Raw genomic sequence first — 55,531 nt, forward strand, 5'->3', positions numbered from 1 at the left:
ACCCGCATGCCGGGTGGTGTGGCAGGGGAACGGCAAGGCCGTCCCCTATGCCGATTTTCTTTGTAGGAGCTTTGGGGGACACAGGCGGCAGAAAAGCGGCAGGCGCCGGAAATCCGTTGCCGCTTTTCTGGCATTGCCGCTTTGCCGTTGCCCGCAAAGCCCCGGTTTATGGGGTTTAAGAAGCTGGCACGGGGCTTGCTACAACCCTGTTACGAAAAATCAGGTCACCCAAAGGTTTCCGATATGAGCATCAGCTTCGATAAAGCGCTCGGTATCCACGAACAAGCCCTGGGCTTCCGCGCTCAGCGTGCCGAAGTCCTGGCCAACAACATTGCCAACGCCGATACCCCGAACTACAAGGCTCGGGATCTGGATTTCTCGTCGGTGCTGGCCGCCCAGAACGACAAGAACAAGAACGGCACCTTTGCTTTGAACATGACCAATAGCCGTCATATCGAAGCCCAGGGTATGAGCAGTGGTGAGGAGTCGTTGCTGTATCGCACGCCGATGCAACCGTCGATTGACCAAAACACCGTGGACGCCCAACTGGAACAGTCGAACTACGCGGAAAACGCGGTCAACTTCCAGGCCAGCTTCACGCTGCTCAACAGCAAATTCAAAGGGCTGGTATCAGCCCTGCGCGGGGAGTAATCCATGTCTCTGTCCAGTGTATTCAACATTGCCGGTAGCGGCATGAGTGCTCAAACCACTCGCTTGAACACCGTCGCCAGTAACATCGCCAACGCCGAGACCGTCTCTTCGAGCATCGATCAGACCTACCGTGCCCGTCACCCGGTGTTTGCCACCATGTTCCAGGGCGGTCAGTCCGGTGGCAGCAATTCGCTGTTCCAGAATCAGGATGCCGCGGGGCAGGGCGTGCAGGTACTCGGCGTAGTCGAAGATCAAAGCAACCTCGAAGCACGCTACGAGCCGAACCATCCAGCGGCTGACGCCAAGGGCTACGTGTATTACCCCAACGTCAACGTGGTGGAGGAAATGGCCGACATGATTTCCGCCAGTCGTTCGTTCCAGACCAACGCGGAAATGATGAACACCGCCAAAACCATGATGCAGAAGGTCCTGACCCTCGGTCAGTGATAAGGGGCGACTTCAATGAGTGTTACCGATACCACCAGCAGCCTGAGCATGACCGATCTGCTGGCCAACTCTTCGGTCAAGAGCACCGGTACGGCCGCGAATGGCCTTGCCGCAGCAACCAGCAGCGCGACCGGCAACCAGTCGTTGGGCAAGGACGCGTTCCTGCAATTGCTGGTGACTCAGCTGAAGAACCAGGACCCGCTTTCGCCACAGGACAACGGCGCATTCGTGGCTCAACTGGCGCAGTTCAGCAGTCTTGAGGGGATCACGTCCCTCAATACGACTGTGAGTTCCATGGCCAGTAATTTCAGTTCTTCCCAGGCCTTGCAGGCTTCTTCGCTGGTTGGCCGTTCGGTCATTGCGCAAACCAGCACCGCCCAGATCAGCGACCCGAGCAAGGGCCTGACCGGTACGGTGAACCTGACATCGTCCATTGCCGATGGCACGGTGACTATTAGCGATACCAGCGGAAAGGTTGTGAGAACCCTTAACCTGGGCAACCAGCCTGCCGGCAGCGCCAGCTTCACGTGGGACGGCAACGACAGTAGCGGCGCCGCAGTCGCTGCGGGCACATACACCTTCAAGGCCAGTGCGCCGATCAACGGCACGGCGACAGACCTGGCCACTTACCTGCCAGCAACGGTCAACAGCGTGACCCTGAGTCAAACCGGCGGCGAGTTGACGCTTAATCTTGCAGGTCTGGGCCCCATCGGCCTGTCCAAAGTTCAAACCATTGGTCTATAGAGCCGACTAATACGGCATAAAGGAGTGGAATATGTCTTTCAATATCGGCCTTAGCGGTCTCTATGCAGCCAACAAACAACTGGACGTAACCGGCAACAACATTGCCAACGTCGCGACCACCGGCTTTAAGTCTTCGCGCGCCGAGTTCGCCGATGTCTACTCGGCAACCAAGCTGGGCAGCGGTAGTAAAGTCGTCGGCAGCGGCGTCAGCCTGGCCAACGTATCCCAGCAGTTCACCCAGGGTGATATCAACAACACCGGCAACGTGCTGGACATGGGTATCAATGGCTCGGGTTTCTTCACCCTGAGCAATAACGGTTCGACGACCTACACCCGTGCCGGTACGTTCAAGGTCGACAAGGATGGTTTCATCACCAATACCAATCAAACTGCCCGTTTGCAGGGTTACGGTGTGGACGCCAATGGCAAGATCATCAACGGCGTATTGACCGACCTGAAGATCGACACCTCGAACCTGGCGCCAAAACCGACGTCGACCGTGTCCTCGACGATCAACCTGAACTCGACTGCTCCGGTGATTGACGACACGGTGGCCACCGGTACTCCATTCGACCCAAACACCCTCGCCACCTACACCAAATCGTTCAGTACGCCGATCTATGACAGCCAGGGCAACTCGCACGTCATGGATCAATACATGGTGAAGACCGGCGCTAACACGTGGAAGACCTACACCCTGGTAGACGGTCGCAACCCGGATGCCACCGGCAGCGACCCGAAAGTCACCGCCCCGATTGCTACGACCATCACGTTTGATACCGCTGGCAAACTGGTCTCGGTGGCAACACCGCCGGCGACGCCGGCGGCCCCTAACGCAACCAACACCGTGACGTTGGCCAACTGGGTGCCGGGTAAGGTCACCAACGGTGTGTGGGCGGCCAACGGCGCGGCACCAAGCGCTAGCGGCATGGTCATCTCGATGACCAACACCACGCAGTTCAACGCCGACTCCGCCCGCTCTATCCCGGCTCAGGATGGTTATGCTACCGGCCAGATCACCAACCTGACCATCGACGGCACCGGCACCCTGTTCGCCAACTTCAGCAACAACCAGAGCAAGGCCATCGGCCAGGTTGCACTGGCCAGCTTCACCAACGAACAAGGCCTGCAAGCCGTAGGTGGCACCAGCTGGAAAGAAACGTTCGCCTCGGGTATCCCTGGCTACGATGCTCCGGAAACCGGGTCCCTGGGTTCGATTCAGTCCAACTCCCTGGAAGAGTCCAACGTCAACCTGACCAACGAACTGGTCAACCTGATCAAGGCGCAGAGCAACTACCAGGCCAACGCCAAGACCATCTCCACCCAGAGCACCATCATGCAGACCATCATTCAGATGACCTGATGCTGGTTGGCGGGTAACGCTACACAAGGAGCCCCTCGCAAGAGGGGCTTTTTTTGTGGTCGGGATTTCTGCCAGCAACTGAAGTTCTGGTTGTCTGGGCCAGTACGGTCACTGCTTTCCTGGAAGCAAAAGAAAACCCCCGACCAGTCCAGAAGACTGATCGGGGGTTTCAGGCAAGCGCCTTGCGGCGTTTACCGGCTCAGCTTATTGGCAGGCTTCGCAATCCGGCTCGTCGATGGCGCAGGCCTTCGGTACTGGAGCGGGACCGGCTGGAGCTGCCAGGACCGAGTCGTCACCGTGGTTGCCGCCGCTGGAAACAGCGTTCAGCTTGCCGGTGTTGATGGTCGACTTCTCGGTGCTGGTCGCGGCCAGGGCACGGAGGTAGTAAGTGGTTTTCAGGCCACGGTACCACGCCATGCGGTAGGTCACGTCGAGCTTCTTGCCCGATGCGCCGGCGATGTACAGGTTCAGCGACTGAGCCTGGTCGATCCACTTCTGACGACGGCTGGCCGCGTCAACGATCCACTTGGTGTCGACTTCGAAGGCAGTCGCGTAGAGCTCTTTGAGTTCTTGCGGGATGCGTTCGATCTGCTGCACGGAACCGTCGTAGTACTTCAGGTCGTTGATCATGACCGAGTCCCACAGACCGCGCGCCTTGAGGTCGCGAACCAGGTACGGGTTGATCACGGTGAATTCGCCCGACAGGTTCGATTTCACGTAGAGGTTCTGGTAAGTCGGTTCGATCGACTGCGAGACGCCAGTGATGTTGGCGATGGTCGCGGTCGGTGCGATGGCCATGATGTTGGAGTTACGAATACCTTTTTGTACGCGAGCACGCACCGGTGCCCAGTCCAGGGTTTCGTTCAGGTCAACGTCGATGTACTTCTGGCCACGCTGATCGATCAGGATCTGTTGCGAATCCAGCGGCAGGATGCCTTTGGACCACAGCGAGCCCTGGAACGTCTCGTAAGCGCCACGCTCGTCAGCCAGGTCGCAGGAAGCCTGGATCGCGTAGTAGCTGACCGCTTCCATCGACTTGTCGGCGAACTCGACCGCAGCGTCGGAACCGTAAGGGATGTGCTGCAGGTACAAAGCGTCCTGGAAGCCCATGATGCCCAGACCGACCGGACGGTGCTTGAAGTTGGAGTTCTTCGCTTGTGGCACCGAGTAGTAGTTGATGTCGATCACGTTATCGAGCATGCGAACAGCGGTGTTCACGGTACGTTCCAGCTTGGCGGTGTCCAGCTTGCCGTTGACGATGTGGTTCGGCAGGTTGATCGAGCCCAGGTTGCAAACGGCGATCTCGTCCTTGTTGGTGTTCAAGGTGATCTCGGTGCACAGGTTCGAGCTGTGGACCACGCCAACGTGCTGCTGTGGGCTGCGCAGGTTGCATGGGTCTTTGAACGTCAGCCATGGGTGGCCGGTTTCAAACAGCATGGAAAGCATTTTGCGCCACAGGTCTTTGGCCTGGATGGTCTTGAACAGCTTGACCTTGCCCGGGTACTCGGTCAGGGCTTCGTAGTACTCGTAACGCTCTTCGAAGGCCTTGCCGGTCAGGTCGTGCAGGTCCGGAACTTCGGACGGCGAGAACAGGGTCCACTTGCCGTCATCGAAGACGCGCTTCATGAACAGGTCAGGGATCCAGTTGGCAGTGTTCATGTCGTGGGTACGACGACGGTCATCACCGGTGTTCTTGCGGAGTTCGATGAACTCCTCGATGTCCATGTGCCAGGTTTCCAGGTAAGCACAGACAGCGCCTTTGCGCTTGCCACCCTGGTTAACGGCGACAGCGGTGTCGTTCACTACTTTCAGGAACGGAACAACGCCCTGGGATTTGCCGTTGGTGCCCTTGATGTACGAACCCAATGCGCGAACCGGAGTCCAGTCGTTGCCCAGGCCGCCAGCGAATTTCGACAACATGGCGTTGTCGTGGATCGCGTGGTAGATGCCCGACAGGTCATCCGGCACGGTGGTCAGGTAGCAGCTGGACAGCTGAGGGCGCAGGGTGCCGGCGTTGAACAGAGTCGGGGTCGAGGACATGTAGTCGAAGGACGACAACAGGTTGTAGAACTCGATCGCACGGTCTTCCTTGTTCTTCTCTTCGATCGCCAGGCCCATGGCCACGCGCATGAAGAAGATCTGCGGCAGTTCGAAACGCACGCCATCCTTGTGGATGAAGTAACGGTCGTACAGGGTTTGCAGGCCCAAGTAGGTGAACTGCTGGTCGCGTTCGTGGTTGATCGCCTTGCCGAGTTTTTCCAGGTCGAAGGTCGCCAGGACCGGGTTCAGCAATTCGAATTCGATACCCTTGGCAACGTAGGCAGGCAAGGCCTTGGCGTACAGGTCGACCATTTCGTGGTGAGTTGCGCTTTCAGCAACTTCCAGGAAGCTCAGGCCTTCGGCACGCAGGGTGTCCATCAGCAGGCGCGCGGTCACGAACGAGTAGTTCGGCTCACGCTCGACCAGCGTACGAGCGGTCATTACCAGCGCGGTGTTGACGTCGGTCAGGGCCACGCCGTCGTAGAGGTTCTTCAGGGTTTCGCGCTGGATCAGGTCGCCGTCGACTTCTTCCAGACCTTCGCAGGCCTCGGTGACGATGGTGTTCAGGCGGCCCATGTCCAGAGGGGCAAACGTGCCGTCGGCACGGGTGATGCGGATCGACGGGTGAGCCTGCACCGCTTCCTCGGCAGGCGCGCGTACTGCGCGCTCTTTGGAGCGGGCGTCACGGTAGATCACGTAGTCACGAGCGACTTTCTGTTCGCCAGCACGCATCAGGGCCAGTTCAACCTGGTCCTGGATTTCTTCGATGTGGATGGTGCCGCCCGATGGCATGCGACGCTTGAAAGTCGCGGTGACTTGTTCGGTCAGGCGGGCAACGGTGTCGTGGATTCGCGACGAGGCAGCAGCAGTGCCGCCCTCAACTGCGAGAAACGCTTTGGTGATGGCGACGGTGATTTTGTCATCGGTGTAAGGAACGACAGTGCCGTTACGCTTGATCACGCGCAGTTGGCCTGGCGCGGTGGCGGACAGATCCGAATTCGAATCAGTGGCCATCGGCGCGGTGCCCTGCGGGTTCTCGCGAGTTGTGTCGGTTTGCATGGGTGTCTCCACGTTCTCTATGTTTGTTTGGGCACCATGAAGGCGCCCACCGTTCCGTCCTGAAGCACTACAACCGGCAAGCGCCGGGCATAACAACTTCGGGACAGTCAGGAAGGGGGCTGTCGAGCGCCGCTTCCTTGCCGAAGTCTTTGGTTTCAAGCCTGGGGCTGAAAACCGAATTCCGTTTGGGTGACAGTAATTGACTGCAACACCCGTACCGTTTTCGCCGTTGGCGGCTAAAAAACAGTCGCCATCCGCAGGTGCGGTTTGGGCTTCTGAAATTGTGTTTGGTTCAACCAGACAGAGGCAATAAAAGCGCTTGAATTTGGTGTCTGATTTGTGTTTGGTTTTTTGCGTAAACCCCTACATGTAGGGTTTTTTTTAGCGCGAGCTACAAGATAATGCGTTTTGGGGGGTGATTGCAACGTACTACCTGTGGATAAAGCTGTGCGTAAAATGTGTATGAAACTGTCAATCGGCGTGTAGGCCGCAACCCTGCTGGGGCGGACCGTTTGTCATGGAATTTTGCCCTGAAAAATAGCCTTGGGCGTATTTTTGAGGGCGCGAACCCTATCACAAAAAAACGCAGTTACCGAGCGCATTTGCCAGCTTGTGTTCTCAAGGGAAGGCATTGCTACAATCGGTCACTGCATACGCAGTCTTATCCACTCCAATCATTACAAAAAGACGAGTGGAGCCTTCCTTAAATAGTGTTCGGCAAAGAGGTCACCCATGGAGCAAGAAGCCTGGCAGGTATTGATTGTCGAGGATGACCAGCGCCTGGCCGAGTTGACCCGTGAGTACCTCGAAAGCCACGGTCTGCGGGTCACCCTCGAAGGCAATGGCGCGCTGGCGGCGGCGCGGATTATCGCCGAGCAACCGGACCTGGTGATCCTTGACCTGATGCTCCCCGGCGAAGACGGCCTGACGATTTGTCGCAAGGTTCGTGATCACTACGACGGACCGATCCTGATGCTCACGGCGCGCACTGACGACATGGACCAGATCCAGGGCCTGGACATGGGCGCCGATGACTATGTGTGCAAACCGGTGCGCCCGCGTTTGTTGCTGGCGCGTGTCCAGGCCTTGCTGCGACGTAGTGAAGCACCCGAGCCTGCGGCAGCAGAAAAACTCCGTCGCTTGCAGTTCGGCCCGCTGGTCGTCGACAACGCGCTGCGTGAGGCGTGGCTGCAGGGCACTGGCATCGAGTTGACCAGTGCCGAGTTCGATCTGCTCTGGCTGCTGGTGGCCAATGCCGGGCGGATTCTGTCCCGCGAGGAAATTTTCACAGCGCTGCGAGGCATCGGTTACGACGGTCAGGATCGTTCGATTGATGTGCGCATTTCGCGGATCCGGCCGAAGATCGGCGATGACCCGGACCATCCGCGACTGATCAAGACCATTCGCAGCAAGGGTTATCTGTTCGTTCCTGAAGCCTGTGTAGATCAGCCCTTGTGAATTCGATCTTCCTGCGCATTTATGGCGGCATGTGCGCCGCGCTGATTCTGGTGGCAGTGCTCGGCGTACTGGCCTTGCACCTGCTCAATCAGGTGCGCAGCGAGCAATACCGCGAGCGCCTGGCCCACGGCACGTTTTCCTTGATGGCCGACAACCTGCAACCGATGAAAGAGACCGAGCGTCATCGAGCGTTGCTGGTGTGGGAGCGTTTGCTGGGCATTCCCTTGAGCTTGCAGACATTCGCCCAGACCGATCTCGACCTGAGCCAGCGCACGCGGGTGCTGCACGGCCAGGCATTGGTGGAACAGACCGGCCCGCACGCAGCGAAGGTCTACCGCTTGGTCAGCGATAAAGAACAGTTGGTGCTGACGGGGGAAGTGCAACAGATCAGCGAGCAACTGGCGCGGGCGACCATTTACCTGTTGGCCGATGAGTTGGTGCGCTACCCGGTATCCGAGCAGCCCAAGCGCCTTGAGGCGCTGAAGAAGGACAAGGGCTTCGGCTTCGAGCTGCAACTGATTACGGTCGATCAGGCGGACATGGACGAGGACCAGAGCCGTCGGGTCTCTGAAGGCGACACGGTGATGGCGCTGGGCAAGGGCGGCGATTCGATCCGGGTGTTTGCCGGAATGGTCGGTACGCCCTGGGTGCTGGAAATCGGCCCGCTGTATCAGATGAACCCGTACCCGCCGGAGTGGCTGGTATTGATTGCTGCATTGGGCCTGAGCCTGATCGGGTTGATCGTTTATTTGCTGGTACGCCAGTTGGAGCGTCGCTTGAGAGGTCTGGAGTCGGCCGCCACGCGGATCGCCAAAGGCAGCCTGGAAACCCGCGTGCCGGCACGGGGTGCGGATTCGGTGGGGCGATTGGCGGCGGCGTTCAACGGCATGGCCGAGCACTTGCAGCAACTGCTGGCGATTCAGCGCGAACTGGTACGCGCGGTGTCCCATGAGCTACGCACGCCTGTGGCGCGGTTGCGTTTTGGGCTGGAGATGATCAGCACGGCGAGCACACCACAAGCGCGGGAGAAATACCTGGAGGGCATGGACCACGATATCCAGGACCTCGATGGCCTGGTGGACGAGATGCTCACGTATGCGCGGCTGGAGCAGGGTTCGCCAGCGTTGAACTTCCAGCGCGTCGACCTTGATGCCTTGGTCAATCAGGTGATCGGCGAACTGGCACCCTTACGCGCCAACGTGACGGTGCATCGCGGCCTGTGCCTGTCGGCTGCCGATTGCGATGGCGCCTGGGTCGAGGCTGAGCCGCGCTACCTGCATCGGGCGTTGCAGAATCTGGTGAGCAACGCGATGCGTCATGCCCAGTCCCAGGTGTCGATCAGTTACCAGGTGGGGCAGCAGCGTTGTCGCGTCGATGTCGAAGACGATGGGCCGGGCGTGCCGGAAAATGCCTGGGAAAAGATCTTCACGCCATTTTTGCGTCTGGATGACAGTCGTACCCGGGCGTCCGGTGGGCACGGCCTGGGGCTGTCCATCGTGCGCCGGATCGTTCACTGGCATGGCGGTCGGGCGTTGATCAGCAAGAGTAAAAGCCTGGGTGGCGCGTGTTTCAGTCTGAGCTGGCCCAGAAATCAGGAGAAGCCCTGAGATCTTTACCGTCTGTAAGGGCCTCATCGCGAGCAGGCTCGCTCCCACATTAAATCTGCGGTGAACACATCATTTGCGAACACTGGAGATCCAATGTGGGAGCGAGCCTGCTCGCGATGACGGCCGAACAGACACTGAAGACCCTCAGGCCTTGATGCTGACCAGGCTCAACAGTTGTCCATCGCGCACGCCAAATTGCGCATCCAGTTCTGTGCCGTAGTGCCATTCGCTGGAAAGGTCGGTCAACAAGCGCAGGCGCACATTCCCGCTGTCGGCCCATTCCAGCACTTCTGCATGTTCGAAATAGAAGCGCTTCTGCACGATGGGGTAGAGCGCCTTGAACAGGCTTTCCTTGACCGAGAAGGTCAGGGTCACCCACAGCGCCAGCTGATCTTGACGGCCCGCGGCCATGCGTTCGAGCTCGGGCGGGGTCAGAATCTCTGCGGCCAGACGCTCGGCACGTTCGGCGTTCAGCAGGTTTTCCAGGTCCATGCCCAGGCTGCGCCAATGCGTCTTGCGCGCAACAATAGCGGCGGCCCGACCGGTACTGTGGGTGATCGAACCACAGATATGCGCCGGCCACACGGGTGCGCGGTCCTCGCCAATCGCCGGAATGCAGTCCAGACCTTCCAGTTGCTGCAAGGCAGCCCGGGCGCACACCCTCCCGGCGAGAAACTCGGCCTGACGTTTGGCGACCGAGCGCTGGATACTGGGGGGCGGATCGATCGTGCTGCGCCGGAAGTCATCGAATACCAGCAATGACGGATCGAAACGAGTGCTGAGCAGCACCGTGTCGGGCAGCGCGTCAGGCAACGGCCAGTGGGCGTCGAGCGGCGTGCAGCAGGCGGGGAGAGCAGGGAGCGGATTCATCCCGGCATTTTGCCGGGTTGACCTGGCGCTGGGTAGCCCCGGTTAAACCTGTACACCGCTGATCGTTCCCACGGTCCCCGTGGGAATACCGCCCGGGATGCTCCGCGTCCCTTCGCCGATGTGACGCAGAGCGTCACAGGATGCATTCCCACGCAGAGCGTGGGAACGATCAGCGGAGGAGGGTCAGGCAAAGATTTTTTTGAAGAATGCCTTCATATCCGCCCACGAGCTTTCATCGGCGGCTTTGTTGTAGCCGATGTCCGGGCCGCCGTGATCGCCGTGGCTCAGGCGATCAGCATCCGGATTGCTGAAACCATGCTTGGCACCTTTCAGGCTGACGAACTTATAGTCGGCGCCAGCCTTGTCCATTTCGGTTTTGAACGCTGCCACTTGATCCGCGGTGACCATGCTGTCCAGAGCGCCGTGTTCTACCAGTAGCTTGGCCTTGACGCTGCCAGGCGTTGCCGGAGTGCTGGTTGCCAATGCGCCGTGAAAACTCACTACGCCCGCCAGCGGTGCCCCTTGGCGTGCCGCATCGAGAACGATCTTGCCGCCGAAGCAGTAGCCGATGGCTGCGAGTTTGTTCGGATCGGTCTGCGGTTGCTTCTTGAGCAAATCAAGCCCGGCATTGAAGCGAGCACTAGCCGTCGCACTATTTTTAAGCGCGGCTTCCATGAACGCCATGGCGTCATTCGGGTGCTCGGTGTTTTTGCCTTCGCCATACATATCGATCGCCAGTGCGCTATAGCCAAGCCCGGCGAGGTCACGCGCCCGGCGCTTGGCGTAGTCGTTGAGCCCCCAGAACTCATGGACCACCACCACGCCCGGACGAGCCCCCTGAATGCTGTCGTCATAGGCGTAGTAGCCGATCATTTCAGTCCCGTCGGCACTCTTGTAAGGAATCTCCTGAGTCTTGATTGCCGCTTGGCTGAGGCTGCTCAGGGCGAATAAAACGAGTGCGATCAATACGCGCATGGTTGATGCTCCTTTAAAAGACGTCCAGACAGCCTAGTCGATCCTGTTCAGTCCGAGTTCAGCGGGTTGTGGTTAACCTACAGTCACAACTGTGGTATCGGTTACTTCGTCAGGGTTGTCCGGGATGATGCAGCAGGTTTCGCCAAACACCTTGGTTGAACCAGGTTACCGTTACTGGCGTATTAGCAATCGAGGGGCGAGGTACCTGTGGAGATGTTGATTTTGCCTGGGAGAGCGATATGAAACTGCTGGTCGTCGAAGACGAAGCGCTGTTGCGTCATCACCTGCAAACCCGACTGACCGACAATGGCCATGTGGTCGAGGCTGTGGCCAATGCCGAAGAGGCCTTGTACCAGACCGGGCAATTCAACCATGACCTAGCGGTGATCGACCTCGGTCTGCCGGGCATGGGCGGGCTGGACCTGATTCGCCAACTGCGTGCGCAAGGCAAGACCTTTCCGATCCTGATCCTGACCGCGCGCGGCAACTGGCAGGACAAGGTCGAAGGCCTGGCCGCCGGTGCCGACGATTACGTGGTCAAGCCGTTCCAGTTCGAAGAGCTGGACGCGCGCCTGAACGCCTTGCTACGCCGTTCCAGCGGTTTTACCCAGTCAACCATCGTTGCCGGGCCACTGGTGCTCGACCTCAATCGCAAACAGGCGACCCTCGACGAGCAACCGCTGGCGTTGACCGCTTATGAGTATCGGATCCTCGAATACTTGATGCGTCATCACCAGCAGGTGGTCGCCAAGGACCGTTTGATGGAACAGCTCTATCCGGACGACGACGAACGTGATCCAAACGTGATCGAAGTACTGGTCGGCCGCCTGCGGCGCAAGCTGGAAGGGCCGACCGGCTTCAAGCCGATCGATACCGTGCGTGGTCTGGGCTACCTGTTCAACGAGCGCTGCCGGTGATTCGATCGCTCCGTCTGCGCCTGATGCTTGCCGCCACGACACTGGCGGTGCTGTTCATGCTGGCCTTGTTGCCGGCCATGCAGGGCGCGTTCAGCCTGGCGCTGCAGGATTCGATCAAGCAGCGCCTGGCCTCGGATGTCACCACACTGATATCTGCTGCGCGGCTTGAAAACAACCGATTAGTGATGCCCACGCAGTTACCGGATGAGCTCCTCAACCTCACCGACAGTCGCCTGTTGGGCTACATCTATGATCGCGACGGTCATCTGGTCTGGCGCTCGCGGGCGACTCATGACGAGGACATCAGTTACCGACCGCGTTACGACGGACACGGCGATCAATTCGCGCGGATTCGTGAGGCCAACGGCCAGGAATTCTTCGTCTATGACGTCGAGGTCAAGTTGCTCGGCGGTAAAAGTGCAGCGTTCAGCATCGTCGCGCTGCAGCCGGTGCGTGAATACGAGCAGACGCTCGACGGCCTGCGGGAAAATCTCTACCTGGGGTTTGGCGCCGCGTTGCTGGTGTTGCTGTCGCTGCTGTGGATCGGCCTGACTTGGGGCTTGCAGGCCTTGAAACGCTTGAGCCAGGAACTCGACCAGATCGAGAACGGTGCCCTTGAAAGCCTCAGCGAAGAACACCCCCGCGAATTGTTGCGCCTGACCGGCTCGCTGAACCGATTGCTGCGCAGCGAGCGTGAACAGCGCAGTCGCTACCGCGACTCTCTGGATGATCTGGCTCACAGCCTGAAAACCCCGTTGGCGGTGTTGCAAGGGGTCAGTGAAGACATGGCCCTACGGCCGGAAGATCGGGAGCAGGCGTGGGTGCTGCAATCGCAGATCGAGCGCATGAGCCAACAGATCAGCTATCAGTTGCAGCGCGCGAGCTTGCGCAAAAGCGGTCTGGTGCGTCACCAGGTGCGATTGCGGCCGGTGCTGCAAAGCCTTTGCGACACCCTGGACAAGGTCTATCGCGATAAGCAGGTACGGACCTCGTTCGACCTGCCGACCCCGTGCTACGTGCCGATCGAACAGGGCGCCTTGCTGGAAATGCTCGGTAACCTGCTGGAAAACGCCTATCGCCTGTGCCTGGGCGAAGTGCGCGTCAGCTTGCGGCAAACCGTGAGTGGTGTGGAACTGTGTATCGAAGATGACGGCCCGGGCGTGCCGCCGGATCAGCGTGCGCGGATTCTTCAGCGCGGTGAACGGCTGGACCGCCAGCACCCGGGGCAGGGCATCGGCCTTGCGGTGGTCAAGGACATCATCGAGAGCTACGGCGCACAGTTGACCCTGGGGGATTCAGCCCTGGGCGGCGCGGCATTCCGGATTCACTTTCCGGTGGCTTGAGGTAGTGGTCGGTGCTCCTTCGGGCCTCTTCGCGAGCAGGCTCGCTCCCACAGGGGATATGCTGCGAACTCATTATTTGTGAACACCTGAGATCAAATGTGGGAGCGAGCCTGCTCGCGAAGGGGCCAGTGGGCACATCAAAAAATCAGCCCTGAAACTCAATTCTCTTGGGCGCGATAGGCGCCTGGCGTCAACCCGGTCCACTTCTTGAACGCCCGGTGAAACGCCGACGGTTCGGAAAATCCCAGTTGTTCGGCGATCTGTTGCAAGGGCAGGTCGGCACGACTCAAGTGATAAATCGCGATGTCGCGGCGCAGTTGGTCCTTCAACTCCTGAAAACTCGAACCCTCTTCACGCAAGTGCCGACGCAAGGTCTGCGGGCTGATGTGCAGGTGTGCGGCAACCGCTTCCAGGTCTGGCCAGCACGCACTGTCGCGGCTGAGCAGGCGGCGTAACTGGCTGCTGAGGCTATCGCCGTCATCCGGGCGCGATAGCAGATCGGCGGGCGAACGTTCGAGGAAATGCTTGAGGGTACGTTCATCCTGCAACAACGGCATGTGCAGGTAACGGCTGTGGAACAACAGGCTGCTTTGCTCGGCCGAAAACACCATCGGGCAGGGAAACAACAGGTCGTACTCGGCAGCGTGCTCGGGTTTCGGGTAGCTGAAACAGGCCTGTTCCAGGCGAATGCGCTGACCGATCAGCCAACTGCCCAGTCGATGCCAGATCACCAGCTGACATTCGCTGAAAAAGTGATCCGGGTCCCACAGCTGAGCATCATCCAGGCTCAAACGCACCATTTCACCTTCGCGGGTCAGGGTCAGGCGCGGAGCGTCGGGGAATAGGCTATAAAATAATAAGCCGCGACTGAGTGCTTTCTCGAGCGTGCGGCAGTGAATCAAGGCATGGCACATCATGGCGAAGGTGCCGCGTTTGCTTGGGCCGAGGGCAAAGCCCAGGTATTCGTCATCCAGCGCTTGCCAGAGCCCTTGCAGCAGGCTGGTGAACTGTTCGGGCGCGATCCTGGCGCGAGGTTCGTCGAGCAATTCGACGCTGATCCCCAGCTGTTGCAACAGACCCGAATAGTCATAGCCGCGTCGGCGTGCGCCACCGAGGGCCGCACGAGCAAAATGACTGGCGATGGTGTGTTCGCGCATGGGGTCTGGTCCGTCCATTGAGTGGCGGATCTTAGCTACGGTCTCGTGGCCGGACAAGGCGGATATCCGCCAAATTTCAGGACGAGAGCCGGTTGGTGGGCGGAAATCCGCCACCCCGGTCGGGTGGTCAAGGGATGAAGGAACCCCGGCAACCCTGATGGCAAAAGGCTTTTGGACGATTTTGGCAAGGTGGCACGGGCTTTGCGATAAGGGCGAGAGGTCTGCCAGCGCGCAGCTCGACAAAACAAATCCCTCCGGTGCAGGAGGGTTCGCACTTTAGGTGTCGCCTGCCTCAGATGATTGATTGCAGCGCGGTGCTCTTGAGGAACTTTGCAATGACGACTCGTCAGCCACTGTACAAATCCCTGTATTTCCAGGTGATCGTTGCCATCGCTATCGGCATCCTGCTCGGTCACTACTACCCGCAGACCGCCGTGGCGCTCAAGCCACTGGGTGACGGGTTCATCAAACTGATCAAAATGGTCATTGCGCCAATCATCTTCTGCACCGTCGTCAGCGGTATCGCGGGCATGCAGAACATGAAATCGGTCGGCAAGACCGGCGGTTACGCGCTGCTATACTTCGAAATCGTTTCGACCATCGCATTGCTGGTGGGTCTGGCAGTGGTCAACATCGTGCAGCCAGGTAACGGCATGCACATCGATGCCAGCACACTGGACGCCTCCAAGGTTGCGGCCTATGTCGCGGCCGGTGCCGATCAAAGCGTCGTTGGCTTCATACTGAACATCATCCCGGCCACCATCGTCGGCGCGTTCGCCAACGGCGATATCCTGCAAGTGCTGATGTTCTCGGTAATCTTCGGTTTCGCCCTGCATCGCCTGGGTGCCTATGGCAAGCCGATCCTGGACTTCATCGATCGCTTCGCCCACGTGATGTTCAACATCATCAACATGATCATGAAGCTCGCGCCAATCGGTGCCCTGGGCGCCATGGCCTTCACCATCGGTGCCTACGGTGTGGGTTCGCTGGTGCAACTGGGTCAGTTGATGGCGTGCTTCTACATCACGTGCGTGGTGTTCATTCTGGTCGTGCTGGGCGGCATCGCGCGCGCTCACGGTTTCAGCGTGCTGAAAGTGATTCGCTACATCCGTGAAGAGCTGCTGATCGTGCTGGGTACTTCCTCTTCGGAATCGGTACTGCCACGCATGCTGATCAAAATGGAGCGCCTGGGCGCGAAGAAATCCGTTGTGGGTCTGGTGATCCCGACCGGTTACTCGTTCAACCTCGACGGTACTGCCATCTACCTGACCATGGCCGCGGTGTTCATCGCTCAGGCGACCGACACCCACATGGACATCACGCACCAGATCACCTTGTTGATCGTGCTGCTGCTGTCCTCCAAAGGTGCTGCCGGTGTGACCGGTAGCGGCTTCATCGTGCTGGCCGCCACCCTGTCTGCGGTCGGTCACCTGCCGGTTGCCGGCCTGGCGCTGATCCTCGGGATCGACCGTTTCATGTCCGAAGCCCGCGCCCTGACCAACCTGGTGGGTAACGCGGTTGCGACTCTGGTCGTGGCCAAGTGGGTCAAGGAGCTGGATGTCGACCAGATGCACACGGAACTGGCTTCCGGTGGTCGTGCAATCACCAACACCTATGGAGAAGACGATCTGCCAGTGGCTGAAAACCCAAACCCGACTCCGGTGAAGTAATTCATCGAGTTGATGAAAAGCCCGCTTCGGCGGGTTTTTTATTGCCGCAGGTTTGAGCGCAAAGGTCAGTCCGGCTGATGGTTACGGTGATTGCTGCCAGGTCATCGGCTGCCTAGGCTTTATGTATCGCTTAGGGAGAACGCACATGCACGGGCCATTGGCATCACTCAAGGTTCTGGATTTTTCGACGCTGTTGCCGGGGCCGTTTGCCTCGTTGTTGCTGGCGGACATGGGCGCCGAGGTGCTGCGCATTGAGTCGCCGAACCGGATGGACCTGGTGCGGGTTTTACCGCCCCACGATCAGGGTACTTCTGCCAGTCACGCCTACCTCAATCGCAACAAGCGCAGCCTGGCGCTGGACCTCAAGCAGCCAGCAGCGCTGGAGGTGGTCAAGCAATTGCTGCAAGACCACGACATCCTCCTCGAGCAGTTTCGCCCGGGTGTGATGGAGCGTCTGGGGCTGGGGTACGAGGCCCTGAAGGCGATCAATCCGCGGCTGATTTACGTCTCGATCACCGGTTACGGCCAGACGGGCCCCTACAAGGACCGCGCCGGTCACGACATCAACTATCTGTCACTGGCCGGCGTGTCCAGCTACACAGGGCACGAGGATAGCGGGCCGCTGCCGTTGGGCATTCAGGTCGCGGACATTGCCGGTGGTTCGCTGCACGGGGTGATCGGCCTGCTGGCGGCGGTGATAGCCCGTCAGCACAGTGGCCAGGGGCAACACCTGGACGTGAGCATGACCGACTGCGCATTCAGCCTGAACGCCATGGCCGGCGCGGGTTATCTGGCTTGCGGTGTGATGCCGGGGCGCGAAGATCAGGTGCTCAATGGTGGCAGCTTCTATGACTATTACCGCACTCGCGATGGTCGCTGGATGTCGGTCGGCAGCCTGGAACCGGATTTCATGCAGCAGCTGTGCACGGCGCTGGGTCAGCCGGAGCTGGCGGTACTGGGGCTGTCGCCGGTCCACGAGCAGCAAAAGGCGCTCAAGCTGGCGTTTCAGATCGAATTCGAAAAACATGACTTTGCCGAGCTCTGCACGCTGTTTGCCGGGCTCGATGCTTGCGTTGAGCCAGTGCTGAGCCTGGCCGAAGCGGTCGAGCATCCGCAGTTGAAAGCTCGGGTTCTGGTCACCCGGGTGCCATGCAACGACGGCACCACGCAGGCGCAAATGGCTTGTCCATTGAAGTTTTCAGAAGGCTTGCCCGAGCCACGACATATCGGCGCGGCGTTGGGCGAGCATACCGATCAGGTGTTGGGTGAGTTGGGGTATAGCGCTGAACAAATCGAGACATTGCGTACAGCGAAGGTAGTGGTGTGATCGTTCCCACGCGGAGCATGGGGACGATCATATGGTCATTCGACCCGCGACTCACCGGTAAACACCAGCGTCTGCCGGCAACGCCGACACAAATACCGTCGCCCTTGTCGCACCAGGCTATGGCGCTGGGCCGAGAACGGGAAATCGCTGTTGGCGCAGGGACAGCGGTAGATGTAGCGGGTCACGCTGCGACGTTTGATAGCGTAGGTGTGGCAGCGATTGGGCGGCAGTTCGTACACCCCGAGCATGATCAATTGCCATTCTTCGCCATGCGGCTGTATGCGGTCGCCGAACAGTTGATGGGCGATCAGGTGCGCGACTTCGTGAGCCACGGTCTGTTTGAGGAAGTCTTCGGCGTTTTCCCGGTACAGCTGCGGATTGAAGCGCAGCAGATTTTCATGCAGGTGCGCTACGCCGGCCTTCTGGCCACGTAACTTGAGGCTGACCACCGGGCGTTTGAAGGAGCGTTTGAAAAAGGATTCGGCTTGTTGGAAACAGTCTTCGACGCGGGAATTGAGTTGCTCGGGCATGCTTGGCGGATCTCCAGAGGCGTCGAGTATGCTGCAAACCGCGCTCATTGCGAATCGCCCAGGCGCCGAATGGTCGTCGTGCAATAGAGAAGGCCGCCTTGCGGCGGCCTGTGTTGGCAGATCCCTGTTTGTTTTGTAGGCAGCGTCCTTCGCCCGCTTCATCTGCTCGTTGTAAGTTGCCCGTGCTAGTTGGTATAGACCGGGCCGACGCCCAGTCCCCAGACAATCACGGTGAATGCCATGATCGCAACCAGCACCACCAGCCCTACGGCGAGCACTGAACTCGAGAACAGAAAACCTTCATCCGACGGAATGTTCATGAAAGTCGGCAGCCCCACATACAGCAGGTACACGGTGTAGCAGATGGCCGCGGTGCCGACGACCATGCCCAGCCACATATGTGGGTACAACGCTGCCAGACCGCCGATGAACAGTGGCGTGGCGGTGTAGGTGGCAAACGCGATACAGCGCGCCAGGCTCGGGCTGGCGTCATACGTGCGAGCCATCCAGTGAATGAACGCGCCCATCACTGCGACCCCGCCGAGCATCGCCAGGTACGACATGATGGTCATCCAGAGCGCGCTTTCCTGGGTCAGCATGACCGGCGCGCGGCTACCGATGACCCAACCGACCTTGGTAGTGCCGATAAACGCCGAGATAGCCGGTATTGCCGCCAGAATCAGCGTGTGGGTGAGGTACATGTGGCTGATACTTTCCTCTTGGTCGCCACGGATTTCTTTCCATTCTTGATCAGGGTGGGTGAACAGCCCCACGACGTGATGGATCATAGTCAGTCACTCCTTCGTGATTGCTATCGCCCCCCAGCGGAGCGCCTACGGGCCAATGGCCAAGTCAGTAGAGGTCTGAATGCGTGCGACCTTATGTCGCAGTATAGAAAGTACTGGCTGCCACAGGTGGGGGGCTTTAGAGCAAATCGCGCTGTAAACCCTGGGGCTAATCGCATCGCCGCATGACAACGCATCATTTGTGGCCAGTCTCATTCCTGTGGCGAGGGGGGGTATCCGCTCGGCTCTTCGCCCCCGAAGCGTTTTTGCGTAAAATGTCGGCCTTTCGTCACACCTCGCGGATTTCAAGCGCCATGGGCACTCTTTCGGTCAACCAGAACAAACTGCAGAAACGTCTACGCCGACAGGCCGGTGAAGCCGTCGCCGATTACAACATGATCGAAGACGGCGACAAGGTCATGGTCTGCCTGTCCGGTGGCAAGGACAGCTACACCCTGCTCGACGTGCTGATGCACCTGCAGAAGGTGGCGCCGATCAAGTTCGAGATAGTCGCGGTGAATATGGACCAGAAACAGCCGGGTTTCCCTGAGCATGTGCTGCCGGCCTATCTGAAAGAGCTGGGCGTGGAATACCACATCGTCGAAAAAGACACCTACTCGGTGGTCAAGGAGCTGGTGCCGGAAGGCAAGACCACCTGCTCGCTGTGCTCGCGCCTGCGTCGCGGCACGCTCTACACCTTCGCCGACGAAATCGGCGCGACCAAAATGGCCCTCGGTCATCACCGCGACGACATCGTCGAGACGTTTTTCCTGAACATGTTCTACAACGGTTCGCTCAAGGCCATGCCGCCGAAGTTGCGTGCCGACGACGGCCGTAACGTAGTGATCCGCCCGCTGGCCTACTGCAACGAGAAAGACATTCAGGCCTACTCGGACTTCAAGCAGTTCCCGATCATCCCGTGCAACCTCTGCGGCTCCCAGGAAAACCTGCAACGTCAGGTGGTCAAGGAAATGCTTCAGGACTGGGAACGCAAGACGCCGGGCCGCACCGAAAGCATTTTCCGTGGTTTGCAGAATGTCATTCCGTCGCAGTTGGCGGACCGTAACCTGTTCGACTTCACCAACCTGCGTATCGACGAAACCGCTGCGTCGCGTTTCGTCAACGTCGTCAACCTCTGAACAAAATGTGGGAGCGAGCTTGCTCGCGATAGCGTCCTGTCAGTCGACAACGATACCGGCTGACACACCGCCATCGCGAGCAAGCTCGCTCCCACAGATTCTTATGGCAGGCCGTTTTCAATTCAATCCTCAGGAGAGGGCATGCGCGATTACAAGTGGCTGCACGAATACTGTCTGAACCGTTTTGGTTCGGCAGCCGAACTGGAAGCCCATCTGCCCGTACCCAAGACCCCGGCACAACTGCGCAAGATCAGCGATGACCGCTACCTGTCGACCCTGGCGTTGCGGGTGTTTCGCGCCGGCCTCAAGCACAGCCTGGTGGACGCCAAATGGCCGGCATTCGAAGAAGTGTTCTTCGGGTTCGACCCGGAAAAGGTCGTGCTGATGGGCGCCGAGCACCTTGAGCGACTGATGCAGGAAGCGCGGATCATCCGCCACCTGGGCAAGCTCAAGAGTGTGCCGCGCAACGCGCAGTTCATCCTGGACGTGGCGAAAGAGAAGGGCAGCTTCGGCGAATTGATCGCCGCGTGGCCGGTGACCGACATCGTTGGCCTGTGGAAATACCTGGCCAAGCACGGTCATCAGTTGGGCGGGTTGTCGGCACCGCGGTTTCTGCGGATGGTCGGCAAGGACACCTTCGTGCCGAGCTATGACGTGGTCGCGGCGTTGAATGCGCAGCAGATTATCGACAAGGTGCCGACCAGCCTGCGCGATTTGGCGATGGTGCAGAACGCTTTCAACCAGTGGCACGCCGAGAGTGGCCGGCCGATGTGTCAGATTTCGATGATGCTGGCTTACACCGTCAATCATTAGCGTGGATTATTATTCCCACGCAGAGCGTGGGAACGATCTGATCAGGCCAGTTGACCTTCGCCGGCCAGCTTACGGTTCAACTGAAACCGCCAGCGCACATACAGCAGCGCCGAACAGAACACCGCCAGGCTCGCGGCCATTTCCAGCAGGCCAAACACCTGCCGATTCGGGTCGAACGCGGCAGTCGCGCCCTTGATGAAATACAGGTTCACCACAAAGCACATCCATGAATGCCCGCGCGGGCTGCCGCAGAGCATGCCCGGTGCCAGCACCAACAAGGGCACCAGCTCAATCAGCAGGATGACCCACGGCCGCGCACCATGCAGGTCGGCGATCATCAGGTAATAGGCGCAGAGCAATCCCGCCAGGCCGAAGTAGCACAGCAGGCTGATGACACGCATCGCCCGAACTCGCGGTTCGAGCCAATCGATGGAGGGCAGAACCTTCGGCTTTTTGGCCACGTTAGTGCTCCAGTTTCAGGGCGGTTTTCGCCAAACGCAGACCCAGAGCCCGGCACAAGGCGACTTCATGCTCGTTCAAGCCGCTTTTGCCGTCAGCGCCGGCATGATGGCTGGCGCCGTAAGGCGTGCCGCCACCGCGGGTTTCGAGCAATGCCGATTCGCTGTAGGGCAAGCCGGTGATCAGCATGCCGTGGTGCAGCAATGGCAACATCATCGACAGCAGGGTGGTTTCCTGGCCACCGTGCAGGCTGGCTGTCGAGGTGAAGACCCCGGCCGGTTTGCCCACCAGTGCGCCGGTCAGCCACAGGTTGCTGGTGCCGTCGAGGAAGTACTTCAGCGGCGCCGCCATGTTGCCGAAGCGGGTCGGGCTGCCAAGGGCCAGGCCTGCGCAGTTTTTCAGGTCGTCGAGGCTGGCGTACAGCGCACCTTCGTCGGGAATGTCCGGCGACACCGCCTCGCATTCGCTGGAGATCGCCGGCACCGTGCGCAGGCGCGCTTCCATCCCGGCCTGTTCCACACCACGGGCAATCTGTCGGGCCATTTCATTGGTCGAGCCACTGCGGCTGTAATACAGAACCAGAATGTACGGCGTACTCACGGCAGGATCTCCAGCACGTTCTCTGGCGGACGGCCGATGATGGCCTTGTCGCCGACTTCGAAAATCGGTCGCTCCATGAGTTTCGGATGCTCGGCGATGGCGGCGATCAATTGCGCTTCGCTCAGGCTGCTGTCGGCCAGGTTCAGGGTTTTGTATTCGTCTTCGCCGGTGCGCAGCAAGTGGCGGGCGCTGATGCCGAGTTTGCCCAGCAGGCTTTGCAGCTGCGCGGCGTTCAGCGGGGTTTCCAGGTAGCGGACCACGGTTGGCGTCAGGCCACGGGCTTCCAGCAGTTCCAGCGCACCGCGGGATTTCGAGCAGCGCGGGTTGTGATAAAGCGTCAGATCGGTCATGTGCGGTTCGCATCTTGCGTAAGGTGGCGGCTATTCTACCTGTGCAGCGAGCAGTCCTGAACCTTGGGAGGCGATGGGTCGCAGCAGAACCTGTTTTTTTGAGTAAGGATGACCTCATGACAAGGCGACTGACAGCAGCATTGGCCCTCTTCGCAACCTTGCTGCTTGGCGGCTGTGGCTATGACTACGGCACTGATCAACTGGGACAGAAAGTGGCGTCCGAGCGGTTGGATGGCCGATGGTTTGTGCTTAATTACTGGGCCGAGTGGTGTAGCCCGTGCCGTACCGAGATTGCGCAATTGAACGTTTTGGCTGAACAGCTCAAAGGTCAGAAGATCGGTGTGTTCGGGGTCAATTTCGACAATGTGCAGGGCGAAGAGCTCAAGAGCGCCAGTGAAACGCTCGGGATCACGTTCACTGTGCTGGCCCAGGATCCGGCCGACCGCTTCGAATTGCCACGCAGCGAGGCGCTGCCGGTGACCTACATCATCGATGACAAGGGCAAGGTGCGCGAACAGTTGATGGGTGAGCAGACGGCGGCGGGAGTGATGGCGAAGCTCAAGGCGTTGCAGGCGATGTGACGACTGCTGATGATCGTTCCCACGCGGGAGCGTGGGAACGATCAGCGTCGAGGTTAATCAGCCCTCTTCAAGCCACCAGCGCAGCGGCTTGCCTTCGGCTGGCCAGAAGCGTATTTGCTCGATCGGCGAGATGTCCCAGCGCTGCACGGTTTCCAGTGCTTGCAGGAAGCGCTTTTCCTGTTCCATCAAGGCCGGGGCGCACATTTTGCGAGTACTGCCGACTTTGCCGAAGCTCAGCTTGGCGCCGTCCAGCGTGTAGGGCGCGAACCAGTGGTTGCAGCCACCATTGCCATAAGCGCGACCGTCTTCACCCAAAGTGATGGTCAGGTGGCTGTAGTCGATCAGCGGGCGTTCACCGATCCACTCCAGCACATAGCTGCGATCCTGCTGCAGTTGCACCGGCTCAGCGGCGCAACCCAGCAGGCTGGCACCCGCCATCGCGGCCAGAACGAGGTGTTTCATTACACGGGCTCCTGGCATTTCGGGCACAGGTGCTTCTCGCTGGCGGTGGTCCAGCCCAGTTCGGCAATCCGTGCAGTGGCGGCCGGTTTTTCGGCCTTGTTGCCCAGCTTGGCGTCGACCGCGAACTCGAATTTCAGCTCCTTGGTGCAGCTGTCGCAATTCACTTGCCAATTATGGATCGCCAATTCGCCAAACACCGGACCACTGGCCACGGCAACCCACTGGCCCATGGGCTTGAGCAGGTGGCGAACGTTTTCAACGGTCAGGCGCATGGACAAGTCCTTGCTGCCCTTGAGGGTGACCAACAACACGTCATCGGCGCGGATCGAGCCGCCGTTGCCGGTGACTTGATAACGCCCCGGCGTCAGCGCGCGGCATTCGGTCAGGGTGTGTTGCGGGTTCATCAGGCTGTAGCGGAAATCGTGTTCGACCATGGGTCCTCCAAATATGCGCGATATGCTAGCACGCGAAAGAATCGGGCATGGTCCATGGTTGCGACCTTCGATCAGGCCAAATCAATTTTCGACCTGATTGTGCGGTGTGCCAGCGGCCCAATCGATGATGTTCTGCAAGGTGGTTGTGGCAATGGCGGCCAACGCTTCGTGGGTCAGGAAGGCCTGGTGCGCGGTGATGATCACATTGGGGAAGGTCAACAGCCGCGCCAACACGTCGTCTTGCAGCGGCAGGTCGGAGCGGTCCTCGAAGAACAGTTGGGCTTCTTCTTCATAGACATCCAGCCCCAAATACCCTAGCTGACCGCTTTTCAGTGCATCGATCAGCGCTGGTGTGTCCACCAGTCCGCCACGCCCGGTGTTGATCAGCATGGCGCCGGGTTGCAGATGCTCCAGCGACTGGCTGTTGATCAGGTGTTTGCTCTCGGCGGTCAGCGGGCAGTGCAGGCTGATGATCTGCGCTTCGGCCAACAGCTCCGGTAACGGCAGATAGCGGGCACCGAGGGCCTGGACGTGAGGATTAGGGGAAGGGTCATAGGCCAGCAGCTTGCAGCCAAACCCGGCCATGATTTTCGCGAAGACGGCGCCGATCTGGCCGGTGCCGACCACGCCGACGGTCTTGCCGAACAGATCGAAACCGGTCAGCCCGTGCAGGCTGAAATCGCCTTCGCGGGTTCGGTTGTAAGCGCGGTAGAGGCGGCGGTTCAGTGCCAGGATCAGCGCCACTGCGTGTTCGGCCACGGCGTGGGGCGAGTAGGCCGGCACGCGGACGATGCTTAAACCCAGGCGTTTCGCGCAAGCCAGGTCAACGTGGTTGTAACCGGCCGAGCGCAGGGCGATCAGGCGCGTGCCGCCAGCGGCCAGTTGTTCAAGCACCGGCGCGCTGAGGTCGTCATTGATAAAGGCGCAGACCACTTCATGCCGCTCGGCCAGCGCCGCTGTATCCAGACTCAGGCGCGCGGGCTGGAAGTGCAGCTCGATACCGGCGGGCACTTTGGCTGCGAGAAAGCTCTCGCGGTCGTATGTCTGGCTGCTGAAGAGAATCGTGCGCATGGCGTCATCCTTGTGCTTGAGTGCGTTTCATCGTTCCCACGCAGAGCGTGGGAACGATCAACGGGTGGGGTAGTGCGCTGAGTTTAACCCTCAGCGACCGCCGCGCCATTGCGCTGGGTCAAGCGCCAATACGCGCTTGCGAGGCCAGGCGGTTGATCGCCCGCTCAAGCTCTTCCAGCGCCACCAGGGCTTTGGGGTCTTGTTGCTTGAGCAGGGTTTCACTGCGCTGGCAGGCCGCACGCAACTGCGGAACGCCGCAATAGCGCGTCGCCCCGTGCAGGCGGTGGACCCGTTCGATCAGGGCATTCTGGTCATTGCTTTCACGGGCGACGCGAATCGCCTCGCGATCGGCTTCCAGTGAGGCCAGCAACATCGACAGCATGTCGGCCGCCAGATCGGCTTTGCCGGCCGCCAGGCGCAGGCCTTCATCAGGGTCGAGCACCAGCAGGTCGCTGGTGTTGCCATAAACGTCGGCCCGCTCCGGACCGAGGTTACGCAGGGCCAGCCCGGTCCACTTCAACACCACCTGCGCCAATTGGCGTTCGCTGATCGGTTTGGTCAGGTAATCGTCCATGCCGCTTTGTAGCAAGGCGCGCTTTTCATTCGCCATCGCGTGGGCGGTGAGGGCGACGACCGGCAACGGCGTGCAATGCCGTTCGCTTTCCCATTGGCGAATCGCCTCGGTGCTTTGGCGCCCATCCATGCCCGGCATCTGCACGTCCATCAGCACCAGGTCGAAGGCTTCGGTCTGCACGGCCTTGATCGCCGCGGAACCGCTTTCGACCGCCAGCACCTTGGCGCCCATGTCTTCAAGCAGCGTCTGCACCAGCAGCAGGTTGGCCGGGTTGTCGTCGACGCAGAGTACTTTGGGCGCGCGGCTGGAAACCGGTTCGCCCGGCTCGTTGCGCAACTGACGCGGGTTGACCAGATCCGATAGTGCGCGACGCAGCTTGCGGGTGCAGGCCGGTTTGGCCTGCAACTGGCTGTGAGGGTTGGGCACCGAGAGATGGAACAGCGTCTGTTCGGTGGTCGGGCACAGCACCAGCACTTTGCAGCCCAGGTGCTCGAGGTCCCAGATATGCTGATTCAGCCGCTCCGGCGGCATGTCGTTGGAGGTGATGCCGAGCACGGCAAGGTCGATCGCCTGCTCGGTCTGGTGCGCGCCAGTGACGCCATTGGTCAGGCTTTCGAGGGTGTTGAACGGGGTCACTTCAAGGCCGCAGTCCTCCAGCTGATGCTGCAAGGCCTGACGTGCCAGCTCGTGGTTTTCCAGCACCGCAACGCGCCGTCCGAGCAACGGTGGTCCTGGCAGGTCTTCGGCATCGTCGCGGGTTTTTGGCAGGCTCAGGCTGACCCAGAATTCCGAGCCTTCGCCCGGTGTGCTGTCGACGCCAATCTCGCCACCCATCTGCTCGATCAACCGCTTGGAGATCACCAGTCCCAGGCCGGTACCACCCGGTTGCCGCGACAACGAGTTGTCGGCCTGGCTGAAGGCCTGAAACAACGCGCGCACGTCCTGATTCGACAGGCCGATGCCGGTGTCCTGAATGCTGATGCGCAGTTGCACGCTATCTTCGTGTTCTTCTTCAAGCATGGCGCGGGCAACGATAGTGCCTTCGCGGGTGAACTTGATCGCGTTACTCACAAGGTTGGTAAGGATCTGCTTGAGCCGCAACGGGTCACCAACCAGCGACAGCGGAGTGTCGCGGTACACCAGGCTGACCAGTTCGAGCTGTTTGGCGTGGGCGGCCGGGGCGAGGATGGTCAGGGTGTCCTGGAGCAGATCGCGCAGGTTGAACGGAATACTGTCGAGTACCAGTTTGCCAGCCTCGATTTTCGAGAAGTCGAGAATCTCGTTGATGATCCCCAGCAGGCTGTCGGCGGACTTTTCGATAGTGCCCAGGTAGTCGAGCTGACGCGGCGTCAGTTCGCTTTTTTGCAGCAAGTGGGTGAAACCGAGGATGCCATTGAGCGGGGTGCGAATCTCGTGGCTCATGTTGGCGAGGAACTCGGACTTGATCCGGCTCGCTTCCAGGGCTTCCTTGCGCGCCAGGTCCAGCTCGATGTTCTGGATCTCGATGGTTTCCAGGTTCTGCCGGACGTCTTCGGTGGCCTGATCGATGCTGTGCTGCAATTCTTCCTGAGCATTTTGCAGGGTGCTGGCCATGCGGTTGATACCCGAGGCCAGTTCATCCAACTCCTGGCTGCCAAGCGGGGGCAGGCGGGTTTCGAGATGGCCGTCCTTGAGTTGCGCCACGGCCTGCTTGATCAGGTTCAGCGGTGTATTGATGGTGCGGCCCATACGCAATGCCAGCAGTGCGGTGCCGACCAGACCGGCGGCGATCAACAGCACGCTGGCGAACAGGCTGCGATAACCGCGCAGCAACATGCCGTTGTGGGAGAGTTCCAGCTCGACCCAGCCCAGCAAGCGATCGGACTCATCGGGGATCAGCTCGCCGGCCAGGTTGCGATGCCTGCCAAACACCGGCAACAGGTAACGGGTGGCGTCGTTGCTGGTGCGTTGCAGCATATGGGTGTTGTCACCAGTGGGCGCCCGGTTGAGCATCAGCGGCCCGGCGTGCGCCAGTTGCGTGCGGTCCGGCGCCAGGAACGAGACGGCGCGCACGTCCAGTTGCTCCAGTGACTGGGTCGCGATGCGCTCCAGCAGGTCGTCATTCTTGTGGCCCATGGCCGGGGCGACCAGAGGTGCCAGTTGTTCGGCGATCATTTCGCCGCGTTGCAGAAGTTGGGTTTGCAGGTCGGACTGTTGCATCCAGGTGAAGTAACCGCCCAGAACCAAGGCCATCAGGCTGGTCGGCAACAAGGTCAACAACAATACGCGACCTTTGATCCCCAGTTTCTTCAGCACGTCACTCTCCTGCTATCACGCTGTTTATAGATGACCGTGCGTGCATCCGGCACGCGCTACCCGCGCAGTGTAGCGATTTGCTGGCAGGCAATCCCGGCAAATTATCCGGAGCTTTGTGACGGTTTGAACGTTACGGGGGGGCAGCGACGAAAGTCGCGGGTTGCTCACTGCCGGGCAATCTTGAATAATTAGTGATTGAGAATTACTTGCAGAAGCTAATGACTCCCGTATCTATTGTCCCCCCTCGTATCCTGGCGATTGAAGACGACCTTGTATTGGGGGCACATGTTCATGAACATCTGGGGCGCTGTGGCTTTCAGGTGACCTGGTGCCAGAACGGCGAGGACGGGTTGGCGATTGCTCGCGAGCAGACCTTCGATATCGTGCTGATGGATATTGTGCTGCCAGGCATGGATGGCCTGGCGCTATTGACCGATCTGCGGACCCGCGATTCCACCCCGGTGCTGCTGATGTCGGCACTGGGCTCCGAAGCGGATCGCATCAGCGGTTTTCGTCAGGGTGCCGACGACTACCTGCCCAAGCCTTTCAGCATGGCCGAGTTGCGGGTGCGCATCGAAGCGATCCTGCGGCGGGTGGCCCTGGACCGTCGACATACGCGGCCAGCGATCAACGGCGACGTTCACGGCCTGCGTTTCGACGATGAACGGCGTGACGTTCACTATGGTGAGCAGTGGGCCGGGCTGACCCGCAGCGAATACCGGCTGCTGGAAACCCTCAATCGCAGTGGCGATGAAGTGCTCGGCAAGGCTTTCCTCTATCAGCAGGTGTTGCAGCGCGGCTACGCGCCCCACGATCGCAGCCTGGACATGCACATCAGCCAGATCCGCCGCAAACTCAAGGCCATCGGCTACTGCGAACGAGAAGTGCGCACCGTCTGGGGCAAGGGTTATGTATTGAGTGCGCTTGATGAAGTGGTCTGACCGGGTGGCGCCTTTGAACAACCTTGATGAACAGGCCCGCGCTTTCGCTCAAATGCCCGAACGCCGGCAAAGCACCGAGGCCTTGCCACAGCAACTGCTGTGCGACTTGTCTCATGAACTGCGCACACCGTTGAGCCGCCTGCGGGTAGCCAGCGAAAGCGAAGAGGATCTGCTGCAACTGCGCGAGCGAATCGGCCGCGAAGTCGATGGCATGCTGCGGCTGGTAGAGGACACTCTGCAACTGGTTTGGCTCGACACGCAGTGCGCGCCCTTACCGGATGAAGCGATCCAGATTCAGGCGCTTTGGGAAATGCTTACGGAAAACGCCTGCTACGAAAGCGGCTGGCCCACCGAGCAACTGCACTGCGCGGTGGAGGCTTCATGCTGGGTTCGCGGCAATCTGAATACCTTGGCCCAGGCGCTGGAAAACATCCTGCGCAATGCCATCCGCCATTCTCCGACTGGCGGCAGCGTGCGCCTCGGCGGCCAGCGCGACGGCGATTATTGGTTGCTGTGGCTCGAAGATCAGGGCGGCGGTGTTGCCGAACACGACCTGGAACGCATCTTCGACCCGTTCACCCGACTCAATGGCTCACGCCCCTGCAATGGCGGCTTTGGCCTGGGCCTGAGCATCGCGCGCAACGCGGTGCAGCGTCAGGGCGGACGCTTGTGGGCGGAGAACACGGGGCAGGGGTTGCGGCTGAATATGCGGTTGTTGGCTCATTAATGAATGCCTCTAGGGACGCTCTGCATCCCGCATCTGGGCGCATGTGGCGCAGAGCGCCACGGGCTGCATTCCCACGCAGAGTGTGGGAACGATCCGAGTCAAAACCAGCGCTTATTCCCATTAGCCATAAGCACCACACTTTGCGTGATATGGCCTGCGCACGTTTGCCGGTATGATGGTCGCCCCCGCAGTCTGGATTGCGAATACGCCATGACCTTGCAGTACCCCACCATCGCCGATTGCGTCGGCAACACTCCGCTGGTTCGTTTGCAGCGCCTGCCCGGCGCCACCAGCAACACCCTGCTGCTCAAGCTCGAGGGTAATAACCCGGCGGGTTCGGTCAAGGACCGTCCGGCGCTGTCGATGATTACCCGTGCCGAGCTGCGTGGGCAGATCCATGCTGGCGATACGCTGATCGAGGCGACCTCCGGCAACACCGGGATTGCCCTGGCCATGGCCGCGGCGATCAAGGGTTACAAGATGATCCTGATCATGCCCGACAACTCCAGCGCTGAACGCAAGGCTGCGATGACCGCTTATGGCGCGGAGCTGATTCTGGTCAGCCAGGAAGAGGGCATGGAAGGTGCTCGCGACCTCGCCGAGCGGATGCAGGCTGAGGGTCGCGGCAAGGTGCTCGACCAGTTTGCCAACGGCGACAACCCCGAGGCGCACTACACCGGTACTGGCCCGGAAATCTGGCGCCAGACCCAGGGCACCATTACTCATTTCATCAGTTCCATGGGCACCACGGGCACCATCATGGGTGTCTCGCGTTACCTGAAAGAACAGAATCCGGCTGTGCAGATCGTCGGTCTGCAACCAATGGAAGGCTCGGCGATTCCGGGTATCCGTCGCTGGCCGCAGGAATACCTGCCGAAGATCTATCAAGCCGATCGGGTTGACCGGATCGTCGACATGGCCCAAAGCGAAGCCGAAGACGTGACCCGTCGTCTGGCGCGCGAAGAAGGGATCTTCTGTGGCGTGTCCTCGGGCGGTGCTGTAGCCGCGATGCTGCGCCTGTCCAAAGAAGTCGAAAACGCGGTGATGGTCGCGATCATTTGTGACCGTGGCGACCGTTACTTGTCGACCGGCATTTTCGACGCACCCAACTGATGGCCAAGCAAGAGAGAGGCCTGCGCTTCCAGCCCACTGGCGGCAGCAAGGCCCCGCAAGTCCCGACCGGCAAAAAGCAGCGCTTGACCATCGAGCGCCTGGCGAATGACGGTCGCGGTATCGCGTTTTTCGAAGGTCGTACCTGGTTCGTCATCGGTGCATTGGCCGGTGAAGAAGTCGAGGCCCGCGTCCTGGGTGCCCATGGCAAAGTCGTCGAGGCACGCACCGAGCGCGTCTTCGTCGCCAATCAAGTGCGTCGTCCGGCACCGTGCGCCCATGCCGGGCGCTGCGGTGGTTGCAGCGTGCAGCATCTGCCCCACAACGAACAGCTCGCCCTGAAACAGCGCATGCTCGCCGAGCAGCTGTCGCGAGTGGCCGGTGTCGAACCCGAGCAGTGGGCAGAGCCCTTGAGCGGTCCTGAGTTTGCCTACCGACGTCGCGCCCGGGTGGCGGTGCGTTGGGACGTGAAGACGAAAAAACTCGAAGTCGGTTTTCGTGCCGCCGGCAGCCAGGACATCGTCGGCATCAACGATTGCCCGGTGCTGGTACAGCCCTTGCAGCCGATCATGAGCGGTTTGCCGGAAATGCTCCGGCGTTTGAGCAAGCCTCAAGCGTTGGGTCATGTGGAATTGTTCGCCGGTTCATCACAGGCTTTGTTGCTACGGCACATGGCGCCACTGTCTGAAACCGACCTGAGCATTCTCAAGGAATTCTGCGCATTCCATGACGCCCAATTGTGGCTGCATGGCGAAGGCGAGCCGCAACCGGTCGATGCCGATCAGGCGTTGGGTTACCGACTTGAGCAATGGAATCTTGAACTGGCGTATCGCCCGGGTGACTTCATTCAGGTGAATGCCGGGGTCAATGAAGCGATGGTCGCCCAGGCGCTGGAATGGCTGAAGCCTGCCGCTGACGAACGCGTGCTCGATCTGTTCTGTGGCTTGGGTAACTTTGCCTTGCCGCTGGCGCAGAACGTCCGTGAAGTGGTAGCGGTGGAAGGTGTGCAGACCATGGTCGAGCGCGCCGCTGCGAATGCCGCTAGCAACAATCTGCATAACGCGAAGTTTTTTCAGGCCGATTTATCCCAGCCTTTGGCTGATGCCAAATGGGCCGGCGAGGGCTTTTCTGCGGTACTCTTGGACCCACCGCGCGACGGTGCTTTCGAGGTGGTGCGCACACTCGCATCGCTGGGTGCCAAGCGCTTGGTTTATGTGTCGTGCAACCCTGCAACTTTGGCCCGCGACACGGTCGAATTGATCAAGCAGGGCTACCGGTTAAAACGTGCCGGGATCCTCGATATGTTTCCTCAGACGGCACATGTCGAGGCCATGGCGTTATTTGAAGCGAGCTAGGATGGCTCGTCAGGTCCGACCAGACCGCTCATGCATCAGCCGCTCAGCCCGGCAGGGGCGCATGAGCAACGAAGGTCAGCGATTTGACGCATTGAATCTGCGTCGTAGGGAAGGTAAGCAAGATGGTACAGGTGAGAGCACACCAGCCGATCAATACCGACGGCAGTATCAATCTCGAGGCTTGGCTCGATCATGCGGTCAGTGTCGATCCGGCACTGGATCGCGAAGCCTTGAAAGAAGCCTGCGAGTTCGCTCGTCAGGCCGAACAGCAAGACAAAGCGGCGAAGAATCTCTGGGCCGAAGGCACGTCGAGTTTTCGTACGGGCCTTGAGATCGCAGAGATCCTCGCCGACCTCAAGCTCGATCAGGATTCGCTGGTCGCGGCAATTCTTTACCGTGGCGTACGCGAAGGCCATATCCAGCTGCCGGCCGTCAGCCAGCGCTTTGGCCCGGTGGTCGCCAAACTGATCGATGGCGTGCAGCGCATGGCGGCGATCAGCGCCAGCCTGAGCCCGCGCCAATCGTTGGTGCTGGGCTCTCAGGGCCAGGTGGAAAACCTGCGCAAGATGCTCGTGGCCATGGTCGACGACGTTCGCGTCGCACTGATCAAACTGGCCGAGCGCACCTGCGCGATCCGTGCGGTGAAAACTGCCGATGACGAAAAGCGCAACCGGGTCGCCCGGGAAGTCTTCGACATCTATGCGCCGCTGGCTCACCGTCTTGGCATCGGTCATATCAAATGGGAACTGGAGGACTTGTCCTTCCGTTACCTGGAGCCTGAACAATACAAGCAGATCGCCAAGTTGCTGCACGAGCGGCGCCTTGATCGCGAGCGGTTCATCAGTGATGTGATGAACCAGTTGCAGGCCGAATTGCAGGCCACCGGCGTCGATGCCGACATCAGCGGCCGGGCCAAACACATCTATTCGATCTGGCGCAAAATGCAGCGCAAGGGTCTGGAGTTCAGTCAGATCTACGACGTGCGCGCGGTGCGCGTGCTGGTGCCGGAAATGCGCGACTGCTACACCGCGCTGGGCATCGTCCACACCTTGTGGCGGCACATCCCGAAAGAATTCGACGACTATATCGCCAACCCGAAAGAGAACGGCTACCGCTCGTTGCACACGGCGGTCATCGGTCCTGAAGGCAAGGTGCTGGAAGTGCAGATCCGCACCCACGCGATGCACGAAGAGGCCGAGCTGGGCGTTTGCGCTCATTGGCGCTACAAGGGCACCGATGTCAAATCCGGCTCCAATCACTACGAAGAGAAAATCTCCTGGCTGCGTCAGGTGCTCGAGTGGCACGAAGAGCTGGGCGATATCGGTGGTCTGGCGGAACAGCTGCGGGTCGATATCGAGCCGGATCGGGTGTACATCTTCACCCCCGACGGTCACGCGATCGATTTGCCTAAAGGCGCCACACCGCTGGACTTCGCCTACCGCGTGCACACTGAAATCGGTCACAACTGCCGTGGTGCGAAGATCAACGGGCGGATCGTCCCGCTCAACTACAGCCTGCAGACCGGTGAGCAGGTCGAGATCATCACCAGCAAACACGGCACGCCGAGCCGCGACTGGCTGAACCCGAACCTGGGCTACATCACCACCTCGCGGGCGCGGGCGAAAATCGTTCACTGGTTCAAATTGCAGGCGCGCGACCAGAACGTCGCAGCCGGTAAAACCCTGTTCGAGCGCGAACTCAATCGCCTCGGTCTGCCGCAGGTGGATTTCGAAAAGCTGGCCGAGAAGGCCAACATGAAAACCGCCGAGGACATGTTTGCCGCGCTGGGTGCCGGCGATTTGCGCCTGGCGCAACTGGTCAACCTGGCACAGCAACTGGTCGAGCCGGAACGCGGCAACGAACAGCTGGAACTGATTCCGCGCAAAGCCACTGGCTACAAGCCGGGCAAGCGCGGCGACATCCAGATCCAGGGCGTCGGCAACCTGATGACCCAAATGGCCGGCTGCTGCCAGCCGTTGCCGGGCGATGCGATCGTCGGTTACATCACCCAGGGTCGCGGTGTCAGTATTCACCGCCAGGACTGCGCCTCGGTGCTGCAACTGGCCGGGCGCGAGCCTGAGCGGATCATCCAGGTCAGTTGGGGCCCGGTGCCGGTGTTGACCTATCCGGTGGACATCATCATTCGTGCCTACGACCGTTCCGGTCTGCTGCGTGACGTGTCGCAAGTGCTGCTCAATGAGCGGATCAACGTGCTGGCGGTCAACACCCGCTCGAACAAAGAGGACAACACCGCGTTGATGTCCCTGACCATCGAGATTCCGGGGCTGGACGCATTGGGGAGGTTGTTGGGGCGTATTTCCCAATTGCCGAACATCATCGAAACCCGGCGTAACCGCACCCCGTGATGATCGGTATGGGAGCTGCTTTATGTGGGAGCGAGCTTGCTCGCGATGGCGGTTGTCCAGTCAACAGTTATGCTGGATGTGCCGGCCCTATCGCGAGCAAGCTCGCTCCCACATGGGTTTTGTGAAGAGATTGATAGATGTATTCACTTCAAGACTTGCTACACCTGATGAGCCGCCTGCGGGATCCGCAGTTCGGCTGTCCGTGGGATATCAAGCAAACGTACCAGACCATCGTCCCGCATACCCTGGAAGAAGCCTACGAGGTGGCCGACGCCATCGAGCGCGGCGACTTCGATCATTTGCAGGGTGAGTTGGGTGATCTGCTGTTCCAGGTGGTGTATTACAGCCAGCTGGCGCGGGAAGAGGGGCGTTTCGAGTTCGACGGTGTGGTCGACAGCATCACCCGCAAACTGATTCGTCGTCATCCCCACGTATTTCCTACCGGTGATCTGTACGCGGCGCTGGATATCCCGCGCCTCAGTGAGGAGCAGGTCAAGCAGCGCTGGGAGGAGATCAAGGCCGAGGAACGGGCCGAGAAGTCCCAGGCCCCTGAACAATTGTCCTTGCTCGACGATGTGCCAGCAGCGCTGCCGGCGTTGTCCCGTTCGGCCAAGCTGCAAAAGCGCGCGGGGCAGGTGGGTTTCGACTGGCCGGACGCGTTGCCGGTGCTTGATAAAGTCCGCGAAGAGCTTGATGAAGTGCTCGAAGCCATGGCGGATAACGACGCGACCGCGATCAGTGACGAAGTCGGCGATCTGCTGTTTTCCGTGGTCAACCTGGCGCGTCACCTCAAGGTCGACCCCGAAACCGCATTGCGCGGCGCCAACAGCAAGTTTGAAAAACGCTTCCGATTTATCGAACAGGCATTGCGCGACACCCGCCGTCCCATAGAAGATTGCACCCTCGAAGAGTTGGACGCCTTGTGGGGCGAAGCCAAACGTCAGGAAAAGAATTTGCCCAGCTGCGGCTGAGCTGTTGCCTAAGTGAGTAAGCACCATGAGCCTTTCCCTTCGCGACCAGTTGCTCAAAGCAGGGCTGGTCAACCAAAAGCAGGCCAAGCAGGTCGGCAAAGACAAACAGAAGCAGCAACGTCTGGCCCATAAAGGTCAGATCGAACTTGATGATTCCCAGCAGCGTGCGGCCCAGGAAGCCATGGCCGAGAAGGTCAAGCGCGACCAGGAACTCAATCGCCAGCAGCAGGAAAAGGCCGAGCAGAAGGCCCGTGCCGCGCAGGTCAAGCAGTTGATCGAAGTCTCGCGCTTGCCGAAGTTGACCACCGAGGATTACTACAACTTCGTGGACGACAAGAAGGTCAAGCGCATCTCCGTCAACACCCTGATGCGCAACAAGCTCAGCAGCGGTTCCCTGGCGATCGTGCATCACGCCGGCGGCTACGAAGTGATCCCGCGTGAAGCGGCCCTGAAGATCCAGGAGCGCGATCCGCAGCGCATCGTGCAGTTGAATGTGAAGACAGAAGAAGTCAGCGCCGAAGACGATCCGTACGCGGCCTATCAGATCCCTGACGATCTGATGTGGTAAGCCTTTAGAGGTTGCCACAACGACAAACCCCGCTCATTGGCGGGGTTTGTTGTTTTCAATGCGGTCATTACACGGAGCGGGCGTCTCGTTGCTGTTCCAGATTTTCCAGTTCGGCCTTGTAGCTGTGGGCATCGCTCTCGGAGTGGAACATCCCCACCAGCATGTCTTGTTGATAGACGTCCCAGATCCGGATGCCGGCGGCTACGCCTTCGTGGGATTTATGTGAATCGTCGCGTTCAGTTACTTTTACAGTCATCTGCTGGCTCCAATCTCAATTGTTCTGCAGCAAGGCGTGTGCAGGCCTTTGTTATATATTTTGTTAGCTTGCTAAGTAAATGCCTGCGGTCGGTAATGATCTTTTGCAGAAATTGAAAAAATCCCGCAGCCCTTGCAGGCCGTGACATTTAGTCGCAGGGCGTTGGGTTTCATGACAGAAGTTTCATGTTTCCAAGGGCTTGGACACAAAACGACAGACGAAAAAAAGCCCCGCAATCGCGAGGCTTCTTCATTTCGATCCGCTTAGCTGCCTTTGACAGCCTTGCCGTCAACCGTACCGTCGAGGAGCATGATGTTGTACTCCTTGCCGTCGGTCTCGACCTGGCGCAGGGCTACCAGAATGTAGCCCCAGTCCTTGGCGAACCACATTTCGGTGATGCGCTTGTTTTGTGTCGGGTCGCGAACACGTTCGACCTTGATCGCATCGACCGAACCCGCTTTGGTCTGGACTTTCTCCTGGCCAATCACGCGGAAGTCGTAGGTGTCGGTGTCTTCACCTTCGACCACTTGGTAGCTCATGCTTTTTTTGCCGGCGGCTACATCGCGCTGCAAGGCCAGTTGGTAGGTGGACTTGTCCAGCATGCCGGTGTTGAGCGGTACCTTGACCGGATCGCCGCGATCAATACCGGTGACCATCTTGGTGGTCCAGTCGAAGTCCAGATTGACCTTCTTGGCCTTGCCCAGGCCACCGCGTTCGAAGCGATATGACTGAGGCAGCAAGGTGTCCTTGTCCAGCTTCAGGGTGCTTTCCTCGGTCAGACTGGCGACCAGCATGGAGGCCTTGAAATTCAAGGTCCAGGAGCCGTTGTCATTTTTCGACAGGCTGCGTTCGGCCGAACCGCTCATCGGGAGCTGCTTCCAGTCGGCGGTGTAGCTGGCGGAGAACGGTTGAAGGTCTGCCGCCTGCGCAAGGGGCAGGGCGAGCAGAGCACAAGCGAAGAGCAGGGCGCGACGCATAAAATCTCCTAGTTTCGAATCAAGTGACCGCTGGCCGCGAGTAACTGACCATCCAGTAAAGCACCCTGTTCGCCAAGGCTCAGTCGGCCCTCGGCAAACCAGCGTACGGCCATCGGGTAAATCTGGTGTTCGCGGGTGTGGACCCGTTGCGCCAGACTTTGCGGCGAATCGTGCAACTCTACCGGTATTACTGCCTGTACGACCAGTGGTCCGCCATCGAGTTCCTCGGTGACGAAGTGCACGCTGCAGCCATGTTCGGTGTCGCCGGCTTCCAGCGCTCGCTGATGAGTGTGTAACCCTTTGTATTTGGGTAGCAGCGAAGGATGGATATTGAGCAGGCGACCCTGATAGTGACGGACGAAATCAGCGCTGAGAATACGCATGAATCCGGCCAGGACCACAAGCTTGGGCTGGAAGGCGTCGATCAATTCGATCAAGGCGGCATCGAAGGCCTCGCGACCTTCGAAAGCCTTGTGATCCAGGGTGCGGGTGTCGATACCCGCATCCCTGGCGCGCTGAAGACCATAGGCGTCAGCGCGGTTCGAGATCACCGCGCGAATGCGCACAGGGTTGTCCGCGTTCTGCGCGTCGTCGATCAAGGCCTGCAAGTTACTGCCGGTGCCGGACAACAGCACCACAACATCACAGGTGGCGGACATCTGCTCTTGCATCCGCTCGTACATCAGTGTGCCTTGAGGTTCTTCAGTTCAACCTGCGCAGCACCTTCGGCAGCGGTAGCGATCTGACCGATGACCCAAGGTTGCTCGCCGGCTTCACGCAGCACGTTCAGCGCGGTTTCAACGTGTTCTTGAGCCACACAGATCACCATGCCAACGCCGCAGTTCAGCACGCGGTGCATTTCGGTTTCGTCGACGTTGCCTTTCTCTTGCAGCCAGTCGAATACGGCCGGACGGGTCCAGCTCGCTACGTCAACCACGGCCTGAGCGCCTTTTGGCAGAACGCGCGGGATGTTGTCGAGCAGGCCGCCACCGGTGATGTGGGCCATGGCCTTGACTGCGCCAGTGTCTTTGATCAGCTTGAGCAACGGCTTGACGTAGATACGGGTTGGCGCCATCAGCAGGTCGGTCAGCGGCTTACCGTCGAGCTGGATGTTTTCGATGTCTGCACCGGACACTTCGATGATCTTGCGGATCAGCGAGTAGCCGTTGGAGTGCGGACCGGAAGACGGCAGGGCGAGCAGGGCATCGCCCGCCGCAACTTTCGAGCCGTCGATGATTTCCGACTTCTCGACCACGCCCACGCAGAAGCCGGCCAGGTCGTAGTCTTCGCCTTCGTACATGCCAGGCATTTCAGCGGTTTCGCCGCCCACCAGCGAGCAGCCGGACAGTTCGCAGCCAGCACCGATGCCGGTGACGACTTGAGCGGCCGTGTCGACGTTCAGTTTGCCGGTGGCGTAGTAGTCGAGGAAGAACAGCGGCTCGGCACCGCAGACCACCAGGTCGTTGACGCACATGGCAACCAGGTCGATGCCGATGCTGTCATGCTTGTTCAGGTTCAGAGCCAGGCGCAGCTTGGTGCCAACGCCGTCGGTGCCGGATACCAGCACGGGCTGCTTGTAGCCAGCCGGGATTTCGCAGAGGGCGCCGAAACCGCCCAGGCCGCCCATGACTTCCGGGCGCGCAGTGCGCTTGGCGACGCTCTTGATGCGTTCGACCAATGCTTCACCGGCGTCGATGTCTACACCGGCGTCCTTGTAGCTCAGGGAGGGTTGCTTGCTCATGATCCAGGCCTTTAGGGGGGATTCAGGGGTAACGACCGAGTTCGGCGAGTGCGCTGAAATACGTGTGGCGCGATTGCCGCGTGAGCATTTCAGAGTACCCAGCCGTTGCCGGTCTACGAAGGCGCGCGATTTTATCAGGCTTGAGAGGCAGCGGCCATCCTCGGGCCGACGGGCAGAGGCATATCGTGTTAAAAAAATCGAAAATGCCTGAACTGGTGACCTCGCTCGTGGCTGTATAAGGTATAGCCGTTAACCGGCTATCGTTATGACAGAGTGAAAACTTCCATCGATTGCGTGAATGTTTTGCGCAGGCCGGCGGTCACAGCCTTGCTCAAGTCTGTTCATGCGGTCTGTTCCAGCCGCTTTTTGTCGTCGGGAATCCTCCATGCGTTTGTGTAAATTACTGTTTGTGGGCTGTTTGTCATTGGTCAGCCTGGCGAGTCATGCCCAAACCGTTAACGGTCTCTACCAGGTGCGCGAGCCGGTCGGCAGTCAGGCGCCGGAAGAGCGCGAGCAGGCCACCCAGCGTGCGCTGGATACCCTGGTACTGCGTCTGACCGGTGACGCCAAGGCCGCGCAGAATCCAGGGCTGGCAGCGATTCGCAAGGACCCGCAGCAGATCATCAGCCGATACGGCTACGACGCCGGGCCGCCGGAAAGCCTGCAGGTCGACTTCGATCCGGTCAGCACCGATCGGGCGCTGCGTCAGGCGGGGCTGGCCTTGTGGGGCGCCAATCGACCGTCGATTCTCGGTTGGTGGCTGAACGATTCGACTGAGGGCTCAAGCCTGGTGGGCGACGGTCAGGCCAGTGCTGCGCCATTGCGGCGTGCCGCGCAGCATCGTGGTCTGCCATTGCGTTTGCCACTGGGTGACCTGAATGAGCAGATCGTCGCCACCGCGCCGCATCTTGAAGGCAACGACCCGGCGCCGCTGCATGGCATCTCCGAGCGTTACGGCGCGGACGCCCTGTTGGCCGTGCATGCGCGGGAAGAGGGCGGTCAGTGGCAGGCCAAGTGGCATTTATGGCTGGGTGACCAGCGCGAGCAAGGCAGCGTGCAGGGGGCTGACAGTGCGGCCGTGGCCGATGCGGTATTGCTGGCGGTGAGTCAGCGCCTGGCGTCGCGTTTTGTCGCCAGGCCGGGAACCTCCGCCGAGCAGGTGCTTGAGGTGCAAGGCATGAACCTGGAGCGCTACGCGGTACTGGGGCGTTTGCTGGAGCCGTTTGGTGCGCACCTGCAAAGTGTCGATGGCGACCGGATCGTGTATCGCGTCAACGGCAGTGCCGATCAGCTGCGAGCGCAGTTGAGTCTGGCGAAGTTGCAAGAAGTGCCGGCGGGTGTTGCGCCTGCATCGGTTCAGCCTGCGGTCGGCGGTGCGGCACCAGGGCTTGCCCCGGCACCCGCGCCTAAAGCGCAGTTGAGTTTCCGTTGGTAGATTTTTCTTTCTTATATAGAAGCTGGAGTGATTCATGGCCGATACGCGGCGTTGGGTGTGGCTGGGTGGGATAGCCCTGCTGTGCGCATTTGTGTACCTGTTGCATCCGATCCTTACACCGTTCCTGGTGGCGCTGCTGCTGGCCTATCTGTTCGACCCGCTGGTGGATCGTCTGGAGAAATTTGGCCTGTCGCGAACCTGGGGGGTGGTCGCAGTATTCGCGCTGTTCACCTTGGTCGTCATGACGTTGTTGCTGGTGTTGGTGCCGATGCTGGCCAAGCAGCTGTTCCGCTTGTATGAGCTGGCACCACAAATGCTCGATTGGTTGCAGCACACGGCGATGCCCTGGGCGCAGTCGAAACTCGGGTTGGCGAATGGGTTCTGGAAGTTCGACAAGGTCAAGGCCGCGATCACCGAGCACATGGGGCAGGCCACTGACATCGTCGGTATCGTGCTGAGCCAGGCCACCGCATCGGGTTTGGCATTGATCGGATGGCTGGCCAATCTGGTGTTGATACCGGTGGTGAGTTTTTACCTGTTGCGCGATTGGGACCTGATGATGGCGAAGATCCGTAGCCTGTTGCCGCGTGATCGTGAAGAGCGTGTGGTATCGCTGGCGGGCGAGTGTCACGAGGTGCTTGGCGCATTTGTTCGTGGGCAGTTGCTGGTGATGCTGGCATTGGGTGTGATCTACGCGGCAGGCCTGATGCTGGTCGGGCTGGAGCTGGGGCTGTTGATCGGCCTGATTGCCGGTCTGGCAGCAATCGTGCCGTACATGGGCTTTGTGATCGGGATTGGCGCGGCGTTGATCGCCGGGTTGTTTCAGTTTGGTGGCGACCTGTATCCGATGATCGGGATTGTCGCGGTATTCATGGTCGGTCAGGCGCTGGAAGGCATGGTGCTGACGCCGTTGTTGGTGGGGGACCGGATTGGTCTGCACCCGGTGGCGGTGATCTTTGCGATTCTTGCGGGTGGAGAGCTGTTCGGTTTCACCGGGATCCTGCTGGCATTGCCAGTGGCGGCGGTCATCATGGTGCTTGTTCGCCATCTACATGATTTGTATAAAGATTCTGGCATGTACAGCGGTGTGGATGATTCGGATTGATCAGCCCTGTCGATTAAGTGCTCAAGGACGCCCGGCGGATTGCCGGGCAGGCCTGTGAAACTCTCCCGGCTGTCACATACGCCGTCAAACAAACCCCGGCGATCCCTGCAAGTTAACGCAAACCTTTGATTTTGCTTATGGTCTGCCGCATTGTGCGGCTGGCGTCACGGGTATAAACTTTGCAAACTTTACACAGAGGCCACTAACGGTTCGTTTGAACTGTTCAGTCAGCATGAAACCGATTCAGCTGCCCCTAGGTGTGCGTCTGCGTGATGACGCTACCTTTATCAACTACTACCCTGGCGCCAATGCCGCTGCACTCGGCTATGTCGAGCGGCTGTGCGAAGCCGACGCCGGCTGGACCGAAAGCCTGATCTATCTCTGGGGCAAGGACGGTGTAGGGCGTACGCACTTGCTGCAAGCCGCGTGCTTGCGCTTCGAGCAGTTGGGGGAGCCCGCGGTGTACCTGCCGTTGGCCGAGTTGCTGGATCGCGGTATCGAAATTCTCGACAACCTTGAGCAGTACGAACTGGTCTGCCTGGATGACTTGCAGGCAGTCGCAGGGCGGGCTGATTGGGAAGAGGCGTTGTTCCATCTGTTCAATCGCCTGCGAGACAGTGGTCGGCGCCTGCTGATCGCCGCTTCGACCTCGCCACGCGAGTTGCCGGTAAAACTGGCAGACCTCAAATCCCGCTTGACCCTGGCGCTGATTTTTCAGATGCGGCCACTGTCCGATGAAGACAAGTTGCGTGCGTTGCAATTGCGCGCGTCGCGTCGCGGCCTGCACCTGACTGACGAAGTCGGGCATTTTATTTTGACGCGCGGTACTCGCAGCATGAGCGCGTTGTTCGAACTCCTTGAACGCCTCGATCAGGCTTCTCTGCAGGCTCAGCGCAAGCTGACGATCCCCTTTCTCAAAGAAACCCTGGGCTGGTAAAACCGTGGCCTGTAGCGCGTTTCGGCATCTTTCAGACGTCAGAAAATCCGCTTCCGGAAAGGTATTCACGGCGCGTGCAGATTTAAAATGGGCTTAAGCGCTTAGATGTTAACGAGAAACCGATAAGTCACATTTGGATCGATTGAATTTGCAAATGAGGACGATAGAAGGCATAGTCTCGCCTTCTTTAAAACTTCAGCCACGGTCGTGCCCATGCTAAATCGCTTCGCACCCCTCGTGCCTCTCGCACTTGTCACCCTGCTTTTTGGTTGCGCGGTTCATTCCCCGGTCTCGCAACAACAAAACGATCAGCAGATTAAAAACTCAGCGACTGCCCAGTCTTCGGTTATTTATCAGGAAGAGCTGGCTACCGAAAAAGAGCTGGCCGACTTTGCCAGCAGCAAGCCTTACCAGCTTCCGGTTTTGGCCGACAGCATCCTCGAGCGTGGCTTGTCCCTGGTCGGTACCCGTTACCGCATGGGCGGTACCTCTGAAGCCGGTTTCGATTGCAGTGGTTTCATCGGTTACCTGTTTCGTGAAGAGGCTGGCATGAACCTGCCGCGCTCCACTCGCGAAATGATCAACGTGAATGCCCCGTTGGTCTCGCGCAACAACCTGAAGCCTGGCGACTTGCTATTCTTCGCCACCAATGGTCGTCGCGGTCGCGTCAGTCACGCCGGGATCTACCTGGGTGATGACCAGTTCATCCATTCCAGCAGCCGCCGCAGCGGTGGTGTCCGGGTCGATAACCTGGGCGACAGCTACTGGAGCAAGACCTTCATTGAGGCCAAGCGAGCACTCGCCATGGCACCAACGACAGTCACGGCACGCAAGTAAGCGGACTTTTTGTAAGGCTAACTTAAAGTCTTACTTGAAGTTTGGCGCGTAGCCGCTAGAATCCTGATCTATTGTTGACTAACTAACCGCGTAAGCCCTGCTTACGCGGTTTTGTTTTCAGCCCCTCGGCAGAGAAAACCGCAGCCAGATCAGGATGTTCTGTATATGACGATGTCGGCCCGCCTTGTACTCATCTTCTTCGCAGCGCTGCTCAGCGCCTGCGCCAGCCGCACTCCGCCGCCTGTCAAAGTCGTTCGCGCCCCGGTTTTCGCTCCCGCCCAATCGTTCTCTCCTGCCGTTGAAGACGTGCTGATTCGCGCGCTGGGTCTGGTCGGCACGCCTTATCGTTGGGGTGGCAATACACCGGATTCAGGTTTCGATTGCAGCGGCCTGATTGGCTACGTCTACCGTGATGCGGCGGGTATTTCCTTGCCACGCTCAACTCGCGAGATGATCGGCATGCAAGCGCCGAATATCGGCCAGGAAGCACTGCAAACCGGTGACCTGATCTTCTTCGCCACCAATGGCGGCTCGCAAGTTAGTCACGCCGGGATCTACGTTGGTGAAGGTCGCTTCGTGCATGCACCCGCCACGGGTGGTACGGTGAAGCTGGACAGCTTGTCCAAGGCCTATTGGCAGAGAGCCTACCTGAGCGCCAAGCGTGTTATCGAGCCTGAGCATCTGGCGCACAATTTCTAGTTCGCAGAGGTTGTCATGACCGCTCGTACACTCAATCTCGACGACTCCCTTTACAACTACCTGCTCGACGTTTCCTTACGCGAAACGCCGCTGCAGCGCCGCTTGCGTGACGAAACCCAGGCGCTGCCCATGGCGCGCTGGCAGGTGGCGCCCGAGCAGGGTCAGTTCCTCGCGTTGCTGGTCAAGCTGACGGGCTCCAGGCGCTTGCTTGAAGTCGGCACCTTCACCGGATACAGCGCCTTGTGCATGGCGGCAGCCTTGCCGGATGACGGCACGTTGATCTGCTGTGACATTCCTGGAGACTGCAACGCCACGGCGCGCCGCTACTGGCAGGAGGCTGGTCTCGCCGGGCGCATCGATTTGCGTTTGGCTCCCGCGTTGCAAACCCTGGCTCAACTTGAGCAGCAAGGGCAGGGTGGTTGTTTCGATCTGATCTTCATCGATGCCGACAAGGCCAACTATCCGGCTTATCTGGAAAGCGCTTTGCGGCTGCTGAGAAGCGGTGGGCTGGCGGTATTCGACAACACGCTGTGGAGTGGGCGAGTACTGGAAGACAATCCTGAGAGCGAAGACACCCGAGCCATCCAGGCGCTTAATCGTGCCTTGAAGGATGACTCGCGTGTCGATCTGTCGTTGTTGCCGCTGGGCGATGGTCTGACCTTGTGCCGCAAGCGCTAGACCCTGACCGGCCTAAGGTTCAACCTGTCAGCCGCGAGCCTCTTTGAGCAGTAGTGCGATGCCCGGATGGTAGTTGCCGGCTTCGTTGTGCAATTTGCGATAGGCGTAGGGAAAGTACCAGGCCACGGCGCAGGTGTGTTCCTTTTGCAGGTCGTCGACCATGTCCTGGAGTTCTTCCGGCGTAGGGCTGTGCTGGGCTTTTTGGGGGGCGACGAACAGGCAGCCGAGCTTCAGGTCGCTGGCGTAGCTGATTTTTTTCGCATCGCTCACGACATCGAGCAAGGCCTGGGTCAGATTCAGGTTGTTGACTCGTGGCCAGCGTTGCGTGGCTTGAAGGTAGGCGCGTTCTTCTTTGCTGGCGATAAACAGGTCGGCGCGGCCTTTGCGTTCGCCTTCCTCTATCTGCTTTTTCGTCGGAGTCTGTTCGAGGGTGACCATTTCAGCCATCCACGCCGCTGCCGAAAGCAGGCTCACATTGGCGCGTTCGTCAAACCAGTAAGGGCTTTCGTTATCGCCACGTACTGTGTTGTAACGGTCGATGCACTCGAACCAGCGTTCCAGTACCGGGCGCAGAAATTCCAGCTTCGGGTTACTGATGATCATGCCTTGCATGTTGCCCCCTCTTTTATTCTTGTGGTGTCAGGTTGTGGCTCTTTGATATCACTGCTTTCAGTGTGGCACAAGATTGGCGCCAGTTTATTGATCGAGGTCGGTTTCTATCCATCGGTGAGCCCCCGGCTTTAATTGACGCTCCACCCCCAACCCTCTAACCTTCGCGACTTGTTTCAGGTGCTCTGTGACCCAGTGGTCGACCGAGTGAAACAGGGAAGCCGGTGAGGGCGCGTTCTTTGAAAGAGCGGGCGACGATCCCGGCGCTGCCCCCGCAACGGTAAATGAGTAAAAGCTGCGCTTTAAGCCACTGTGTCGAAATGACATGGGAAGGCGCGCAGTCAGGCGCAAGCCGCTCATGAGTCCGGAGACCGGCCTGATCCATCCAGCGGCATCACGGTGGGCGATGCCAGGCTTCTTGCCGTCTATTTCTATGCCTGCCCGCCGTTATCCAGCCTCAACGGAGAGCTCCCCCATGACTGATTCCCCTGATCGTGACGAACGCCATCTGGCACGCATGCTGCGCAAGAAAGCCGTGATCGATGAGCGTATTGCCAATTCGCCGAATGAATGCGGCTTGCTGCTGGTCCTGTCCGGCAACGGCAAGGGCAAAAGCAGTTCTGCGTTCGGTATGCTCGCCCGGGCGATGGGCCACGGCATGCAGTGCGGTGTGGTGCAGTTCATCAAGGGGCGTAACAGCACTGGCGAGGAGCTGTTCTTCCGGCGCTTTCCGGAACAAGTGCGCTTCCACGTGATGGGCGAAGGTTTTACTTGGGAAACTCAGGATCGCCAGCGCGATATCGCCGCCGCCGAGGCTGCCTGGGAAGTCTCCCGCGAACTGCTGCGTGACCCGAGCATTGGTCTGGTGGTGCTCGATGAACTGAATATCGCGCTCAAGCACGGTTATCTGGACCTGGATCAGGTGCTCAGTGATTTGCAGGCGCGTCCGCCGATGCAACACGTGGTGGTCACCGGTCGTGGTGCCAAGCCGGAAATGATCGAACTGGCCGACACGGTTACCGACATGGGCATGATCAAGCACGCTTTCCAGGCCGGGATCAAAGCGCAGAAAGGCGTTGAGCTGTGAGTGAGCCTCGATTTTGCCCGGCGGTACTGATTGCCGCGCCGGCTTCCGGTCAGGGCAAGACCACTGTCACCGCGGCGCTGGCCCGTTTGCATCGCAATCAGGGGCGCAAGGTCCGGGTGTTCAAATGCGGTCCGGACTTTCTCGACCCGATGATTCTCGAGCGCGCCAGTGGTGCCCCCGTCTATCAATTGGACATGTGGATGGTCGGCGAGCAGGAAAGTCGCCGGCTGTTGTGGGAAGCCGCCGCTGAGGCTGATCTGATTTTGATCGAAGGCGTGATGGGGTTGTTCGATGGCACGCCGTCCAGCGCCGATCTGGCGCGGCATTTCGGTGTGCCGGTGCTGGGCGTGATCGATGGCACCGCTATGGCTCAGACCTTCGGCGCGCTGGCGTTGGGGCTCGCACGTTATCAGCCGGACTTGCCGTTTGCTGGTGTCTTGGCCAACCGCGTCGGCACCTTGCGTCACGCGCAATTGCTCGAAGGCAGCCTCACTGAAGGCTTGCGCTGGTACGGCGCCTTGTCCCGGGAAACCGGAATCGAATTGCCTAGCCGTCACCTGGGCCTGGTCCAGGCCAGTGAATTGAATGATCTCGATCTGCGCCTCGACGCCGCCGCCGAAGCGTTGGCCAGCAGCTGCGAAGTGGCGTTGCCGCCCGCCGTCGAGTTCGCTGCGCCTGACGTGATTGCCGCCGAGCCATTGTTGGCGAGTGTGCGAATTGCCGTGGCGCGTGACGAAGCGTTTGCCTTCACGTATGGCGCGAGCCTCGACTTGTTGAGGGCGATGGGCGCGGAGTTGCGATTCTTCTCGCCGATCCATGACCGTGAACTGCCTGAAGCGGACAGCCTGTATCTGCCCGGTGGTTATCCGGAATTGCACCACGTGGCGTTGGCTGAAAACCGGACAATGCTCGATGCCATTCGCGCACATCACGCCGCTGGCAAACCGTTGTTGGCTGAATGCGGCGGCATGCTGTATCTGCTCGATTCATTGACCGATGTCGATGGCACGCGCGCTGAGTTAGTGGGGCTGCTGGCCGGCGATGCAGTGATGCAAAAGCGTCTGGCCGCGTTGGCCCTGCAAGCGGTCGAATTACCTGAAGGCGCGTTGCGCGGCCACACGTACCACCATTCATTGACCAGCACCGAGCTTGAGCCGATCGCTCGCGGCCTGAGCCCTAACGGCGGGCGCGGTGCCGAGGCGGTTTACCGTGAGGGGCGGATGACGGCGTCTTATGTACATTTTTATTTCCCGTCCAATCCATCCGCGATCGCCGCGCTGTTTGCGCCAGACCTGAATCTTGTAGGGGCGGGCTCGCCCGCGAAGAGGCCATGACCGACAACGCATTTTCCGAGGCCGAACGCGAAGCGGTTTATCGCGCGATTGCCGAGCGTCGCGACATGCGTCACTTCTGTGGCGGCAGCGTCGAGCCCGAACTGCTTCGGCGGTTGCTCGAAGCGGCGCATCGGGCGCCAAGTGTCGGTTTGATGCAGCCTTGGCGGTTCATCCGCATCAGCGACCGAGCGTTACGCGGCAGGATCCAGCAACTGGTGGAAGAGGAGCGAGTACGCACCGCCGAAGCGCTGGGCGAACGCTCCGACGAATTCATGAAGCTGAAAGTCGAAGGCATCAACGACTGCGCCGAAGTACTGGTCGCCGCGCTGATGGATGATCGCGAGCGGCATATCTTTGGCCGTCGGACTTTGCCGGAAATGGACATGGCGTCGTTGTCCTGCGCGATCCAGAATCTTTGGCTGGTGTCCCGTGCCGAAGGTCTGGGCATGGGCTGGGTCTCGTTGTTCGAACCGCAAGCCTTGGCGGATTTGCTCGGACTGCCGCCGGGGGCCAAGCCGCTGGCGGTGTTGTGCCTGGGACCGGTCAAGGAGTTTTACCCGGCGCCGATGTTGGTCCTTGACGGCTGGGCGCAGGCGCGTCCGCTAAGTGAACTGTTGTACGAGAATTTTTGGGGAGTGAGTCAATGAGTGTGGCGTTGCTGAGTGTCGCCGGAGTAGCGCTGGATGCGCTGTTGGGCGAACCCAAGCGCTGGCATCCGCTGGTGGCGTTCGGCCGTTTTGCTGATCGTATCGAGCAACGTTTCAACTCTGCCGGCCGTGGCTGGCGCAGTCATGGCGTCACGGCCTGGGTGATTGCGGTGCTGCCGCTGACCCTGTTGATCACTGCATTGTCCTGGCTGCCTTACATCGGCTGGGTCGTCGAGATTCTCGCGTTGTATTGTGCGCTCGGTCTGCGCAGCCTCGGTGAGCATGTCGAGCCGGTGGCTCAGGCCCTGCGCAGCGACGACCTGGATGACGCGCGCAAGCGTGTCGGCTATCTGGTCAGCCGTCAGACCAGCGAGCTGGACTCGACCGAAGTGGCCCGCGCGGCCACCGAATCGGTTCTGGAAAACGGCAGCGACGCGGTATTCGCCGCACTGTTCTGGTTTGCCGTCGCGGGTGCGCCGGGCGTGGTGCTCTATCGGCTGAGCAATACTCTGGACGCCATGTGGGGTTATCGCAACGAGCGCTTTGAACGCTTCGGCTGGGCGGCGGCGAAAATCGACGATGTGCTCAACTATATTCCGGCGCGTCTGGTGGCGTTGACCTACGCGCTGCTGGGCAAAACCCGTTTGGCACTCAAATGCTGGCGCACGCAGGGGCCAACGTGGGACAGCCCGAACGCCGGGCCGGTGATGGCCGCTGGCGCGGGCGCTTTGGGCGTCGAGTTGGGCGGGGCGGCGATCTATCACGGTGAACTGCATCAGCGTCCACAACTGGGCGAAGGTGTGCCGGCAGACGCCAACTCCATCGATCGCGGCTGGCATCTGGTTCAGCGTGGGGTATGGCTTTGGTTGCTGATTCTCTGTGTGGGAGCCGAGTTTTATGCTTGAGCACGGTGGCCGCTTGCGCAAGGCGGCGTTGCAGTACGGCATCGCCGAAACCGATTGGCTCGACTTGTCCAGCGGTCTGGCGCCTTGGCCGTGGGCGATCCCGGACATCCCGTTACGGGCCTGGGCACGCTTGCCGGAAACCGATGACGGCCTGGAGCAGGCTGCACGCGAATACTACGGCGCCTCGCAGGTGCTGCCGGTCGCGGGCTCCCAGGCGGCTATCCAGTTGCTGCCACGCCTGCGTCGCGCCGGCAAAGTCGGCGTGCTCTCGCCATGTTATGCCGAGCATGCCGAAGCCTGGCGTCGCAACGGCTACGTCGTGCGTGAAGTGCTGGAGCAGGAGGTCGACTTTTTCCTCGATAGCCTCGACGTGCTGGTAGTGGTTAACCCGAACAACCCCACTGGCCTGAGTCTGCCCCCGGAACGTCTGCTCGACTGGCATGCACGGCTGGCGCAGCGCGGTGGCTGGCTGGTGGTTGACGAAGCGTTCATGGACAACACCCCGCAGCTGAGCCTGTCGTCTTATACCGATCAGGTCGGCTTGATCGTCCTGCGTTCGTTCGGCAAGTTTTTCGGCCTGGCCGGGGTGCGATTGGGTTTTGTGCTGGCTGAGCGCAAGTTGCTCAAACTGCTCGCCGAGCAGGTCGGTCCTTGGGCGGTCAGCGGGCCGACCCGGGTGTTGGGTCAGGTCTGTTTGCGTGACACCCAAGGTCATGCTCGCCAGCGTCTGCGCAGTGAAGAGGCGAGCCGGCGTCTGGCTGAAGTCCTCGAGCGCCACGGCTTCAAGCCGCAAGGTGGCTGCGCCCTGTTTCAGTGGTTGATCACCGAGCGCGCGGAGCATCTGCATGAATTCATGGCCCGGCGCGGCATCTTGCTGCGGCTGTTCACCCACAACAGCAGCCTGCGTTTTGGCTTGCCGGCCGATGACGCCGATTGGCTGCGTCTCGAGCACGCTTTCGAAGCCTACACCAAGGAAACCCTATGACCACGCTGATGGTGCAAGGCACTACCTCGGACGCCGGCAAAAGTACCTTGGTAACCGCGCTGTGCCGCTGGCTGACGCGCCAGGGCGTTCGCGTGGTGCCGTTCAAGCCGCAGAACATGGCGCTCAACAGCGCGGTGACCGCCGACGGCGGCGAAATCGGTCGCGCTCAAGCCGTGCAGGCCCAGGCGGCCAACCTTGAGCCACACACCGACATGAACCCGGTGCTGCTCAAACCCAACAGCGATACCGGCGCGCAAGTGATCATTCACGGACGTGCCGTGACCACCATGAACGCAGTCGCCTATCACGACTACAAAGCCATCGCCATGCAAGCGGTACTCGCCTCTCACGAACGCTTGAGTGCAGCCTATCCGGTGGTGATGGTCGAAGGCGCGGGTTCACCGGCCGAGATCAACTTGCGTGCCGGCGACATTGCCAACATGGGGTTCGCCGAGGCGGTGGATTGTCCGGTGGTGCTGATCGCCGACATCAATCGCGGCGGGGTATTCGCGCATTTGGTGGGCACACTGGAGTTGCTGTCAGCCACTGAGCAGGCGCGGGTCAAAGGCTTCATCATCAACCGTTTTCGCGGCGATATCGCCTTGCTGCAGCCAGGCCTCGACTGGCTGGAAGAACGCACCGGCAAACCGGTAATCGGCGTGCTGCCGTATGTCATGGATCTGCATCTGGAAGCCGAAGACGGCATCGATCAGCGCCAGGCCGATAAGGCCGAGCAGGTGCTCAACGTCGTGGTGCCGGTATTGCCGCGTATCAGCAACCACACCGACTTCGATCCGCTGCGTCTGCATCCGCAGGTCGATCTGCAATTCATCGGGCCGGGTCAACCGATTCCGTCTGCCGACCTGATCATCCTGCCGGGCTCGAAGAGCGTGCGCAGCGACCTGCACTACTTGCGCGCCAACGGCTGGGACGCGGCCATTACCCGTCATTTGCGTTACGGCGGCAAGCTGCTCGGCATCTGCGGTGGCCTGCAAATGCTCGGCGAGCATGTGCATGACCCGCTGGGGTTGGAAGGCGCGGCGGGCTCCAGTGCCGGTCTCGGCTTGCTGGCGTTCGAAACCGTGCTCGAAGAAGAAAAACAGCTGCGTAATGTGCGCGGACATCTGGCGTTGGAAAACGCTGAAGTCAGCGGTTATGAAATTCATGCCGGGGTTACCACCGGTATTGCTTTGGAACAGGCGGCGGTGTTGCTGGATGACGGTCGCAACGACGGAGCCCGAAGTGCTGACGGACAGGTGCTCGGCACGTATTTGCACGGCCTGTTCGAATCCCCGGCGGCGTGCAGCGCGCTGTTACGCTGGGCCGGTTTGCAGGATGTGCAGGAAGTCGATTACCACGCCTTGCGCGAGCGCGATATCGAACGGTTGGCGGATTTGGTGGAAAAGCATCTCGATACGGGCTATTTGCGCGAACTCTGTGGGTTCTAAGGGATTTCAATCATGTTGCAACTGATCCTCGGCGGCGCCCGTTCCGGTAAAAGCCGTCTGGCTGAAAAGCTCGCCAGCGAAAGCGGCCTGGCGGTGACGTACGTTGCCACCAGCCAGCCGCTGGATGGCGAAATGAATGCCCGCGTGGCCCATCATCGCGAGCGCCGTCCGCCTGAATGGGCGCTCGTTGAAGAGCCGCTGGAACTGGCCCGGGTGCTACGTGAAAACGCCAGTGCCGAGCGTTGCTTACTGGTGGATTGCCTGACCTTGTGGCTGACCAATCTTCTGATGCTTGAAGATCCCGAGCGTCTGGCGCATGAGCGTGAAGCCCTGCTGGAGTGCCTGGCATCACTGCCGGGCGAAATTGTTTTTGTCAGCAACGAGACCGGTCTGGGTGTCGTGCCGCTGGGCGAATTGACTCGCCGCTATGTCGATGAAGCCGGTTGGTTGCATCAAGCCCTGGCTGAGCGCTGTCAGCGTGTCGTATTGACCGTCGCCAGCCTGCCCCTGACTTTGAAAGGTACTGCGTTATGACTCATTCCTGGTGGTTGAACCCGTGCAAACCGATCAATGCGCAAGCGCATGAGCAGGCGGCGGCTCGTCAGCAGCAGTTGACCAAACCGGCTGGCTCCCTCGGGCAGCTGGAGTCGGCAGCGGTGCAATTGGCGGGGCTGCAAGGTCGGGTCAAACCGAGCTTGAATCAGCTGTGGATTGCGATTTTTGCCGGTGATCACGGCGTGGTCGCCGAAGGAGTTTCGGCGTTTCCGCAGGAAGTCACCGGGCAGATGCTGCATAACTTTGTCAGCGGTGGCGCGGCGATCAGCGTGTTGGCGCGGCAACTTGAGGCGCGGCTGGAAGTGGTCGACCTCGGCACCGTCACACCTTCGTTGAATTTGCTGGGCGTGCGTCATTTGCACATCGGTCCAGGCACTGCGAACTTCGTTCACGGCCCGGCGATGACGCAAATCCAGGGCGAGCAAGCCTTGCAGGCTGGCCGCGACAGCGTGTTGCGGGCGATTGCTGAAGGCTCCGAGCTGTTTATCGGTGGCGAGATGGGCATCGGCAATACCACCGCTGCCAGCGCGGTGGCCTGTGCACTGCTCGATTGCCCGGTGGCGCATCTGACCGGGGCGGGCACCGGTCTGGACGCGGCAGGTGTCAGCCATAAAGCCCGGGTGATTGAGCGCGCTCTGACGTTGCATGCCGCTCAGCGTGGCGACGTGTTGCAGACCTTGTTCAACCTCGGTGGTTTTGAAATCGCTGCGTTGGTCGGTGCCTATTTGGCCTGCGCGCAGGAAGGTTTGGCGGTGCTGGTCGATGGCTTTATTTGCAGCGTGGCAGCATTGGTCGCGGTGCGCCTGAATCCGGCGTGCCGCGAGTGGTTGCTGTTTGGTCATCGCGGGGCTGAACCGGGCCACCGACATGTATTGGCAACGCTGAACGCTGAACCTTTGCTGGATCTCGGCCTGCGTCTGGGCGAGGGCAGCGGTGCCGCGCTGGCAGTGCCGTTGCTGCGTCTGGCCTGCAATCTGCACGGGCAAATGGCGACCTTCGCTGAAGCGGCTGTGGCCGATCGCCCGGCATGACGTTGCGTCTGGATCTGCTGCGTCACGGTGAAACCGAACTCGGTGGTGGCTTGCGCGGCAGCCTGGACGACGCACTGACCGCCAAAGGTTGGGAGCAGATGCGCGCGGCGGTGATTGATCAAGGTCCGTGGGATCGCTTGGTCAGCTCACCGCTGCAACGTTGCGCGCGCTTTGCCGAGGAACTGGCCGAGCGGTTGGACTTGCCTGTCGGGCTGGACAAAGACCTGCAAGAGTTGCACTTCGGCGCCTGGGAAGGGCAGAGCGCAGCAGCGCTGATGGAAACCGACGCCGAAGCGTTAGGCAAGTTTTGGGCTGATCCCTACGGATTCACGCCTCCGGAAGGTGAGCCGGTGACTGCGTTTTCCACGCGGGTACTGGCGGCCGTCGAGCGCTTGCATCAGGCCTATGCCGGCGAGCGGGTGTTGCTGATCAGTCACGGTGGGGTCATGCGTCTGTTGCTGGCCCGCGCACGCGGATTGCCGCGCGAGCAATTGCTCAACGTTGACGTCGGTCATGGCGCGCTGTTTTCGTTGTGCGTCGAGGCTGATGCCGTGCTCAGGGAGGAGGGTTGAACATGCTGCCGTTCTGGATCGCCTTGCAGTTTCTCAGCAGCTTGCCGATACGTCTGCCAGGCATGCCGGCGCCTCAGGAGCTTGGCCGTTCGCTGTTGTTTTATCCGTTGGTGGGGTTGCTGTTTGGCGGACTGTTGTGGGCGCTGAATGGGCTGTTGCTCGGTACGCCAGCGTTGCTGCATGCGGCGTTGTTGTTGAGTGTCTGGGTGATGCTCAGCGGTGGTTTGCACCTCGACGGCCTGGCCGACAGCGCCGACGCCTGGCTCGGCGGTTTTGGCGATCGCGAACGCACATTGACCATCATGAAAGACCCGCGCAGTGGGCCAATCGCAGTGGTGACGCTGGTGTTGGTGCTGTTGCTCAAGTTCACGGCGTTATTGGCGTTGATTGAACAGCACTCCATGGCCGGTTTGATCCTCGCACCACTGATTGGTCGCAGTGCCTTGCTCGGGCTGTTTCTGAATACACCTTACGTGCGCTCTGGTGGCCTGGGGCAGGCGCTGGCCGATCATCTGCCGCGCAAGGCCGGTCAGCAGGTGTTGTTGCTCAGCGCGCTGGCGTGCGTACTGATCGGCGGCTGGAGCGGTGTTATTGCGCTGGTGCTGGCGGCTCTGATGTTCTTCTGGTTGCGCCAGGTGATGTTGCGGCGTCTGGGCGGGACCACCGGCGATACGGCAGGGGCGTTGCTGGAGCTGCTGGAAACAGCGGTGCTGGTGGGTTTGGCCCTGTTCTGAGAGTGACCTTCAACGTGCGCGGCCTAACGGCCGTTTGATAATCAAACTTGCTTTAACTTTATCGCGGGTATATACACGCACAATGCTAGCCTCTCAATGTTTATGCACCAACCTGCGTCGCGCCGCTCGTGGCGTCAGCAGGCATTACGACGGCGCCCTTGACGGCTTCGGGATCAACGTTGCGCAGTATTCCTTGCTGTGCAATTTGCAGCGCCTCGATCAACCGAGCATTTCCACCCTGGCGGAAGCCATGGGCCTGGATCGCAGCACGCTGGGGCGTAATCTGCGGGTGCTCGAGGGGGAGGGGCTGGTTAGGCTGGTCGAGGGTGAAGATCAGCGCAATCGCATCGTGCAACTGACCGAAACCGGGCGTGAACGCCTGGCAGCAGCCTTACCGGCCTGGGAAGCGGCGCAACAGCGGCTGATCGATCGTCTGGGTGCAGAGAAGCGTGCAACCTTGCTGGCCTTGCTGGATGAACTCGCCTGAGGCGGCGTGCCTTTCCAAGCGTAAGCCCGAACTTAAGCGGGTATATACCCGCTACCGGAGAACAAGAATGACATCAATATGGCGTACCAGCGGATGGGTTCTACTTGGGAGCGCACTGATTCTTGCGCTGTCGCTTGGCGTGAGGCATGGCTTCGGGCTGTTTTTGCCGCCGATGAGCGCGCAGTTCGGCTGGGGGAGGGAAGTGTTCGCTTTTGCCATTGCCCTGCAGAACTTGATCTGGGGGCTGGCGCAGCCATTCACCGGGGCCTTGGCGGATCGCTTCGGCGCGGCGAAAGTGGTGCTGGTCGGTGGCGTACTGTACGCCGTGGGTTTGGTGTTCATGGGCTTGTCCGATTCGGCCTGGTCGCTGTCGTTGAGTGCCGGCCTGTTGATTGGTATCGGCCTGTCCGGGACCTCGTTCTCGGTGATTCTTGGTGTAGTGGGTCGAGCCCTGCCGCCAGAGAAATGCAGCATGGGCATGGGGATCGCCAGTGCTGCCGGTTCCTTCGGCCAGTTCGCCATGTTGCCGGGCACGCTGGGGTTGATCGGCTGGCTCGGTTGGTCGACCGCGCTGCTGGTGCTGGGAATGCTGGTGGCACTGATAGTGCCGCTGGTCAGCATGCTCAAGGACAAACCGCTGCCAGTGCTCGGTCATGAGCAAACCCTGTCCGAGGCCCTGCGCGAGGCGTGTTCGCACTCGGGCTTCTGGCTGT

Annotated in this window: 55 protein-coding genes, 1 pseudogene and 1 riboswitch (1 of these 57 cut by a window edge); of the genes and pseudogenes, 38 read left to right on the top strand and 18 right to left on the bottom strand. The window is 60.1% G+C overall.

What is annotated here, in order from left to right:
- Positions 1-243 precede the first annotated feature (243 nt).
- The 4 genes from flgB to flgE are packed head-to-tail and all read left to right on the top strand — an operon-like array spanning position 244 to position 3,205.
- Complete coding sequence (gene flgB, locus FPT12_RS22900; protein WP_123580157.1) at positions 244-651, top strand: flagellar basal body rod protein FlgB; 408 nt, start codon at positions 244-246, stop codon at positions 649-651.
- Between the two features lie 3 nt (positions 652-654).
- Positions 655-1,098: a flagellar basal body rod protein FlgC gene (flgC, locus tag FPT12_RS22905; protein ID WP_054593596.1), complete on the top strand. Its 444-nt coding sequence runs from the start codon at positions 655-657 to the stop codon at positions 1,096-1,098.
- Between the two features lie 15 nt (positions 1,099-1,113).
- Complete coding sequence (gene flgD / locus FPT12_RS22910) at positions 1,114-1,842, top strand: flagellar hook assembly protein FlgD (RefSeq protein WP_145020406.1); 729 nt, start codon at positions 1,114-1,116, stop codon at positions 1,840-1,842.
- A 31-nt stretch (positions 1,843-1,873) separates the two neighbouring features.
- A complete protein-coding gene (flgE, locus tag FPT12_RS22915; protein WP_145020409.1) occupies positions 1,874-3,205 on the top strand; it encodes a flagellar hook protein FlgE in 1,332 nt (443 codons plus the stop codon).
- Positions 3,206-3,409: 204 nt separating this feature from the next.
- Here the strand turns inward: flgE and FPT12_RS22920 are convergent, their stop codons facing one another.
- Positions 3,410-6,304, bottom strand: coding sequence for a ribonucleoside-diphosphate reductase subunit alpha (locus tag FPT12_RS22920; RefSeq protein WP_145020411.1), 2,895 nt, complete (start codon positions 6,302-6,304; stop codon positions 3,410-3,412).
- 732 nt (positions 6,305-7,036) lie between these two features.
- Here FPT12_RS22920 and FPT12_RS22925 point away from each other — a divergent pair.
- On the top strand, positions 7,037-7,762 hold the full coding sequence (locus FPT12_RS22925; protein ID WP_145020414.1) for a response regulator: 726 nt from the start codon (positions 7,037-7,039) through the stop codon (positions 7,760-7,762).
- The gene (locus FPT12_RS22930) at positions 7,759-9,369 is read left to right on the top strand and encodes an ATP-binding protein (protein WP_145020416.1); all 1,611 of its coding nucleotides are present in this window, start codon (positions 7,759-7,761) and stop codon (positions 9,367-9,369) included. Before FPT12_RS22925 ends, FPT12_RS22930 begins: the two co-directional genes overlap by 4 nt.
- Positions 9,370-9,513: 144 nt before the next feature.
- Here FPT12_RS22930 and FPT12_RS22935 read toward each other — a convergent pair whose 3' ends face one another.
- Together FPT12_RS22935 and FPT12_RS22940 are read right to left on the bottom strand one after the other, a co-directional pair.
- Positions 9,514-10,239 carry a 4'-phosphopantetheinyl transferase gene (locus FPT12_RS22935; RefSeq protein WP_145020420.1) on the bottom strand — a complete coding sequence of 242 codons (726 nt, stop codon included), beginning with the start codon at positions 10,237-10,239 and terminating at the stop codon, positions 9,514-9,516.
- A 183-nt stretch (positions 10,240-10,422) separates the two neighbouring features.
- Positions 10,423-11,214, bottom strand: coding sequence for a dienelactone hydrolase family protein (locus tag FPT12_RS22940; protein WP_145020423.1), 792 nt, complete (start codon positions 11,212-11,214; stop codon positions 10,423-10,425).
- A 239-nt stretch (positions 11,215-11,453) separates the two neighbouring features.
- Between FPT12_RS22940 and FPT12_RS22945 the strand changes: the two genes are divergently transcribed.
- On the top strand, positions 11,454-12,131 hold the full coding sequence (locus FPT12_RS22945; RefSeq protein WP_145020426.1) for a response regulator transcription factor: 678 nt from the start codon (positions 11,454-11,456) through the stop codon (positions 12,129-12,131).
- Entirely contained in the window at positions 12,128-13,474 is a 1,347-nt protein-coding gene (locus FPT12_RS22950) for an ATP-binding protein (RefSeq protein WP_145020429.1), read from the top strand. The genes FPT12_RS22945 and FPT12_RS22950 overlap by 4 nt, the downstream gene beginning before the upstream one ends.
- Positions 13,475-13,632: 158 nt before the next feature.
- On the opposite strand, the gene FPT12_RS22960 is transcribed toward FPT12_RS22950, so the two are convergent.
- Complete coding sequence (locus FPT12_RS22960; RefSeq protein ID WP_145020435.1) at positions 13,633-14,631, bottom strand: AraC family transcriptional regulator; 999 nt, start codon at positions 14,629-14,631, stop codon at positions 13,633-13,635.
- A gap of 335 nt (positions 14,632-14,966) precedes the next feature.
- Here FPT12_RS22960 and FPT12_RS22965 point away from each other — a divergent pair, with 335 nt between their 5' ends.
- Entirely contained in the window at positions 14,967-16,301 is a 1,335-nt protein-coding gene (locus FPT12_RS22965) for a dicarboxylate/amino acid:cation symporter (RefSeq protein WP_145020438.1), read from the top strand.
- Between the two features lie 145 nt (positions 16,302-16,446).
- Positions 16,447-17,628: a CaiB/BaiF CoA-transferase family protein gene (locus FPT12_RS22970; protein WP_145020441.1), complete on the top strand. Its 1,182-nt coding sequence runs from the start codon at positions 16,447-16,449 to the stop codon at positions 17,626-17,628.
- 35 nt (positions 17,629-17,663) lie between these two features.
- Here the strand turns inward: FPT12_RS22970 and FPT12_RS22975 are convergent, their stop codons facing one another.
- Positions 17,664-18,158, bottom strand: a complete 495-nt coding sequence (locus FPT12_RS22975) for a SprT family zinc-dependent metalloprotease (protein WP_145020444.1) — start codon at positions 18,156-18,158, stop codon at positions 17,664-17,666.
- 185 nt (positions 18,159-18,343) lie between these two features.
- A complete protein-coding gene (locus FPT12_RS22980) occupies positions 18,344-18,946 on the bottom strand; it encodes a Yip1 family protein (RefSeq protein ID WP_145020447.1) in 603 nt (200 codons plus the stop codon).
- A 311-nt stretch (positions 18,947-19,257) separates the two neighbouring features.
- Between FPT12_RS22980 and ttcA the strand changes: the two genes are divergently transcribed.
- Positions 19,258-20,082 carry a tRNA 2-thiocytidine(32) synthetase TtcA gene (gene ttcA, locus FPT12_RS22985; protein WP_145020450.1) on the top strand — a complete coding sequence of 275 codons (825 nt, stop codon included), beginning with the start codon at positions 19,258-19,260 and terminating at the stop codon, positions 20,080-20,082.
- A 141-nt stretch (positions 20,083-20,223) separates the two neighbouring features.
- Entirely contained in the window at positions 20,224-20,895 is a 672-nt protein-coding gene (locus tag FPT12_RS22995) for a DNA-3-methyladenine glycosylase I (RefSeq protein WP_145020456.1), read from the top strand.
- Between the two features lie 41 nt (positions 20,896-20,936).
- Here FPT12_RS22995 and FPT12_RS23000 read toward each other — a convergent pair whose 3' ends face one another.
- The 3 genes from FPT12_RS23000 to arsC are packed head-to-tail and all read right to left on the bottom strand — an operon-like array spanning position 20,937 to position 22,304.
- On the bottom strand, positions 20,937-21,356 hold the full coding sequence (locus FPT12_RS23000; protein ID WP_145020459.1) for a DUF2069 domain-containing protein: 420 nt from the start codon (positions 21,354-21,356) through the stop codon (positions 20,937-20,939).
- Between the two features lies 1 nt (position 21,357).
- Positions 21,358-21,954: an NAD(P)H:quinone oxidoreductase gene (gene wrbA, locus FPT12_RS23005; RefSeq protein WP_145020462.1), complete on the bottom strand. Its 597-nt coding sequence runs from the start codon at positions 21,952-21,954 to the stop codon at positions 21,358-21,360.
- Entirely contained in the window at positions 21,951-22,304 is a 354-nt protein-coding gene (arsC, locus tag FPT12_RS23010) for an arsenate reductase (glutaredoxin) (protein WP_145020465.1), read from the bottom strand. Before arsC ends, wrbA begins: the two co-directional genes overlap by 4 nt.
- 116 nt (positions 22,305-22,420) lie before the next feature.
- Between arsC and FPT12_RS23015 the strand changes: the two genes are divergently transcribed.
- Positions 22,421-22,885 carry a TlpA disulfide reductase family protein gene (locus tag FPT12_RS23015; protein WP_145020468.1) on the top strand — a complete coding sequence of 155 codons (465 nt, stop codon included), beginning with the start codon at positions 22,421-22,423 and terminating at the stop codon, positions 22,883-22,885.
- A 57-nt stretch (positions 22,886-22,942) separates the two neighbouring features.
- Here FPT12_RS23015 and FPT12_RS23020 read toward each other — a convergent pair whose 3' ends face one another.
- The 4 genes from FPT12_RS23020 to FPT12_RS23035 all read right to left on the bottom strand — a co-directional run bounded on the left by FPT12_RS23020 (position 22,943) and on the right by FPT12_RS23035 (position 27,721).
- Positions 22,943-23,347: an META domain-containing protein gene (locus tag FPT12_RS23020; RefSeq protein WP_145020471.1), complete on the bottom strand. Its 405-nt coding sequence runs from the start codon at positions 23,345-23,347 to the stop codon at positions 22,943-22,945.
- A complete protein-coding gene (locus FPT12_RS23025; protein WP_145020474.1) occupies positions 23,347-23,781 on the bottom strand; it encodes a hypothetical protein in 435 nt (144 codons plus the stop codon). Before FPT12_RS23025 ends, FPT12_RS23020 begins: the two co-directional genes overlap by 1 nt.
- Before the next feature lie 81 nt (positions 23,782-23,862).
- On the bottom strand, positions 23,863-24,852 hold the full coding sequence (locus tag FPT12_RS23030; RefSeq protein WP_145020477.1) for a 2-hydroxyacid dehydrogenase: 990 nt from the start codon (positions 24,850-24,852) through the stop codon (positions 23,863-23,865).
- Positions 24,853-24,970: 118 nt separating this feature from the next.
- Positions 24,971-27,721 carry a response regulator gene (locus FPT12_RS23035; protein WP_145020480.1) on the bottom strand — a complete coding sequence of 917 codons (2,751 nt, stop codon included), beginning with the start codon at positions 27,719-27,721 and terminating at the stop codon, positions 24,971-24,973.
- Between the two features lie 218 nt (positions 27,722-27,939).
- Between FPT12_RS23035 and FPT12_RS23040 the strand changes: the two genes are divergently transcribed.
- The 7 genes and pseudogenes from FPT12_RS23040 (at position 27,940) to FPT12_RS23070 (ending at position 35,759) form a co-directional block, all read left to right on the top strand.
- Positions 27,940-28,662: a response regulator transcription factor gene (locus FPT12_RS23040; RefSeq protein ID WP_145020483.1), complete on the top strand. Its 723-nt coding sequence runs from the start codon at positions 27,940-27,942 to the stop codon at positions 28,660-28,662.
- Positions 28,663-28,678: 16 nt separating this feature from the next.
- Positions 28,679-29,389 (top strand): annotated as a pseudogene (locus FPT12_RS23045) (sensor histidine kinase); the annotation flags it as partial.
- Positions 29,390-29,599: 210 nt separating this feature from the next.
- Entirely contained in the window at positions 29,600-30,502 is a 903-nt protein-coding gene (gene cysM, locus FPT12_RS23050) for a cysteine synthase CysM (protein ID WP_054593570.1), read from the top strand.
- Positions 30,502-31,854: a 23S rRNA (uracil(1939)-C(5))-methyltransferase RlmD gene (rlmD, locus tag FPT12_RS23055; RefSeq protein WP_145020489.1), complete on the top strand. Its 1,353-nt coding sequence runs from the start codon at positions 30,502-30,504 to the stop codon at positions 31,852-31,854. Before cysM ends, rlmD begins: the two co-directional genes overlap by 1 nt.
- 122 nt (positions 31,855-31,976) lie before the next feature.
- A complete protein-coding gene (relA, locus tag FPT12_RS23060; protein ID WP_145020492.1) occupies positions 31,977-34,220 on the top strand; it encodes a GTP diphosphokinase in 2,244 nt (747 codons plus the stop codon).
- Between the two features lie 137 nt (positions 34,221-34,357).
- On the top strand, positions 34,358-35,191 hold the full coding sequence (gene mazG / locus FPT12_RS23065; protein ID WP_145020495.1) for a nucleoside triphosphate pyrophosphohydrolase: 834 nt from the start codon (positions 34,358-34,360) through the stop codon (positions 35,189-35,191).
- 25 nt (positions 35,192-35,216) lie between these two features.
- Complete coding sequence (locus tag FPT12_RS23070) at positions 35,217-35,759, top strand: DUF2058 domain-containing protein (RefSeq protein ID WP_145020498.1); 543 nt, start codon at positions 35,217-35,219, stop codon at positions 35,757-35,759.
- 67 nt (positions 35,760-35,826) lie between these two features.
- Here FPT12_RS23070 and FPT12_RS23075 read toward each other — a convergent pair whose 3' ends face one another.
- The 4 genes from FPT12_RS23075 to purM all read right to left on the bottom strand — a co-directional run bounded on the left by FPT12_RS23075 (position 35,827) and on the right by purM (position 38,733).
- Positions 35,827-36,015: a hypothetical protein gene (locus FPT12_RS23075; protein WP_054593565.1), complete on the bottom strand. Its 189-nt coding sequence runs from the start codon at positions 36,013-36,015 to the stop codon at positions 35,827-35,829.
- A 263-nt stretch (positions 36,016-36,278) separates the two neighbouring features.
- Positions 36,279-36,992, bottom strand: a complete 714-nt coding sequence (locus FPT12_RS23080; protein ID WP_145020501.1) for a DUF3108 domain-containing protein — start codon at positions 36,990-36,992, stop codon at positions 36,279-36,281.
- Between the two features lie 8 nt (positions 36,993-37,000).
- The gene (purN, locus tag FPT12_RS23085; protein ID WP_019693104.1) at positions 37,001-37,651 is read right to left on the bottom strand and encodes a phosphoribosylglycinamide formyltransferase; all 651 of its coding nucleotides are present in this window, start codon (positions 37,649-37,651) and stop codon (positions 37,001-37,003) included.
- A gap of 23 nt (positions 37,652-37,674) precedes the next feature.
- A complete protein-coding gene (gene purM / locus FPT12_RS23090) occupies positions 37,675-38,733 on the bottom strand; it encodes a phosphoribosylformylglycinamidine cyclo-ligase (RefSeq protein WP_145020505.1) in 1,059 nt (352 codons plus the stop codon).
- A 385-nt stretch (positions 38,734-39,118) separates the two neighbouring features.
- Here purM and FPT12_RS23095 point away from each other — a divergent pair, with 385 nt between their 5' ends.
- From FPT12_RS23095 to FPT12_RS23120, 6 genes are all read left to right on the top strand, one after another.
- Positions 39,119-40,168, top strand: coding sequence for a DUF2066 domain-containing protein (locus FPT12_RS23095; protein ID WP_178098859.1), 1,050 nt, complete (start codon positions 39,119-39,121; stop codon positions 40,166-40,168).
- A 34-nt stretch (positions 40,169-40,202) separates the two neighbouring features.
- A complete protein-coding gene (locus FPT12_RS23100) occupies positions 40,203-41,273 on the top strand; it encodes an AI-2E family transporter (protein WP_054593561.1) in 1,071 nt (356 codons plus the stop codon).
- Positions 41,274-41,505: 232 nt separating this feature from the next.
- Positions 41,506-42,210, top strand: coding sequence for a DnaA regulatory inactivator Hda (hda, locus tag FPT12_RS23105; RefSeq protein WP_008033543.1), 705 nt, complete (start codon positions 41,506-41,508; stop codon positions 42,208-42,210).
- A 213-nt stretch (positions 42,211-42,423) separates the two neighbouring features.
- A complete protein-coding gene (locus tag FPT12_RS23110; protein WP_054593560.1) occupies positions 42,424-43,047 on the top strand; it encodes a C40 family peptidase in 624 nt (207 codons plus the stop codon).
- A gap of 165 nt (positions 43,048-43,212) precedes the next feature.
- On the top strand, positions 43,213-43,746 hold the full coding sequence (locus FPT12_RS23115; RefSeq protein ID WP_145020509.1) for a C40 family peptidase: 534 nt from the start codon (positions 43,213-43,215) through the stop codon (positions 43,744-43,746).
- A 15-nt stretch (positions 43,747-43,761) separates the two neighbouring features.
- Positions 43,762-44,424, top strand: a complete 663-nt coding sequence (locus FPT12_RS23120; RefSeq protein ID WP_145020512.1) for an O-methyltransferase — start codon at positions 43,762-43,764, stop codon at positions 44,422-44,424.
- Between the two features lie 27 nt (positions 44,425-44,451).
- Here FPT12_RS23120 and FPT12_RS23125 read toward each other — a convergent pair whose 3' ends face one another.
- Complete coding sequence (locus FPT12_RS23125) at positions 44,452-45,036, bottom strand: hypothetical protein (protein ID WP_145020515.1); 585 nt, start codon at positions 45,034-45,036, stop codon at positions 44,452-44,454.
- Between the two features lie 158 nt (positions 45,037-45,194).
- A riboswitch (cobalamin riboswitch) is annotated at positions 45,195-45,428 on the top strand.
- Between the two features lie 80 nt (positions 45,429-45,508).
- Here FPT12_RS23125 and cobO point away from each other — a divergent pair.
- The 12 genes from cobO to FPT12_RS23185 all read left to right on the top strand — a co-directional run.
- Positions 45,509-46,120 (top strand): cob(I)yrinic acid a,c-diamide adenosyltransferase, encoded by a 612-nt coding sequence (cobO, locus tag FPT12_RS23130; protein ID WP_145020518.1) that lies wholly within the window; start codon positions 45,509-45,511, stop codon positions 46,118-46,120.
- A complete protein-coding gene (locus tag FPT12_RS23135; RefSeq protein ID WP_145020521.1) occupies positions 46,117-47,454 on the top strand; it encodes a cobyrinate a,c-diamide synthase in 1,338 nt (445 codons plus the stop codon). The genes cobO and FPT12_RS23135 overlap by 4 nt, the downstream gene beginning before the upstream one ends.
- Positions 47,451-48,101, top strand: coding sequence for a 5,6-dimethylbenzimidazole synthase (gene bluB, locus FPT12_RS23140; RefSeq protein WP_145020524.1), 651 nt, complete (start codon positions 47,451-47,453; stop codon positions 48,099-48,101). The genes FPT12_RS23135 and bluB overlap by 4 nt, the downstream gene beginning before the upstream one ends.
- Entirely contained in the window at positions 48,098-49,006 is a 909-nt protein-coding gene (gene cbiB / locus FPT12_RS23145) for an adenosylcobinamide-phosphate synthase CbiB (RefSeq protein ID WP_145020527.1), read from the top strand. Before bluB ends, cbiB begins: the two co-directional genes overlap by 4 nt.
- A complete protein-coding gene (gene cobD, locus FPT12_RS23150) occupies positions 48,999-49,991 on the top strand; it encodes a threonine-phosphate decarboxylase CobD (protein WP_145020531.1) in 993 nt (330 codons plus the stop codon). The genes cbiB and cobD overlap by 8 nt, the downstream gene beginning before the upstream one ends.
- Entirely contained in the window at positions 49,988-51,439 is a 1,452-nt protein-coding gene (locus FPT12_RS23155; protein WP_145020534.1) for a cobyric acid synthase, read from the top strand. The genes cobD and FPT12_RS23155 overlap by 4 nt, the downstream gene beginning before the upstream one ends.
- Positions 51,440-51,451: 12 nt before the next feature.
- Positions 51,452-51,973 carry a bifunctional adenosylcobinamide kinase/adenosylcobinamide-phosphate guanylyltransferase gene (gene cobU / locus FPT12_RS23160; RefSeq protein WP_145020537.1) on the top strand — a complete coding sequence of 174 codons (522 nt, stop codon included), beginning with the start codon at positions 51,452-51,454 and terminating at the stop codon, positions 51,971-51,973.
- A complete protein-coding gene (gene cobT, locus FPT12_RS23165) occupies positions 51,970-53,025 on the top strand; it encodes a nicotinate-nucleotide--dimethylbenzimidazole phosphoribosyltransferase (RefSeq protein WP_145020540.1) in 1,056 nt (351 codons plus the stop codon). Before cobU ends, cobT begins: the two co-directional genes overlap by 4 nt.
- Positions 53,022-53,597: an alpha-ribazole phosphatase family protein gene (gene cobC, locus FPT12_RS23170; protein WP_145020543.1), complete on the top strand. Its 576-nt coding sequence runs from the start codon at positions 53,022-53,024 to the stop codon at positions 53,595-53,597. The genes cobT and cobC overlap by 4 nt, the downstream gene beginning before the upstream one ends.
- Before the next feature lie 2 nt (positions 53,598-53,599).
- Complete coding sequence (locus FPT12_RS23175; RefSeq protein WP_145020546.1) at positions 53,600-54,331, top strand: adenosylcobinamide-GDP ribazoletransferase; 732 nt, start codon at positions 53,600-53,602, stop codon at positions 54,329-54,331.
- 82 nt (positions 54,332-54,413) lie between these two features.
- Complete coding sequence (locus FPT12_RS23180; protein WP_019693086.1) at positions 54,414-54,818, top strand: MarR family winged helix-turn-helix transcriptional regulator; 405 nt, start codon at positions 54,414-54,416, stop codon at positions 54,816-54,818.
- A 67-nt stretch (positions 54,819-54,885) separates the two neighbouring features.
- Positions 54,886-55,531, top strand: partial view of an MFS transporter gene (locus FPT12_RS23185; RefSeq protein ID WP_145020549.1) — the 5' portion only. 563 nt of this gene lie beyond the right edge of the window; only the first 646 of its 1,209 coding nucleotides appear in the window; it begins with the start codon at positions 54,886-54,888; its stop codon lies off the right edge, out of view.

This window comes from Pseudomonas sp. H3(2019) (assembly GCF_007713465.1).
GTDB lineage: Bacteria > Pseudomonadota > Gammaproteobacteria > Pseudomonadales > Pseudomonadaceae > Aquipseudomonas.

What these genes read in the sequence shown, in the direction of transcription:
- flgE (WP_145020409.1), top strand. Translation starts at nt 1,874, where the DNA reads ATGTCTTTCAATATCGGCCTTAGCGGTCTCTATGCAGCCAACAAACAA.
- FPT12_RS22995 (WP_145020456.1), top strand. Translation starts at nt 20,224, where the DNA reads ATGCGCGATTACAAGTGGCTGCACGAATACTGTCTGAACCGTTTTGGT.
- cobU (WP_145020537.1), top strand. Translation starts at nt 51,452, where the DNA reads ATGTTGCAACTGATCCTCGGCGGCGCCCGTTCCGGTAAAAGCCGTCTG.
- flgC (WP_054593596.1), top strand. Translation starts at nt 655, where the DNA reads ATGTCTCTGTCCAGTGTATTCAACATTGCCGGTAGCGGCATGAGTGCT.
- FPT12_RS23110 (WP_054593560.1), top strand. Translation starts at nt 42,424, where the DNA reads ATGCTAAATCGCTTCGCACCCCTCGTGCCTCTCGCACTTGTCACCCTG.
- FPT12_RS23030 (WP_145020477.1), bottom strand. Translation starts at nt 24,852, where the DNA reads ATGCGCACGATTCTCTTCAGCAGCCAGACATACGACCGCGAGAGCTTT.
- FPT12_RS22960 (WP_145020435.1), bottom strand. Translation starts at nt 14,631, where the DNA reads ATGCGCGAACACACCATCGCCAGTCATTTTGCTCGTGCGGCCCTCGGT.
- FPT12_RS23120 (WP_145020512.1), top strand. Translation starts at nt 43,762, where the DNA reads ATGACCGCTCGTACACTCAATCTCGACGACTCCCTTTACAACTACCTG.
- flgB (WP_123580157.1), top strand. Translation starts at nt 244, where the DNA reads ATGAGCATCAGCTTCGATAAAGCGCTCGGTATCCACGAACAAGCCCTG.
- FPT12_RS23020 (WP_145020471.1), bottom strand. Translation starts at nt 23,347, where the DNA reads ATGAAACACCTCGTTCTGGCCGCGATGGCGGGTGCCAGCCTGCTGGGT.
- FPT12_RS22940 (WP_145020423.1), bottom strand. Translation starts at nt 11,214, where the DNA reads ATGCGCGTATTGATCGCACTCGTTTTATTCGCCCTGAGCAGCCTCAGC.
- FPT12_RS23015 (WP_145020468.1), top strand. Translation starts at nt 22,421, where the DNA reads ATGACAAGGCGACTGACAGCAGCATTGGCCCTCTTCGCAACCTTGCTG.
- FPT12_RS23070 (WP_145020498.1), top strand. Translation starts at nt 35,217, where the DNA reads ATGAGCCTTTCCCTTCGCGACCAGTTGCTCAAAGCAGGGCTGGTCAAC.
- mazG (WP_145020495.1), top strand. Translation starts at nt 34,358, where the DNA reads ATGTATTCACTTCAAGACTTGCTACACCTGATGAGCCGCCTGCGGGAT.
- FPT12_RS22920 (WP_145020411.1), bottom strand. Translation starts at nt 6,304, where the DNA reads ATGCAAACCGACACAACTCGCGAGAACCCGCAGGGCACCGCGCCGATG.
- purM (WP_145020505.1), bottom strand. Translation starts at nt 38,733, where the DNA reads ATGAGCAAGCAACCCTCCCTGAGCTACAAGGACGCCGGTGTAGACATC.
- FPT12_RS23125 (WP_145020515.1), bottom strand. Translation starts at nt 45,036, where the DNA reads ATGCAAGGCATGATCATCAGTAACCCGAAGCTGGAATTTCTGCGCCCG.
- relA (WP_145020492.1), top strand. Translation starts at nt 31,977, where the DNA reads ATGGTACAGGTGAGAGCACACCAGCCGATCAATACCGACGGCAGTATC.
- FPT12_RS22970 (WP_145020441.1), top strand. Translation starts at nt 16,447, where the DNA reads ATGCACGGGCCATTGGCATCACTCAAGGTTCTGGATTTTTCGACGCTG.
- purN (WP_019693104.1), bottom strand. Translation starts at nt 37,651, where the DNA reads ATGTCCGCCACCTGTGATGTTGTGGTGCTGTTGTCCGGCACCGGCAGT.
- bluB (WP_145020524.1), top strand. Translation starts at nt 47,451, where the DNA reads ATGACCGACAACGCATTTTCCGAGGCCGAACGCGAAGCGGTTTATCGC.
- arsC (WP_145020465.1), bottom strand. Translation starts at nt 22,304, where the DNA reads ATGACCGATCTGACGCTTTATCACAACCCGCGCTGCTCGAAATCCCGC.
- ttcA (WP_145020450.1), top strand. Translation starts at nt 19,258, where the DNA reads ATGGGCACTCTTTCGGTCAACCAGAACAAACTGCAGAAACGTCTACGC.
- FPT12_RS23025 (WP_145020474.1), bottom strand. Translation starts at nt 23,781, where the DNA reads ATGGTCGAACACGATTTCCGCTACAGCCTGATGAACCCGCAACACACC.
- cobO (WP_145020518.1), top strand. Translation starts at nt 45,509, where the DNA reads ATGACTGATTCCCCTGATCGTGACGAACGCCATCTGGCACGCATGCTG.
- FPT12_RS23040 (WP_145020483.1), top strand. Translation starts at nt 27,940, where the DNA reads ATGACTCCCGTATCTATTGTCCCCCCTCGTATCCTGGCGATTGAAGAC.
- rlmD (WP_145020489.1), top strand. Translation starts at nt 30,502, where the DNA reads ATGGCCAAGCAAGAGAGAGGCCTGCGCTTCCAGCCCACTGGCGGCAGC.
- FPT12_RS22980 (WP_145020447.1), bottom strand. Translation starts at nt 18,946, where the DNA reads ATGATCCATCACGTCGTGGGGCTGTTCACCCACCCTGATCAAGAATGG.
- cysM (WP_054593570.1), top strand. Translation starts at nt 29,600, where the DNA reads ATGACCTTGCAGTACCCCACCATCGCCGATTGCGTCGGCAACACTCCG.
- cobT (WP_145020540.1), top strand. Translation starts at nt 51,970, where the DNA reads ATGACTCATTCCTGGTGGTTGAACCCGTGCAAACCGATCAATGCGCAA.
- FPT12_RS22945 (WP_145020426.1), top strand. Translation starts at nt 11,454, where the DNA reads ATGAAACTGCTGGTCGTCGAAGACGAAGCGCTGTTGCGTCATCACCTG.
- cbiB (WP_145020527.1), top strand. Translation starts at nt 48,098, where the DNA reads ATGAGTGTGGCGTTGCTGAGTGTCGCCGGAGTAGCGCTGGATGCGCTG.
- hda (WP_008033543.1), top strand. Translation starts at nt 41,506, where the DNA reads ATGAAACCGATTCAGCTGCCCCTAGGTGTGCGTCTGCGTGATGACGCT.
- FPT12_RS23155 (WP_145020534.1), top strand. Translation starts at nt 49,988, where the DNA reads ATGACCACGCTGATGGTGCAAGGCACTACCTCGGACGCCGGCAAAAGT.
- FPT12_RS23080 (WP_145020501.1), bottom strand. Translation starts at nt 36,992, where the DNA reads ATGCGTCGCGCCCTGCTCTTCGCTTGTGCTCTGCTCGCCCTGCCCCTT.
- FPT12_RS23075 (WP_054593565.1), bottom strand. Translation starts at nt 36,015, where the DNA reads ATGACTGTAAAAGTAACTGAACGCGACGATTCACATAAATCCCACGAA.
- flgD (WP_145020406.1), top strand. Translation starts at nt 1,114, where the DNA reads ATGAGTGTTACCGATACCACCAGCAGCCTGAGCATGACCGATCTGCTG.
- FPT12_RS23115 (WP_145020509.1), top strand. Translation starts at nt 43,213, where the DNA reads ATGACGATGTCGGCCCGCCTTGTACTCATCTTCTTCGCAGCGCTGCTC.
- FPT12_RS23100 (WP_054593561.1), top strand. Translation starts at nt 40,203, where the DNA reads ATGGCCGATACGCGGCGTTGGGTGTGGCTGGGTGGGATAGCCCTGCTG.
- FPT12_RS22975 (WP_145020444.1), bottom strand. Translation starts at nt 18,158, where the DNA reads ATGCCCGAGCAACTCAATTCCCGCGTCGAAGACTGTTTCCAACAAGCC.
- FPT12_RS22965 (WP_145020438.1), top strand. Translation starts at nt 14,967, where the DNA reads ATGACGACTCGTCAGCCACTGTACAAATCCCTGTATTTCCAGGTGATC.
- FPT12_RS22925 (WP_145020414.1), top strand. Translation starts at nt 7,037, where the DNA reads ATGGAGCAAGAAGCCTGGCAGGTATTGATTGTCGAGGATGACCAGCGC.
- FPT12_RS23180 (WP_019693086.1), top strand. Translation starts at nt 54,414, where the DNA reads ATGCTAGCCTCTCAATGTTTATGCACCAACCTGCGTCGCGCCGCTCGT.
- cobD (WP_145020531.1), top strand. Translation starts at nt 48,999, where the DNA reads ATGCTTGAGCACGGTGGCCGCTTGCGCAAGGCGGCGTTGCAGTACGGC.
- FPT12_RS22935 (WP_145020420.1), bottom strand. Translation starts at nt 10,239, where the DNA reads ATGAATCCGCTCCCTGCTCTCCCCGCCTGCTGCACGCCGCTCGACGCC.
- FPT12_RS23095 (WP_178098859.1), top strand. Translation starts at nt 39,119, where the DNA reads ATGCGTTTGTGTAAATTACTGTTTGTGGGCTGTTTGTCATTGGTCAGC.
- cobC (WP_145020543.1), top strand. Translation starts at nt 53,022, where the DNA reads ATGACGTTGCGTCTGGATCTGCTGCGTCACGGTGAAACCGAACTCGGT.
- FPT12_RS23175 (WP_145020546.1), top strand. Translation starts at nt 53,600, where the DNA reads ATGCTGCCGTTCTGGATCGCCTTGCAGTTTCTCAGCAGCTTGCCGATA.